The sequence below is a fragment of the Nocardioides okcheonensis genome (assembly GCF_020991065.1).
Taxonomy (GTDB): Bacteria; Actinomycetota; Actinomycetes; order Propionibacteriales; family Nocardioidaceae; genus Nocardioides; species Nocardioides okcheonensis.
In genome coordinates this window covers 632,238-689,908 of the sequence record NZ_CP087710.1, presented here as the reverse complement: position 1 = coordinate 689,908, position 57,671 = coordinate 632,238, and the positions used below count along the sequence as shown (strand labels likewise).

General features: G+C 67.7%; 45 protein-coding genes and 1 pseudogene (2 of these 46 cut by a window edge). 34 read left to right on the top strand and 12 right to left on the bottom strand.

The features are described from left to right. The 3 genes in view from LN652_RS03035 to LN652_RS03025 are tightly spaced (at most 26 nt apart) and all read left to right on the top strand, a layout consistent with a single transcriptional unit that may run on beyond the window. Positions 1–3,176, top strand: partial view of a LysM peptidoglycan-binding domain-containing protein gene (locus tag LN652_RS03035; protein ID WP_230443229.1) — the 3' portion only. 343 nt of this gene lie to the left of the window's left edge; only the last 3,176 of its 3,519 coding nucleotides appear in the window; the start codon falls outside the window, past its left edge; its stop codon occupies positions 3,174–3,176. 26 nt (positions 3,177–3,202) lie between these two features. Continuing rightward, a complete protein-coding gene (locus LN652_RS03030; protein WP_230443228.1) occupies positions 3,203–3,841 on the top strand; it encodes a hypothetical protein in 639 nt (212 codons plus the stop codon). Further along, on the top strand, positions 3,835–4,752 hold the full coding sequence (locus LN652_RS03025) for a hypothetical protein (protein WP_230443227.1): 918 nt from the start codon (positions 3,835–3,837) through the stop codon (positions 4,750–4,752). The genes LN652_RS03030 and LN652_RS03025 overlap by 7 nt, the downstream gene beginning before the upstream one ends. An 85-nt stretch (positions 4,753–4,837) precedes the next feature. Here the strand turns inward: LN652_RS03025 and LN652_RS03020 are convergent, their stop codons facing one another. Beyond that, on the bottom strand, positions 4,838–5,548 hold the full coding sequence (locus LN652_RS03020) for an excalibur calcium-binding domain-containing protein (RefSeq protein WP_230443226.1): 711 nt from the start codon (positions 5,546–5,548) through the stop codon (positions 4,838–4,840). Between the two features lie 237 nt (positions 5,549–5,785). On the opposite strand from LN652_RS03020, the gene LN652_RS03015 reads away from it, so the two are divergent. From LN652_RS03015 to LN652_RS02965, 11 genes are all read left to right on the top strand, one after another. Then, positions 5,786–6,694: a helix-turn-helix domain-containing protein gene (locus LN652_RS03015; protein ID WP_230443225.1), complete on the top strand. Its 909-nt coding sequence runs from the start codon at positions 5,786–5,788 to the stop codon at positions 6,692–6,694. Positions 6,695–7,601: 907 nt separating this feature from the next. Beyond that, on the top strand, positions 7,602–8,498 hold the full coding sequence (locus LN652_RS03010; RefSeq protein ID WP_230443224.1) for a hypothetical protein: 897 nt from the start codon (positions 7,602–7,604) through the stop codon (positions 8,496–8,498). A gap of 474 nt (positions 8,499–8,972) precedes the next feature. Continuing rightward, the gene (locus tag LN652_RS03005; RefSeq protein WP_230443223.1) at positions 8,973–10,079 is read left to right on the top strand and encodes a hypothetical protein; all 1,107 of its coding nucleotides are present in this window, start codon (positions 8,973–8,975) and stop codon (positions 10,077–10,079) included. A gap of 91 nt (positions 10,080–10,170) precedes the next feature. Next, positions 10,171–10,557 (top strand): hypothetical protein, encoded by a 387-nt coding sequence (locus LN652_RS03000; protein ID WP_230443222.1) that lies wholly within the window; start codon positions 10,171–10,173, stop codon positions 10,555–10,557. After that, a complete protein-coding gene (locus tag LN652_RS02995) occupies positions 10,557–13,259 on the top strand; it encodes a type IV secretion system protein (protein WP_230443221.1) in 2,703 nt (900 codons plus the stop codon). The genes LN652_RS03000 and LN652_RS02995 overlap by 1 nt, the downstream gene beginning before the upstream one ends. A gap of 14 nt (positions 13,260–13,273) precedes the next feature. Then, positions 13,274–14,782: an SCO6880 family protein gene (locus tag LN652_RS02990; RefSeq protein WP_230443220.1), complete on the top strand. Its 1,509-nt coding sequence runs from the start codon at positions 13,274–13,276 to the stop codon at positions 14,780–14,782. A 296-nt stretch (positions 14,783–15,078) separates the two neighbouring features. Further along, complete coding sequence (locus tag LN652_RS02985) at positions 15,079–16,410, top strand: ATP-binding protein (protein WP_230443219.1); 1,332 nt, start codon at positions 15,079–15,081, stop codon at positions 16,408–16,410. A 207-nt stretch (positions 16,411–16,617) separates the two neighbouring features. Continuing rightward, entirely contained in the window at positions 16,618–18,447 is a 1,830-nt protein-coding gene (locus LN652_RS02980; RefSeq protein ID WP_230443218.1) for a peptidoglycan DD-metalloendopeptidase family protein, read from the top strand. 642 nt (positions 18,448–19,089) lie between these two features. Next, positions 19,090–20,625 carry a type IV secretory system conjugative DNA transfer family protein gene (locus tag LN652_RS02975; RefSeq protein WP_230443217.1) on the top strand — a complete coding sequence of 512 codons (1,536 nt, stop codon included), beginning with the start codon at positions 19,090–19,092 and terminating at the stop codon, positions 20,623–20,625. Beyond that, positions 20,622–21,308 (top strand): hypothetical protein, encoded by a 687-nt coding sequence (locus LN652_RS02970; protein WP_230443216.1) that lies wholly within the window; start codon positions 20,622–20,624, stop codon positions 21,306–21,308. The genes LN652_RS02975 and LN652_RS02970 overlap by 4 nt, the downstream gene beginning before the upstream one ends. Positions 21,309–21,824: 516 nt before the next feature. Beyond that, complete coding sequence (locus tag LN652_RS02965; RefSeq protein WP_230443215.1) at positions 21,825–22,805, top strand: DUF4192 domain-containing protein; 981 nt, start codon at positions 21,825–21,827, stop codon at positions 22,803–22,805. Between the two features lie 154 nt (positions 22,806–22,959). Here the strand turns inward: LN652_RS02965 and LN652_RS02960 are convergent, their stop codons facing one another. Together LN652_RS02960 and LN652_RS02955 are read right to left on the bottom strand one after the other, a co-directional pair. After that, positions 22,960–23,430 (bottom strand): hypothetical protein, encoded by a 471-nt coding sequence (locus tag LN652_RS02960; protein WP_230443214.1) that lies wholly within the window; start codon positions 23,428–23,430, stop codon positions 22,960–22,962. Between the two features lie 67 nt (positions 23,431–23,497). Next, positions 23,498–23,698 (bottom strand): hypothetical protein, encoded by a 201-nt coding sequence (locus LN652_RS02955; RefSeq protein ID WP_230443213.1) that lies wholly within the window; start codon positions 23,696–23,698, stop codon positions 23,498–23,500. Between the two features lie 305 nt (positions 23,699–24,003). On the opposite strand from LN652_RS02955, the gene LN652_RS02950 reads away from it, so the two are divergent. Further along, a complete protein-coding gene (locus tag LN652_RS02950; RefSeq protein ID WP_230443212.1) occupies positions 24,004–24,456 on the top strand; it encodes a hypothetical protein in 453 nt (150 codons plus the stop codon). A 10-nt stretch (positions 24,457–24,466) separates the two neighbouring features. On the opposite strand, the gene LN652_RS02945 is transcribed toward LN652_RS02950, so the two are convergent. From LN652_RS02945 to LN652_RS02935, 3 genes are all read right to left on the bottom strand, one after another. Continuing rightward, positions 24,467–25,420 carry a RelA/SpoT domain-containing protein gene (locus tag LN652_RS02945; RefSeq protein WP_230443211.1) on the bottom strand — a complete coding sequence of 318 codons (954 nt, stop codon included), beginning with the start codon at positions 25,418–25,420 and terminating at the stop codon, positions 24,467–24,469. Positions 25,421–25,495: 75 nt separating this feature from the next. Further along, positions 25,496–26,545 carry a nucleoid-associated protein gene (locus LN652_RS02940; RefSeq protein WP_230443210.1) on the bottom strand — a complete coding sequence of 350 codons (1,050 nt, stop codon included), beginning with the start codon at positions 26,543–26,545 and terminating at the stop codon, positions 25,496–25,498. A gap of 99 nt (positions 26,546–26,644) precedes the next feature. Continuing rightward, positions 26,645–27,187 carry a hypothetical protein gene (locus tag LN652_RS02935; protein WP_230443209.1) on the bottom strand — a complete coding sequence of 181 codons (543 nt, stop codon included), beginning with the start codon at positions 27,185–27,187 and terminating at the stop codon, positions 26,645–26,647. Positions 27,188–27,239: 52 nt separating this feature from the next. Here LN652_RS02935 and LN652_RS02930 point away from each other — a divergent pair, with 52 nt between their 5' ends. From LN652_RS02930 to LN652_RS02915, 4 genes are all read left to right on the top strand, one after another. Continuing rightward, on the top strand, positions 27,240–27,521 hold the full coding sequence (locus LN652_RS02930) for a hypothetical protein (protein WP_230443208.1): 282 nt from the start codon (positions 27,240–27,242) through the stop codon (positions 27,519–27,521). Between the two features lie 220 nt (positions 27,522–27,741). Further along, the gene (locus LN652_RS02925) at positions 27,742–28,560 is read left to right on the top strand and encodes a hypothetical protein (RefSeq protein WP_230443207.1); all 819 of its coding nucleotides are present in this window, start codon (positions 27,742–27,744) and stop codon (positions 28,558–28,560) included. A gap of 106 nt (positions 28,561–28,666) precedes the next feature. Next, positions 28,667–29,446, top strand: a complete 780-nt coding sequence (locus tag LN652_RS02920; protein WP_230443206.1) for a PDDEXK family nuclease — start codon at positions 28,667–28,669, stop codon at positions 29,444–29,446. 311 nt (positions 29,447–29,757) lie between these two features. Next, positions 29,758–31,230: a toll/interleukin-1 receptor domain-containing protein gene (locus LN652_RS02915; RefSeq protein ID WP_230443205.1), complete on the top strand. Its 1,473-nt coding sequence runs from the start codon at positions 29,758–29,760 to the stop codon at positions 31,228–31,230. A gap of 592 nt (positions 31,231–31,822) precedes the next feature. Here LN652_RS02915 and mobF read toward each other — a convergent pair. After that, positions 31,823–38,116: a MobF family relaxase gene (gene mobF / locus LN652_RS02910; protein WP_230443204.1), complete on the bottom strand. Its 6,294-nt coding sequence runs from the start codon at positions 38,114–38,116 to the stop codon at positions 31,823–31,825. A gap of 747 nt (positions 38,117–38,863) precedes the next feature. Between mobF and LN652_RS02905 the strand changes: the two genes are divergently transcribed. Further along, on the top strand, positions 38,864–39,391 hold the full coding sequence (locus LN652_RS02905; RefSeq protein ID WP_230443203.1) for an AAA family ATPase: 528 nt from the start codon (positions 38,864–38,866) through the stop codon (positions 39,389–39,391). 468 nt (positions 39,392–39,859) lie between these two features. Next, complete coding sequence (locus LN652_RS02900; RefSeq protein ID WP_230443202.1) at positions 39,860–40,162, top strand: hypothetical protein; 303 nt, start codon at positions 39,860–39,862, stop codon at positions 40,160–40,162. 147 nt (positions 40,163–40,309) lie between these two features. Here LN652_RS02900 and LN652_RS02895 read toward each other — a convergent pair whose 3' ends face one another. After that, positions 40,310–40,948 carry a TetR/AcrR family transcriptional regulator gene (locus tag LN652_RS02895; RefSeq protein ID WP_230443201.1) on the bottom strand — a complete coding sequence of 213 codons (639 nt, stop codon included), beginning with the start codon at positions 40,946–40,948 and terminating at the stop codon, positions 40,310–40,312. Between the two features lie 118 nt (positions 40,949–41,066). Here LN652_RS02895 and LN652_RS02890 point away from each other — a divergent pair, with 118 nt between their 5' ends. The 9 genes from LN652_RS02890 (at position 41,067) to LN652_RS02855 (ending at position 51,056) form a co-directional block, all read left to right on the top strand. Continuing rightward, positions 41,067–43,298, top strand: a complete 2,232-nt coding sequence (locus LN652_RS02890; RefSeq protein WP_230443200.1) for an MMPL family transporter — start codon at positions 41,067–41,069, stop codon at positions 43,296–43,298. Continuing rightward, positions 43,295–44,875, top strand: a complete 1,581-nt coding sequence (locus LN652_RS02885; protein ID WP_230443199.1) for an MFS transporter — start codon at positions 43,295–43,297, stop codon at positions 44,873–44,875. The genes LN652_RS02890 and LN652_RS02885 overlap by 4 nt, the downstream gene beginning before the upstream one ends. 46 nt (positions 44,876–44,921) lie before the next feature. Next, on the top strand, positions 44,922–46,301 hold the full coding sequence (locus tag LN652_RS02880; protein ID WP_230443198.1) for a cytochrome P450: 1,380 nt from the start codon (positions 44,922–44,924) through the stop codon (positions 46,299–46,301). Between the two features lie 73 nt (positions 46,302–46,374). After that, entirely contained in the window at positions 46,375–46,566 is a 192-nt protein-coding gene (locus tag LN652_RS02875; RefSeq protein ID WP_230443197.1) for a ferredoxin, read from the top strand. Positions 46,567–46,570: 4 nt separating this feature from the next. Then, on the top strand, positions 46,571–47,866 hold the full coding sequence (locus tag LN652_RS02870; RefSeq protein WP_230443196.1) for an NAD(P)/FAD-dependent oxidoreductase: 1,296 nt from the start codon (positions 46,571–46,573) through the stop codon (positions 47,864–47,866). A 10-nt stretch (positions 47,867–47,876) separates the two neighbouring features. Continuing rightward, entirely contained in the window at positions 47,877–48,728 is an 852-nt protein-coding gene (locus tag LN652_RS02865) for an SDR family NAD(P)-dependent oxidoreductase (RefSeq protein WP_230443195.1), read from the top strand. Positions 48,729–48,791: 63 nt separating this feature from the next. Next, a complete protein-coding gene (locus LN652_RS02860) occupies positions 48,792–49,685 on the top strand; it encodes a dimethylarginine dimethylaminohydrolase family protein (protein ID WP_230443194.1) in 894 nt (297 codons plus the stop codon). Then, complete coding sequence (locus LN652_RS21840; RefSeq protein ID WP_268932222.1) at positions 49,678–49,884, top strand: FAD-dependent oxidoreductase; 207 nt, start codon at positions 49,678–49,680, stop codon at positions 49,882–49,884. The genes LN652_RS02860 and LN652_RS21840 overlap by 8 nt, the downstream gene beginning before the upstream one ends. A gap of 5 nt (positions 49,885–49,889) precedes the next feature. Next, entirely contained in the window at positions 49,890–51,056 is a 1,167-nt protein-coding gene (locus LN652_RS02855) for an FAD-dependent oxidoreductase (protein ID WP_407941518.1), read from the top strand. Positions 51,057–51,582: 526 nt separating this feature from the next. Here the strand turns inward: LN652_RS02855 and LN652_RS02850 are convergent. Together LN652_RS02850 and LN652_RS02845 are read right to left on the bottom strand one after the other, a co-directional pair. Next, positions 51,583–51,957: a hypothetical protein gene (locus LN652_RS02850; protein ID WP_230443193.1), complete on the bottom strand. Its 375-nt coding sequence runs from the start codon at positions 51,955–51,957 to the stop codon at positions 51,583–51,585. A gap of 20 nt (positions 51,958–51,977) precedes the next feature. Beyond that, positions 51,978–52,637 (bottom strand): hypothetical protein, encoded by a 660-nt coding sequence (locus tag LN652_RS02845; protein ID WP_230443192.1) that lies wholly within the window; start codon positions 52,635–52,637, stop codon positions 51,978–51,980. Positions 52,638–52,799: 162 nt separating this feature from the next. Between LN652_RS02845 and LN652_RS02840 the strand changes: the two genes are divergently transcribed. From LN652_RS02840 to LN652_RS02825, 4 genes are all read left to right on the top strand, one after another. Continuing rightward, on the top strand, positions 52,800–54,305 hold the full coding sequence (locus LN652_RS02840; RefSeq protein ID WP_230443191.1) for a helix-turn-helix transcriptional regulator: 1,506 nt from the start codon (positions 52,800–52,802) through the stop codon (positions 54,303–54,305). Positions 54,306–54,559: 254 nt separating this feature from the next. Next, positions 54,560–54,937, top strand: a complete 378-nt coding sequence (locus LN652_RS02835) for an ArsR/SmtB family transcription factor (protein ID WP_230443190.1) — start codon at positions 54,560–54,562, stop codon at positions 54,935–54,937. Then, a complete protein-coding gene (locus LN652_RS02830; protein ID WP_230443189.1) occupies positions 54,934–55,416 on the top strand; it encodes an SRPBCC family protein in 483 nt (160 codons plus the stop codon). Before LN652_RS02835 ends, LN652_RS02830 begins: the two co-directional genes overlap by 4 nt. After that, the gene (locus LN652_RS02825; protein WP_230443188.1) at positions 55,413–55,832 is read left to right on the top strand and encodes a DUF6069 family protein; all 420 of its coding nucleotides are present in this window, start codon (positions 55,413–55,415) and stop codon (positions 55,830–55,832) included. The genes LN652_RS02830 and LN652_RS02825 overlap by 4 nt, the downstream gene beginning before the upstream one ends. 35 nt (positions 55,833–55,867) lie before the next feature. Here the strand turns inward: LN652_RS02825 and LN652_RS02820 are convergent. Both LN652_RS02820 and LN652_RS02815 read right to left on the bottom strand, forming a co-directional pair. Further along, positions 55,868–56,747, bottom strand: a pseudogene (locus LN652_RS02820) (ISL3 family transposase); the annotation flags it as partial. A 288-nt stretch (positions 56,748–57,035) separates the two neighbouring features. Further along, on the bottom strand, positions 57,036–57,671 hold the 3' portion of the coding sequence (locus tag LN652_RS02815; RefSeq protein ID WP_230443187.1) for a VC0807 family protein. 48 nt of this gene lie beyond the right edge of the window; the window shows 636 of its 684 coding nt (coding positions 49–684); its start codon lies off the right edge, out of view — the gene reads right to left on this strand; its stop codon occupies positions 57,036–57,038.

Genomic DNA, 57,671 nt, shown 5'->3' with positions numbered 1-57,671 from the left:
TGCTCTTCGTTGCCGCCCCGAACGTGACCGGAACAGCACCTGCGGCCGCATCACAGACCGTTTTCGCACCCTCCGACGCCACGAAGATCGTCTCGCTCGACGTCAGTCCGGCGTCAGCAGGAAGCGTCGTGGCACTTTCAGACCCCACGACCGGCACAGAGCGGCCGTCTCACCTCACCCGGGCCGCTCACACGGATCGCACGACTTCGTCACCACGGGCACAAGCGTTCGACCACACCGTCAAGCCCGGCGAAAGCCTCTGGTCGATCGCGGCCCAGCACCTCGGGGAAGGGTCCCGGTTCACCGAGGTCGTCGAGCTCAACCGCGACATCATCGGCGACAAGCCCGGCTTCCTCCGCCCCGGCTGGGTGCTCAGCATCCCAATCACCAGCCCCACCGACGCCGCCGCTGTCTCCGGGGTGCGACACCACGTCGTGAGGCCCGGCGACACGCTCACCGCCATCGCCGCCGACCTCCTCGGCGATCCCAGCCGCTACCTCGAGATATTCAACGCCTCGACCGGCACCATCCAGCACGACGGCACCAGGCTCACGGACCCCGACCTCATTCGGCCCGGGTGGAGGCTCACGATCCCGCAGTCGACATCCAGCGGAGCTCGTGCAGCGGCTCAGGATGCGCAACACCACAATGGCGAGCACTCAGACGCCGACGCGGGAGGCGATCTCGCGTCCGAGAGCCCAGCCGACCAAGACGACCCGCGAAACGAATCGACGTCCTCGTCCGGTCCGATCGAATCGCCACGACCTCAAGACGAGTCGACGACGGACCTCGACGACAGCCAGACGCGTACCGGACGCAGCGACGACTCCGGCAGCGACCGCAGTGGAATCGACCGCGACGAGCTGGTGGGGGAGGAGGACGACTCGGTGTTGTCGTCGACCTGGTTCGTAACGGGTCTCGCCGGAGGAGGCATGCTGCTCGCGGGCGCTCTCCTGTTGGCCCTCCGAACGCGCCGGCGCTCGCAGTTCCGCACCCGCCGCCCCGGCCGGACGATCGCATCCCCGGACCCTGCGCTGGCACCCATTGAGAAGTCCGCCGCCGCAGCCACCAGTGCGGCAGTCTCGGTGGAGTTCGTCGATCAGGCCCTACGGCGCCTCGCCGCACACGTCGCCGCAACGCGGTCGAGCATGCCGCCGCTGGCTGCTGTCGAGCTCGGCCACAGCACCTTGACTCTCCACCTCAGCGCACCCGCCGACCTCCCGGCACCGTGGCAAGGCACCGTCGACCGGACGCACTGGCACATAGACGGTGTCAGCCTTGACACCGCTGCAGCCGACGAGACCAGCGAGACCGTCGACGGACTGTCCTCCGACGGCCCGGAACCCGAGGCTCGAGACCTGGATGCTCGAGACGCGAATGCCCGAGACCTGGAGGCGCCGTACCCGCTCCTCGTCACCATCGGCACCAGCGACACCGGCGAGACATGGATGCTGAACTGCGAGGAACTCGGCGCCCTCGCCATCTCAGGCGACCACGACAACGCCCGGAATCTGATGAGGCATCTCGCAGCACAGATCGCCGTCAACCCGTGGTCGTCTCGCGTCACTGCGACCTGCATCGGGATCGCCGGTGAAGTGGCGTCCATGGACGATCGGCTGACATGCCTGGCTGGAACAGAGGACCTCGAAGCGCTCATCCACGACGCCCTCAGAACAGCTGAGATCAACGTTGCCCGCGCCAGCGCCCACGGCACCGACGTATCCACCGCTCGCACCGGCTACCTCGACGACGACACTTGGCCAGCACGACTGCTGCTCGTGGACGCAGCCCCCAGCGACCAGCCAACTCGGGAACTGCTCGATCAGTTGGTCGGCCTTGTCGCCGAGCACCCCGGCCAAGCCGCCACCGCAGTGGTCACCAGCGATGCGAGCACCGATGGTGGCGCGCCGGACAGCGCGATCACCCTGAACGTCACCCGCGCTGGCCGCGTCACCCTCGACGAAGCTGGCCTCGATCTGGTCACGGTCGGGCTGACATCTGAGGAGGCTGACGGATGCGCCCGCCTCTATGCGCAGCGGGCAGAACTCGACGATGTCTCGGTGCCCCCAGAGGACCCGGCAACAGACACCGACGTTGACGTCGAAACCCGCATCGCAGCTGGCGTCGACGCGGACGTCGACCACTGGACGACCTACGCGGACAAGGCGGGTGCGCTGCGCAAGGAGTACACGCGCCCACGCGATGCAGACCAGGACAACGACGGACCAGCCGACGTCAGCATCCTCGACGGGGATGACGAGCACTACCTGCGCGCTGGCGCCTTGACCGAAGACGACCTCCAAGCCGTGGCGCCCAAGGTCCCATCGGGTCTGCGAACCAAGGTCGAGACGGCCGACCCGCATCTCGACCGCGACCTGGCCGACTGGTTCGACGAAGACTGCATCCGTCCCCGGCTCAGCCTGCTCGGACCCGTCACCGCACGCACCCACGGCAGAGCACTGGCCAAGCGGAAGCCGTACTTCACCGAACTGCTCGCCTTCCTCGCCCTGCGACGCCACCACGGCGCCACCCGCGACGAGGTCTGCGACGCATTCAGCATCTCGCCCGGTAAGTGCCGCGACTACATCAACATCGTCCGCGACTGGCTCGGGACCAACCCGCACACCGGCGAGCCCCACCTGCCCCACGCCGACAAGTCACCGGCCGCCCAGGCGCGGGGCCTCAACCTGTATCAGGTCGACCACGGCCTGCTGGTCGATGCCGACCTGTTCAAGCGACTCAGCCTCCGCGCGAGGGCCCGAGGCGGAACCGACGGGCAACGCGACCTCGCCACCGCACTCCGACTCGTGACCGGTCGTCCCTTCGACCAGCTGCGGCCCGGCGGGTGGACGTGGCTCTTCGAGGGGGAACGCCATGACGAGTACGCCTTGGTGGCAGTCGCCGACGTGGCCTTCACCCTCACCACCGCTTATCTCGCTGCTGGGGACCTGATCCGAGCTCGGGCAGCAACGGAGATCGCGATGCTGGCCGCCCCCGACGAGGAAGTCACCCGGCTCTGCCTCGTGCGCATCACCGAGGCCGAGGGCGACGCCGCGGGTGCCCAGCAGATCTTGCGCGAGCAGGTCTGCAACCGGACCGATGGCGACGACGCACCCGCCGAGCTTCCCGAACGTACCGAGACCATCATCCGTAACCACCAGTGGCTCGCAAGCTAGCGGCGACGCGCAAAGGAAGTGCCGTGATGACCCATCGATCCCTCAGCAGTCGGGCGCTGCGCCGTCCTCCGGGACGAGCCGTCGCCGCCGTCTGCGCGTCGACGATGCTGCTGTGCGCTGCGTCGTGCGGCGGCAACGACCCCGACGGCGGCAACGGGCCTACCGATCCGAGCCCAACTAGCTCCACCAGCTCAGGCACGACCGAGCCCACGCCGACCGAACCAACCATTACCGAACCTGCCTCCGACGAAGACAAGGCCGCCGCAGCGCTACTCGGCTACCTCAACGTTCGCGACGAGGCGTACGCAACTGGTCGCATCAGCAAGAGGCTCAACAGGTACGCGACCGGCCAGGAGCACTTTGCGTTGCAGCAGTTTGTGCAGCAGTTGACCGCTCCTCCGGAAACGCGCTTTCAGGGAGCTTGGGAACACGAAGTCGTCGGCACCGAGATGCAACAAGATGGAAGCGCGTTGGTTACTGACTGCGAAGACGGCAGCAACGTAGATGTGATTCGAGTCGCCGACGCCTCAGTCTTGCCATGGATCAAGTTTGAGGGTCAGGAACTTCCGCGCCGACTAGAGCAGGTCTACCGCGTTGAAAAGGCTGGCGCTCGATGGAAGGTCACGTCCGCAGAGTCTCTCCCCGACGAGGTGACAGAGTGCTGAGGCGCCTCGCGTTGATCGGCGCAGCAGCCCTCGCCTTGACGAGCGTTGCGTCCGCGGGCGACGCCTACGCTGCTCAGAACAGTGACGATGACTGTTACAAGGTCACGTACAAAGACCCGAAGACTGGCGAGATCAAGATCAAGATCGTTTGTCCTGGGACGCCCGGAGGTGGCGGCGAGAACGAGGGTGGCGGGATCGTGAAGTGCTTCTACTTGGGCAACGAAGTTCCTTGTGAGAACCAGGGTGCGCCGTGGAGCGCTGCCCACAATTGCTGGGTGACGCTCGCGGATCCGCAGGACCCGCCCCCGGAGGGGAAGGCCGATGAAAACGGTGACTGGTACTTCTGTTCACCGCCGCCGCCCTATATCGCGCCCACTGGTGGGCCTCCGAAGGTCTGGATTGAGGGTCCGGCAACCGAGTGGGTGAACCCCGGAGAGCTAGCTGCGCGCGCGGTGGCGGCGATGGACCTTGAGCCGATCGGAATCGGCATTGTCCCAGAGGCCGGCGAGGATCGGATGGGCCTGATCGGGCTCCCGGTCTGGATGTGGGTGGGGAACCCGGCGCCCAACACCTTCGGCCCGATTACGAGGTCGGCGTCCGCGGCGGGCGTGACGGTCACGGCTACCGCGTCGGTCGCCAAGGTGGTGTGGGACATGGGAGATGGCTCGGATCCGATTACGTGCGGCGCGGGTACGCCCTACGCCGATCGTTATGGGAAGTCGGACTCTCCGACGTGTGGGTATCGCTATCAGCGGACTAGCGCTGACGAGCCCGGCGGTGCGTTTGAGGTCGCGGCCACGTCGTTCTGGAGGGTGGAGTGGGCCGGGGGAGGGATGACTGGGGTGATCGAGTTCGATCTGTCCGCCACCGCGGATGTTCGGGTCGGCGAGGCCCAGGTGCTCACTCAGTAGTCGCGCGCGAATGGCACAGGGCGCCGGACGAGTTGCTCGTCCGGCGCCCTGCATATGTCTCGGCGCTGCTGACGCCGGGTGGTGGTCACCAGCAGGTGCCCCAGAGGCCTGCGTCGACTCGGCGGGCTCGGTTCACGCCGCGGACGTACTCGCGGTCCCGCGCGACGGGCTTGCCGCCGAACACGTAGCGCTTGGTGTAGCCGTCCCAGGCCTGGCGGAACGAGAGATCGTTGTATCCGCCCTGTCGCTTGACGTAGCGCAGGAGGCGCCCGTAACGGTCGTTGGCTGCCTGGGACGGGTCGGAGACCAGATGCACGGTCGACCGGACGGGTGCCATCCGGCGGAGGTTGTCAGTAGCGTCCCGTGCGCCGCAGCGGCCGCGCTCGGGGGTGTTGATGCCGAGCATCCGCACGGAGACGACGCTGCCGGCGCGGAGTCGTACCTTAAGGGTGTCGCCGTCGATCACGCGGACGACGTTGCCGGTCTCGCGGTAGATGCGTGGTCCCTGGTTCTGCTGGTTGTTCGTGCCCGGGTTCTGGCCGCCGGGGTTGCCGCGGCCGATGCACGGGCACGGGTTCGACTCGCAGGCGATGCCGTTGTTGTCCGCGTCGAGGCCGTGCGGGTCGCCCGCGCCGGCGTTGTTGAAGAAGTTCTGTGCCGCAGCCTGGGTCGGGAAGTCGCCGCAGTCGCGATCGACGATCGCGCTGGCGGGCAGCTGGACCCAGGTCGAGAGGCCGAGGCCGACGAGCAGCAGGGCTAGCGCCCTGACGGTGTGCTTGAGCGTGTGCTTGAACATGGTGTTTCCCCCACGGTGGTGCTGATGTTGACCGGGGCACGTTGTCAGGAACGGGCTGACAGGCGCAGGTGAATTGGGCGCATTGCAACTTTGGGATGCCTCGTGAGATGACTTGTCGGTCGGCTGCATGAGACCTACGCGCGGCGAGCGGGGTCGAGCACTCACACCGAGCATCGGCATGCCCGGCCTGGGGACGATGTAGTCGCACAGCTCGTCACTTCGAGGCAGGATGACGGCGTGCCGATCTCGGAGAAGTGGGTCTCGTGGGAGGAGGCCGCGCGGATCACCGGGATCCGTGTACCGACCATTGAGCATGCCGTCCGGGTGAATCGCATCGTCCGTCGGTCGGCGCGGGGCCACCATCCGACCTTGGATCTTGCATCGGTGCTCGAGTGGGCGGCCTGGCACCGAGAGGTCCAGATCGAACGCGCTCAGCGGAGGGCCGCTCGTGAGCAACGCCAGCAGGCACGCCCAGAACGGGCGGCGCCGAGAGGCCTCGGCCTGCGCGAGATCCTCAGCGCGCGAAGGCCGACCTCCGACCCGGACCCGATCACTCGTTGGCTGACAGTGGAGGACGCCGCTCTGGCGTTGACGTGCTCGGAGAGCTCAGTGCTGCGGTGGGTCCGGGCTGGCGGTCTCGAGGCCAAGCTCGAGGGGCGTGTGTGGGTGTCGGGCGAGTCAGTCGACCGGCTCATCGTTGCGCGTGCGGCCGACGAGCAGGAGTGGGTGAGCCAAGCCGATGCCGCCCAGGTCGTTGGCTGCTCTCGCGGCCGGATTCCTGAACTCATCAAGGAGGGGTTGCTGGTGCAGCGGCCCGGGCCGCGGTGGAGGGCATCCATCAGCCGTGAGTCCGCGGTGAGCGCCTCCGAGGTCTGGTCGCAGCGCGTGCGAGGAACCGAACTCAAGCGAGACGAGCGTCGCCGGACCCGACCGACCAACGAGCCACCCGACGATGGACACGTCTGGGTGACCACGACGACCGCGGCGCTGACGCTCGGACTGACCCGCAACGGAGTGGGACAGCGCATCCGTGCAGGCACCCTGCCAGGCACCAGGCGCGGCAACCGGTACTGGCTGCGCCGACAAGACGTCGAGGTGGCCGCGGCCGCCAGGGCGTTCACGTGGCGGCGCAACAACAACCGCTGACACTCGCCCGTACGAGAGCGGAGACTCGCCCATCGGGCGGTCGCCGTTGATATCTCTTTGTAACTCTTTGTAACGGCGGCGTCGAGCTCAACGTCCGCCAGAAGATCCCGGTCGGCCTGCCCAGCGACTCCTTCTTCCAACTCGGATCGAACTCGTCGCTCAGCCCTCATGCCGGGGACAGCAACGACGCCTGCACCCACATCTCGGCCAGCATCCATCCCTCCTGGTCGTCGAGCACAACGGTGCATATGAACCCGTCGAACCGTCCTTCGCCTAGGGGTCGCCACTTGAGAAGCAGTGCGGGCAGGCGTCCGTGCTCGCTCGAGAGGTACCAGCAGTGCCGGATCGGCAAGGGCGAGGAGACGGGCTCCGTCTCCGCGCGGGGTGACGCCGCCCAAGCTGCTGGCGACGAGGTGGGACGTTGGCGATGGAACCCAGCAGTGCTGTGGCTCGCCGCGCGTGTCCCAGATGATGCCGTGAAATCTCTCTCGGCCTCACGTTCGGCCTGACGCGCTCGCGTGTTGGCGATCCTTTCGGCAAGGGTCTCGCGCGGGAAGCCGTCGTCACTTCGTCGGTCCATCCCGCCAGCCATCACCCGACTGTATCGAACATGGGTTCGATGAGTTGTTCGGCAGCATCTCCGGTCTCCGCCATGCGACGCAGGCGACGCGGCATGGGCGCGGCTCCTTTCATGGGTGGGCCGGGCGGGGCACGACCCGACATTCGGGGGACGGCTCCTGACCTGCGCAAACAGGGATCACCTTGGGCGTCCCCCGCCCTCTCCCGGCGTCCCCTGTCGCCCGGATGAGCCGGTCATGAGCGCTCGGGGGACGGGTGCGGGGATCCCGGCCGAGCAGTTTCGACGCCTGGATCCGCGAGCTGGAGGGATGTCGTAGCGATGAGTGCTGTGGAAGAACTGCTGGGGTTGGAGGACGGTGGCGAACTGCTGGAGGTCGCTCGAACGCGCTGGGACGACTGGTGCGTGGGCGATGAACGGCTGCTGGTGGTCGGCGGCTTCGACCAGCTGCGGGCATGGCTTCGTCACGCCGACTACGACGCGATCGACGACGTCCTGCTCGCGCTGGCCGAGCTGGCAGCCCTCGACGGCGGCAACGACAACGTGGCCGCCGGAGTGCTGGCCAAGTGTCTACTTCCGGGGGCTTGCCAGCTGGCCGCCCGGCTGCAACGCCGGCAGCGCTGCCAGCCATTCCACGATCACCAGCCCGTCGGCGGACTGCGTTCGGCAGGTGCGGTCGACGAGCTGGTCGCCTCCCAGCTGTGGATCGAGGTGCGCACCGTGAGGTGGCGTCGCATCCGGCGGGTGGCGGCCAACGTTCTGCTCGACACCCGCGCCGCTGTTCTGCTCGAGCTCGGCGACCACTTCCAGGTCGAGCGCCGCGACCGGTCCTGGGCGCGCACGATGGTGATCGGCGAGCAGGACGCGTTCGAGGCAGCCGCCGAGACCTCGAGCAGGATCGCCGGCACGACTGCTCCGGATGCTTCCGAAGCAGACACCACGGCGAGGTCCGAGGTCACCGAGCTGCTGGCCTGGGCGGGCACCTCGGAGGTCATCACCCCCTCCGAGGAGACGCTCTTGGCGGCCGTGCTCCAAGCGGCAGCAGAGGTCGAGACACGCAACGTGCGCCGCGGATGCGGTGGCCTGCTGAGCAACGAGGTCTCCCGTCGGGTCGCGGCACAGATGGGTGTGTCGGAGAGCACCGTGCGCCGTCGAACGTCACGCACTGTGCAGGCCTTGGCGGCGGCCGCACCGAAGTTCACCGAGGTGCTGAGCGATGCCTGCTGAACGCCAGCACGGCGGCCGTCGACGTAGGGGAGCGGAGGCGATCCCCATGCCCGACAGGCACCGCTGGCCGCGCTCGGTCGCGGCCGCGCAATCGAGCCAGCTGATGCTGCCCACCCTCGAGGAGCTCGACAGTCGGTCCAGCAGCTCCCGCACGTCCGGCGGCTCCGGCAGGTCGTGTGGGCCCGGACGGGCTGCGGAGCTGCTCGCGATCGTCTCCCGTGAGGCGCACGTCCTCCGAGCGATCACGGCCTGTCTGGAGGAGCTGACCGAGACCCAGGCCGCCAAGCGTGAGCTGTGTGCGATGTCGGCGGCCGAGATCCGCGAGGCCGTCGAGAGCCGCCACACACTCGGGCTAGGGCGAGGGCTAGGAGTCGGGCTCGCGGATGGACTTCCGGACGTGCTGGCCTCTGACGGTCCCGGTGACCTCCCCGTCCGTCTGCCGGTCGCTCTCGCAGCAGTACAAGGAGCCAGCGCGTGATCCGCGGCACTCGCCCCGACCATGACCCCTCACTGGCCCTCGACGCGCCGGGCGAGGCTGCGTCACGCCACGGCATGTCCCTCCCGGAGCGGGACGCGTCGTCGTCGTCCCCGGTCCAGGTCGATGAGCTGAAGCGGGCATGGCGCGCCGTCTCGGCGGGGGAGTACCGCTTCGTGTCCCAGCGCCCGGGGCACCTCGCCCAGAGCACTGGCAGTAGCTACGACGGGTCCGACTGGGAGCGTGCCAAGGGGGAACGGGTCGTCGCCGTCGTGGGTTGCGTCGGATCGGCCGGTGCCACCACCTTCGCGCTGGCCACCGCGCTCAACAGTTCGGGGCCGACGCGCATCGTTGAGTGTTCTTCGTCCACCACCTCGGGCTTGACCGCAGCCGCGACGGCAGAACTCGGCGTCAACCCTCACGGCTGGCGCCAAGGACGCCGCGATCACGTCCTCATACAGCGCTCGAACACCCCGATCCTCGCTGTCGATCACGTCCTGCCCCCGACGCCAGCAGACCCCGGCACCCTCACGATCCTCGACGTCGCCTGGGAGGCCACCCAACTCGCCGGCAGCCGAGGCTGGCTGTACGACGCCGTCACGACCGCCGACGTGCTCGTGTTCGTTACGCCCGCCACGACCGCCGGGATGCGACGCCTGGCCAGCGCCGTCCACCAGTTGACCGATCCGGGCCACATCGCCGGCAGTCTCGGCGAACGACTCGAGGCACGCCTGGGTGGTGGGCACGGGCAGCCCACGCCGCGAGTGGTGATCGGCGTGCGCGGACCATCGCAGCGCCGATGGGATCGGAGCCTCGAACACGAGGCTGGCGCCGACGTCGCAACCTTGCTCGCCCACGGAGCGCTGGTCACGATTCCCCACTGCCGCGAGATCGCCGTGCGGGGCCTGGAGGCACGTTCCGTTCCAGCGATGCTGACGTCCGTCGCGCGCGACGTCCTCACCCGCGTCGAACCGACCGAGCAGCGCACAGAACAGGTGCTCGAGCAGGTGCCCGAGCGAGGGCTCGTGGAGCGGCGCCTGCAGCGACCCGAGCTGCTGTCGCATCGACCGTCGCCTTCCGCACCACCGCACCCGCGGGGCCGGTGAAGCTCACGACATCGCCCGCCTCGTCCGGCTTCCACCGCAGCCCCAACCCGCGTGATTCTGCGACCAGACCATCGAGAAAGGAGGTCCAGCCATGGACCTCGCCACCCTCACCAACGCCACTTACCTCGCCGTCACAGACCCGAACCTCGGCGCCCTGGCAGGGTCCGCCTCAACATCCACGGCCGACCTCACCCCAAGGCAGCTCTCGGTCACCGTGCTGGCGGTCTGCCCCAAGGCACCCCCGGGCGCGCAGGTCCCCACCGACACCATCACCGGCTACGTGCTGTGGGGAGTCGGCATCCTCTTCGTGGTCGGGATCATCATCGCGATCGGCGCCATCATCGCGGGCCGCGTCTTCGCAATGCCCCACGCCTCGAAGGTCGGCGTCATCTCCGTGGTCGTCGTCTTCCTGGCCGCGATCGGCTACCTCGTGCTCCCGAGCATGCTCAGCGGTCTCCTCGGCAACGGATGCATCTGATGCCCCACACCGACCGAGCCCAGCCACCTGCCGGCGACAGCTTGCACGGGGGGTGGAGCCGACGACGCCTCGTCGCGATCCTCGCCGGCGCAGGGCTCGCCGCAAACGTGCTGGCGGCGGCGTTCGGCTACGGCGTCTATCGCGCCGTCACGCAAGCAACCGACCCCCAAGCAGTCGACCCCGCCCACAGCGAGACGATGGCCGCCGACGACGCGCACCCCGCACCCGAGTCATATGGCGCACCCGGCCGCCAGCGACGCGATGCCATCGCCGCCGCCCCGATGCTCGTCGTTCCGCCGTCGGCCGCACACCCTCCCGCCGACACCGACGGGTTCAGCGAGCCCGGTCCCACCACCACAGGTGCACCCTCGATCGAGATCCCGGCCGGCGACGCCGTACCGGGTCCGGCACTGGTGATGAGCGGCTTCCCGCACACGTCACAGGGCGCGGTCGCCCAGCTGGCCCAGATCGACGTCGCGGTCCTGCAGTCCATGAACCTGACCACCGCACGCGAGGTCCACGACGCGTGGGCACTCCCGGGTGGCGCTTCGCCAGAGCAGTGGTGGATCACCGCGAGCGTGCGCGCATTCCTGGACGCCGCGTCCATGCCGGGCGCAAAGGATCCCGCCGTATGGGTGCAGGTAGAGCCGGCTGCCGCGATGGTGAAGGGAACCGACGGACCGGACTGGTCGACGGTGTGCGTCCTGCTCCGCGTCAGCGCCAGCTACCGCAGCCAGGGCGAAGTCGCCTTCGGCCACTGCGAGCGCATGCAGTGGATGGGCGAACGATGGATGATCGCCCCCGGCACCCCTCCAGCAAGTGCGCCGTCGACCTGGCCGGACACGGATCTCGCGTTGCAGGCAGGGTGGGCAAGATGGCAGACGGTAGCCACACCGTCCGTCAAGCCCGAGCCGGAGTCCGCCCTCGGGGTCCGGCCGACGGAGGCCGAGTCGCGAGACGGCAGCTCTCCTCGGCGCGCAGGAGAGCAGTCAGACTGCCTCACAACGGCGCTGTCCTGCTCCCACGGCCCGACCAATCTCGACGGACCGGGCGGACGGGGCGCCCGTGGCACCGCCAAGGTGGACCTCCCGGACATCGACCTGCCCGGCATCGACCTGCCTGACCTGAACCCGTTGGACGACCTGGGCTCTGTCATCGCCAAAGCCGCCGCCGATGCGTGGACGTCAGCCATGATGGCGGTGTGGGCCTCAGGGCTCTTCGTCCTCCGTGTGGTGCTCACGTTCGCCGAGGCGTTCCTCACACCCGACCTGAGCGCCGATGGCCCGGGTCGTGACGTCTACGCGTTCACCCTGTGGCTAGCGGGTGGTCTCGCCACGATCCTGGTGCTGGTCCAGCTGGGACGGGCCGCGTTCACCCGCGAAGGCAAGCAGCTCGCACGCGCCGCGATCGGCGCGGGCCAGTTCGTGCTCGCTTACGCCTGCTGGCTCGGCTACTGCTCGATCCTCGTCGCGGCGTGCGGAACGCTGTCCAGGGCGTTGATGGGCAGCCTGCTCGGCGTCCAGACCTGGCCCGAGTTCGACCCGTTGGACGGGTTCAGTGCCGAGGACATCGCCGACGCCGGCACGGCCACCGTGCTGGCGTTCCTCGGGGTGTTCTTGTGGCTCGCGGCGATCGGCCACATCCTCGTCTACCTCGCCAGGGCCGCATCGCTGCTGGTCCTTGCCGCGACCGGCCCGGTTGCGGCGGCCGGACTCGTCGCCGATAGCACTCGGTCGTGGTTCTGGAAGAGCCTGCGCTGGTTCCACGCTGCTGCTCTGACGCCGGTGCTGATGGTGCTGGTCCTCGGCATCGGCGTGCAGTTCGCCAGTGGTGTCGCCGCGTCGATGGCCGGAGGCGCCCAGCAGGCCGTCGCGACAGCACTCCCGGCGGTGATGCTGATCCTGGTCAGCACCATCGCCCCGATGGCGTTGTTCAAGCTGCTGGCGTTCGTCGACCCCGGGACCCCGTCGGGGGCGTCGTTTCGCCAAGGCATGGCGGCCGCCGGCGGGGTCCAGGGCTTGCTCACCGGGAAGGCGTCAGCGGGTCCCGGCGGGTCGACAGCCGCCTCCGCTGACGGCACCGGAAGGTCCTCGGGCGAACAGGGCGCCGAGGAGGCCACCGGAGCCCGGTTCTCGAAAGCCACGCAGGGCGCCGCCGGGCTTCTCGGGCCCGTGGGACAGGCGGCCGCTGCTGGTATCGGCGTCGTCACCAAGGCTGGGGCGCTCGCTGCTTCCCTCATCTCGGACCAGACCAATCAAGCCGGAGCCGGTCAGGGCACCTACGGACCGGACTTCAGCTCCCTTGGCACCCGAGCCGGTCGGAGCGGTCTCCCGTCGGCACCTGGTCCCGCCGCGCACATGTCCCACCGCGACGGGGACGAAGACGGCGACGGGTCCGGGCCAGCCGGCCGCGATGGCGGGTCTGGTCCCGCCGGGAAGGGTGGTGGGTCCTCGTCAGCCCCGGCCCCGTACCTGCCACGAGACCCAGCCTTTCCTCAAGGCTCACCGTTGCCGGGGGTGGCGCCGACCTCGCCGTTGCCACCTGCCGGAACCGGCACTGCCAGCGGATCTAGCGGGTCCTCCGGAGCAGAGGCGGGAGGCGCCGCCAGAAGTGCCACCGGGGGAGCTGCCGGGGCCGGGGGACCTGCCGGGGGAGCCGCTGCCGGCACTGGAGCCGCCGTCCCGATCCCGCCGATCGCGTAGCAAGGAGACAGCTCGTGAGTACGTCGTACAGCTCGTACACCCGCGACCGGATCGGCTGGTTCTTCGGTCTCTCCGGACTCCAGTTGGGGTTCTTGGCCCTCTCGGTCCTGCCGGTGTTCTGGTCGATCAGCCGCGGCGCCTGGGCGTCAGCGATGCTGTTGGCGCTCGTGTGGGTGGGCGCAGCGGTGGTGACCGCGGTGCCGGTCCGGGGGAGGTCCGCGATCGGGTGGATCATCGCGTCGATCCGCTACGCCGCCGGTGGCCTGTCGTGCTGGACGAGCTTCCGTTCCGCGGCGGCACGCGGACGCGTGAAGGACCTGAACAGTCCGGACCTGCCGGGTGTGCTGCAGGCCATCGACGTCCACGAGGGTCCACCGCACGGGGCGGACATGACGCGTGTTGCGATCGTCCAGAACCATGCGACGCGCACGTGGGCGGTGACCGCAGCGGTGGTCCATCCGGGCGTGGGAATGATGGACGCGCAGACGCGCCATGTGCAGGGGCAGGCGCTGTCGTCGCTGCTGGACGTGGCGGCTCGAACCGAGAAGATCGACGAGCTCCTGATCGTGGTGCGCACGGTTCCCGAGGATGGCGCCGAGCGGGATCTGTGGGTCGCGGGGCACCGACGGCCCGACGCGCCGGTGTTGGCCGAGCAGATCAACGCAGATCTGGCCCGCGGCCTGTCTCGTGCTTCGGTGCGGACCGAGATGTTCGTGACCCTTGTGGTGCCCGAGTCCCGGATCGCCCGCTCGGCTCGTGAGTCGGGCGGTGGCCTGGAGGGCCGGTGCCGCGAGCTGCACCTGCTGATGGGCGAGGTGGGAGCTCATCTGATGGGACCGCTGGGCATGACATCGGTGCGGTGGCTGACGAGCCCCGAGCTGGCGGTGACGTGTCGCACCGGGTTTGCGCCCGGCGACCGGGCCGGGATCATCGACGCGTTGGCCGCGCGTGCCGTCCACACGGAGGTGAATGCTGACGTGCCGTGGGCGATGGCCGGCCCATCCGGTGCCGACACGACGGTGCGGCATTACAGCCACGACGCGTGGAACTCCATCAGCTCAACCATCAAGCTGCCCACTCGCGGCGCGGTGATGGGAGCGCTCGCGCCCGTGCTGACGCCGAGCGAGGCCGGCGAGCGCCGGTCGTTCCTGGTCGCCTATCCGCTTGTGTCACCGACGAAGGCGGACCGGCAGTCCGGCAATGCCGAGTGGGCAGCCGACTTGGCCGAAGGCATGAACGAGAAGATCGGACGCAAGACACGTGCCGCGCAGCGCGACGCCCAGACCGCCACGCGCGGGTTCGACGCGAAGCTGGCGCGAGGCAGCGCCATGACCCGCCCGTACGCGGTCGTCACAGTCACCGTCGCGAAGACCGCCCGTATCGCCGAGTACGGTCGCCGACTCGACTCGGACGTGCGACGCGCCGGGTTCGCGCCCCTGCGACTCGATCTCGCCCAGGACGTCGGGTTCGCCGCCTCCACCGTCCCGATGGGGATCAGCCTCACCCGCAGGGGAGGCGTGTGATGACGGGCCTCCGTCTGCGCCGACCTCTCGCGCCCGCCGACGCACTCCGAGACGCACACGGAAACACGCTCGGAAGTACACAGACGACCGGTTCGGGTGGGCGTTCAGGCGGGCAACGGTCTGGGGGCAGGAGCGTGCCGGCGCTGATGGCCGACTTCGGCCACGACCTACCCACCACTCCGGCATCCCCGCCGCCCGTGAGGGAGCCCTCCCTGTGGCGCCACGCGCCGCGGCGCGGAGCAGGTCATCGCGACCGAGGGTGGGCCGCTGCCGACGCGCCGGCCTCGACGTGGCGGATGACCTCCGACCAGGCACCGGTGCTGTGGCCGTTTATCTCCGCGCCGTCGCTGCCACCCACGGGTGCGTTGATGGGGATCGACCAGCTTTCCGGCGGTTCGTTCTACTGCGACCCGTTCGGGTGGGTCCTGCGCGACGACGTCCCCGTCACGAACCCCAACATCTTCCAGTTCGCCAAACCCGGCACCGGGAAGTCCGGGACGACCAAGAGCTTCTGCAACCGGATGATGCCCTTCGGGTACCGGACCCTGATCCTGGGCGACCCGAAGGACGAGTACGAGGCCCTGTGCCGCGCCCACGGCGTGGAGCCGTTCGTCGTCGGCCCCGGCATGACCACACGGATCAACCCCCTCGCAATGGGTCCCCTCGCGCAGGGGTGGGAGTCGCTGTCGGGGGAGGAGGCACAACGACGCGCGACCATCATGTTCGGCCGCTGGCTCACCCTCGTCCGCGGCCTGGTCGGGAGCATGCGGATCGGGCAGGACCACGTGCCGTTCGGGCCCGACGAGAGCGACGTCGTCCGGATCGGGCTTCAGATCCTCACCGGCTACGCGGCCGGCGACACCCACGTCCGCGAGACCACCATCCCCGAGCTGTGGCAGCTGCTGCACCATCCCACCGCCGACCTGCTGAGGCGTTCGCGCTACGACACCGAGCGGCAGTTCCTCGACGAGACCCGGCTACTCCGCAACGCCCTCGGCCAGCTCGTCACCGGCACCCTCGCCGGCCTGTTCGACGCCCACACCAACATCGAGATCGACTGGCGCGCCCCCATCCAGTCCCTGAGCCTGTCCCGCCTCGACCCTCTCGGTGACGAGGCGATGGGCATCGCCTTGTTGTGCCTCAACTCCTGGGGACGCGGACTGCGCGAGATCGCCGAACCCGGCGACCTGCGGATCGTGGTCCGAGACGAGGTGTGGAAGCAGATGCGGCTCGGCGTGGCCGCCGTGATGAGTTTCGACGCCGACCTCCGCCTCTCCCGCGGCATGGCCGGCAAGGGCGGCGACATCCAGTTCGCCAACCTCCACAAGCCCTCCGATCTGCTCTCGGTGGGCGACGCCGGTTCGCAGGCCACCGCGATCGCCAAGGACCTTCTCGAGCTCGCCGACATCAAGATCCTCGGCGGCCAGAAGCCCCGGGTCGCCGACGAGCTCGAGTCCATGATCGGCCTCGGACCCATCGCCCACTCCTTGATCAGCGGGTGGGCGATGCAAGGCAAGGGTCGAGCCCTGTGGAGCGTCGGGGACTCCGCGTACAAGGTCCAGACCGTGCTGCACCCCATCGAGCGCGACCTCTTCTACACCAACGACGCCCTCGCGGCCGCGTCCTGAACTGATGAGGGACGAGCCGTGACGAAGGTCCTGGCCGCCGCGCTCGCGGTCCTCGTCCTGCTCCTTGGGCTACCGCTGGGAGCGGCGGTCATCATCTCGATGGGCGTGGGCGCGGCAGCCAAGTGCACTGGCCAGGCTCTGACTCCCGTGGCACCCGTCGCCCCCGTCGCGCCAGGCCTCCCGATCCCAGGACCCGTCGGAGGCCCCGTGAGGGGCGACGTCGTGGTCGCCCAGGCCAACATCCCCGACCGCGTGGGCGACGCCGGCTTCACTGCCTCGATGCCCCGGGTGCTGTCCACCCGTCCCGACTTCGTGTCCCTGAACGAGATGTCCGGGCGCAGCATCGCCCAGATCGAAGCCGCCGCGCCGGGATACGCCGCCTTCCGCGAACCCGACCCGGTGCCCGGAACCAGCGCCCGGGAATCGCTCAGCAACGTCGTCGCGTGGCGTGCCGACACCTGGACCCGTGTCGCCGGCAGGCGCGTCACGATCGTCGAGGGCGACCACGGCTTCTACGACGGCCGCCCGATCCTGTGGGACCGCTTCGTCACCTGGACGATGCTCCAACGCGACGACGGCGCGGTCGTGTCCATGCTCTCGACCCACCACATGATCAACCCGCACAAGTACCCCCGCCAGTGGGGAAACCCGCCCCTGACCCGCGCCCAGCAGTACGGCCAGGGCATGGACGTGCTCACGTCGCTGGCGGCCTCGCTCGCCGCCCACGGCCCCGTCCTCATCGCCGGCGACATGAACACCCACGCCAGCTACATCGACCTGGCTTGGTCTGCTGTCGCGAAGATGCGTGAGGCCGGGTACGGCTGGCACGCGACCGCGATCGACTTCGTCTTCTACCCCCAGCACCTAGGCGTCACGCTCGCTCAAGGCTGGTCAGGGACCATGCAGTCCGACCACCCCTGGATCGCCGCCAGGCTCGCGATGAACGGCGCCGGCCCCACCGGGGCGCCCACAGCAACCCCGCCCACGGCGCTACCGACCACGACGGGCGGAGCCGACGGCTGCGCGCTCGGCACAACCGTCACGGTCGGCACCTGCACGGACCCGAGCGCCAATCCGAGCTCTGACCCGTACGGTCTGGGTCCCGTGCAACCGCACCTCGCCCGGCTCGTGGCGATCCTCGCACCGCTCTTCGCCATCGAGACGGTCGGCGGCTACCGCGACAGTGCCCGCGATCCGGGCGGTCATCCCGCCGGCCTCGCCGCCGACTTCATGGTGCCGCTCACCACGGCAGGCGAACGACAAGGGACCGCGCTCGCCGACTACGCCCGCGCCCACGCCACCGAGCTGGGCGTCGACTACGTCATCTGGAACCAGCGCATCTGGTCATCCGCCCGAGCCGACGAGGGGTGGCGGCCTATGAGGAACCGCGGCAACCCCACCGAGAACCACCGCGACCACGTCCACATCAACGCACTGCCGACCACCAACCCCACCTACCCGAGCAACCCGACCCACGCCGCTCCGACGAGCCCACCAAGTGTCTGCCCCGAGGTCGTCTACCCGGTCCCGCAGCAGTACATCGACGCAGACCAGCACAACTGGCACGACGCCGGCCCGTCCTGGTCCTCCTGGCACACCGGCACCGACTTCTCCATGCCCTGCGGCACCCCCGTCTACGCCGCCCACGCCGGCACCATCGAGATCGACACCACCCAGCCATGGGCCGGGCCCCATCTGGTCAAGGTCACAACCGGCCCCTCGGCACTCGCCACGTGGTACGCCCACCTTGAGTCCGTGACCGTCAGCCGCGGCCAGACGGTCAGCGCCGGGGACCAGATCGGCACCACCGGCGACCTCGGCAACGCACGCGGCTGCCATCTCCACTTCGAGGTCCACACCCAGAACGGACCCATCTACGGACCCGACAACGTCGACCCCAGCCCGTGGCTCGCCACACACGTGCGCACCGGTTCTACCGACCGGGCAAGCCGCGAAGACACCGAGGTGTACACGGGTCTGCACGCCGGCGCGGGCGCTCGCGCCGTAGGGGCACAGGAGGCACACCATGCAGCGTGAACGAATCAGGACCCCATACCCCTGGACGTGGGAGATCCCTGCCGCGGCAACGTGCCTGGTCCTCACGGGCCTGACCTTCGGGATCCAGATCGGTCGGACACTCGCCAACGTCGCGGCCGGTGCTGGACTCACCTGGCCGACCAACGACCCGGCCACCGGCGGGGCGCCGGTCCCGACACCGTCGCCGATCGGCGTCACGTTCTGGACCAGCCTGCCCGGGATCCTCACCGGGGACGCCTCAGCCGGTCTGGCAGCACCCCTGCCCTCGGACCCTCCGCCGGAACTCGCGGAGCCCTGGCTGGTGTGGGTCGGCGTCGCAGCCACCGAGCTGCTGATCCTCGCCGCCACGGCGTGGGCGTGCCTTCTGTACTACCTACGACGGGGGCCAGGACACATGCACGGCATGGCCTCCCGCGCACAGGCCGAGCAGCTCCTTGGCCTGCGCAGGATCAGACGCGTGGCATCACTCGTACGACCCGACCTCTACGGACCGTCCACCCGCCGAACCGAGGCGCTGGCCCTTGGAGTGGCCGCGACCGCTACCTCAACATCTGGGCCACCAGCTTCCGCGCCACTTGCCGCAGATCCGACCGCCGGGCCCAGCAACCCGTGGCTACGACGACGCGAGCACAGGGGACAGCCATGACGATCCGGGTGGACCCCCACCAGGTCGGCTGGCGGATCGGCCGCGCACACCAGCCACGAGGCGGCGAGCTGTGGGTGCCGTGGGACCGCACCACCGGAGTGATCGGACCGCAGGGCTCCGGCAAGACACTCGACCTCCTGACGCCGGCCCTGCTCGGCGCTCCGGGCGCTGCGTTGGTGACCCTCACGAAGGTCGAGGACCTCCTCCTCAGCCTGACCGGCCGCACAGCCGACGGACGGCCATGCGTGGTCATGGATCCCTTCGGACTCGCCGACGGGCTCTGGAACGACGCAGTCCGCGAACTGGTGTGGGACCCGGTCGCCGGATGTGTCGATCCGAAGGTCGCAGAACGTCGGGCGAAGGCGTTCACCGCTGGCACGGTGACCGGAGCCATCAGCGGTGGCGCGGGCGATGACGCCGCGAGGTTCTACGCAGCCGAGTCCGCCAAGGTCCTCCAGGGCTACCTCCACGCGGCCGCGCTCGCCGGCAGAACCCTCGACGACGTGCTCCGCTGGGTCGCCCACCCAGCCGTGGCCACCGAGCCCACCGAGATCCTGCGCCGCCACCCGTATGCCGAACCGTTCTGGCACGGGCTGCTCCACGGAGCGCTGCGTGGCGACGACCGTACAGCCGGCAACACCACGACGACCGTGCAACAAGCGATGTCGCTGTTCTTCCAGGCCTCGATCCGCCGACGGTGCGTGCCCGGCCCGTCACGCCCGGCCACCGACATCTCCGACGTCATCAGGCGGCACGGCACGATCTACCTGCTCGGCCGCGAAGACCCCTACGCCTCCGCGAGCCCACTGATGACGGCCGTGGCCGAACACGTCCTGGACACCGCGCTCGCGCTCGCCCACGAGTCACCGTGGGGCGGACGGCTGTGTCCGCCGATGCTGGCGTGCCTCGACGAGCTCCCCTCCACCGCGCCACTGCCCACCCTGCGCACCCGCATGGCCAACGAACGCGCACTCGGGCTCTCGTTCATCTACGCCGCCCAGACCCGGGCACAGCTGACCTCGCTGTTCGGTGAGCACGAGTCCCGCGCACTCGTGGGCCTCACCAACGTCCTGGTGGTCTTCGGGGGATCGAAGGACGTGGCCTTCAACCAGGAAGTGTCCGACCTGCTCGGCACGGTCCGGGTCGGACGCGTCACCCACAACTCAGGTGGCCACGGCGCAGCCCGGAGCTACTCCGGCGACGACATCGCAATCATGCGACCCGAAGAGGTCCGCCGTCTGCCAGAGCGCAAGGCTCTGGTCATCGCCGAGAACGGCAAGCCCATCGTCGCCAAGCTCGACCGATGCGTCGACGGCAAGAACGGAGCGGCCCTGCTCGCCCAGCAACGTGAGCTGAGACGACGCGTCACCCAAGGCCGACCCGCCCTCCAGACAGCCGAAGCCCGCACCACAACTGCCGTCACCCAAGCACGCCGCCTCGGACTCATCGACGACACCAGTCGCCCGAGCGATGTCACGTCCAGTGGCGGCAGCGATGCCATCCGCCGCCGCGAACCGGGCGACTACTCGTGAGCGTCCATCCCGAGCCTGGCCGTGCGGCCCCCATCGTGCTGCCCTTCCCGCAGCCAGGCGTGCTGGTACGTCTCGCCTACCGGGAGATCAACGTCGCCGCCAACGGAACCCCTGAGGAGCAGCAGGCACTCGGACCGCACACGCTGCTGCCGCGGCCCTGGGACCCCGACAGCTGCTCCGAACCCGCCCTGCGCCGCGAGCTGTGGCACTGGCTCGACCGGGTCGTGATCTGGCTCAACCACGAGTACACCTGGGACACCGGCACCCTCGTGCCACCGTGCTGGCCCGAACACCCCCATCTGGTGCACGAGATCGCCGTCGTCGCCGACCAACGTCGACGCTCCGGCCTGGCGAAGACCAGCGATGCCCTCGAGGAGTGGCACCGGTACTGCCTCCCCGCCTTCGTCGACCGGATGAGAAGTCGCCTGAACGGTCAGTGCGACGACGGACACTCACCATGGCCAGGACGCCCAAGCCACAGCGACCACACGGACGCAGCCTGGACGCAGCGTCGCCAGCTCCTCTTCGCCGGTGATGTCGACGACCTGCAACGCCGCCACCGCGGCGGACACCCCCTTGCGCCACCGCACCTCGGACTGGTCGACCTCGAGACCGGTGAGGTGCTCAGCGAACCACCGCGCGGCACCCCTCGGACCCGAACACGCAAGGGGCCACACCAATGAGCCAGACCGGCGCCATTCACCACGCCGGGTCGGATCAGCACCACCATGTGAGCACTCGCTGCGCGTGCCACGTCGCGCGAGTGCACCTGTCTCGCGCTCACCAAAGGGCAACGCAGCTCGTCGCAGCGTGTCCGGATTGATCGCTGCAGCGCCGTCGGGCGACCTAGGGGAGTGCACACACCTCGACCGCCAGACAGCACCCGTCGAAGGAACCGTCATGCACCACTCTGCAGCAAGACAAGCCAGTAGCCACGCCTCCAAGCGACACCCATCGGCATTCGCTCCGCCGGCGCTGCGCAGCTCCGGAACGCCCGCAGGAGTTACGCGGGCGCACACACGGCAGCCCGGGCGACACGTCGCCCAGGACGATCCCGTTCGACGTCCGCTCGATAGTCTCGGATCCGTCCCGAACCAGCCGAAAGGCGGGCTCGCGGCGTCGGGTCCGACGTTGGCGCGCTGGGTGCGATGAGACTCGTCGTGCGGTCTCCAGAAGACCTCCTTGCAGCTGTGCCGCACATGCTCGGCTTCCAGCCCGCCGAGTCTCTAGTCGTGGTCCCTTTCGGACCGGATCTTCCGGCCCTCCGAGTCGACCTCCCTACCAACCCCGGCCAGCGGGAGGACGTGTGGGAAGCAGTCCACGAAGGCCTGAATCGACACGTGCGAGGAACCGCCCGCGCGGGCATCATCTGCTTCACCGCGGACAACGAAGCGGCCGAACGCGCCAGCCACCACTTGGCCAACCGCCTTGACACCATCGGCGTGACCACATACCCGAGGCTCCAGACCCACGACGACCGCTGGCGTGACCTCGACACCGTCAAGGCGGGCGTCATCGACACCCGGACGGTAACGCGAGTCGCTGCCGAGATGGTCCTCGCAGGTGCGGCGGAGCCGGCGGTCAGCAGAGCGGCACTGGCCGCGTCCCTAGTCGGAGACCGAACAGGTGTCGCGCGAGCTCTCGATGTCGTCCGCGCCAGAGTGACCTCGAGCCCACCCCGAGTCGAGCGCGCCTGGGCCCAAGCGCGGCTCCAGCAGTTCCACGCAGACGGCAACCGGCTCACAGACCGCGACGCCGCCCGGACGCTGGTGTCGCTCGAGACGATCGACACTCGCGACGCGCTCTGGGCCGACATGACCCGCGAGAACGCCGCCTCGCACGTCGCCTTATGGACCGACCTCACCCGCCGCGCCCCGGACGAAGCCCGCACTGCACCGGCCACGATGCTTGCCTTCAGCAGCTGGCTCCGCGGAGACGGCGCCCGCGCCTGGTGCGCCCTCGACCAGATACCACCGGGGCCGCCCTACTCCATGGCTGCCATCGTCGCATCGATGCTCGAGCACGGGCTCCATCCTCGCGAGTGGGAGCGCCTTGACGAGCAGATGCGACAAGCGAGCAACGAAGTCGACGAATCGCTCAACGCGAGGTCGGCGCATGATCCGCGTCGCGACCCTCCCCGCGCGACCGACACCACCCAGCGTTCAAACCCAAGACGCTAGCGCGAAGGGTCCGCTGACCACGGGGAGTGGGACCCGATCGCGGGGGAGTTCGTTGTCGCCCTCACCTCTGGCGACCACGCGCAGGAGTTCAACCTCGATCGCGACGGAAGGACCCGCCTTTGGTTGACGCCACGCGCGGCTCCAAAGGCAATCACTAGTCGTCCACAACATCGGCTCTGAACTCGTCTCGAGCAACTGCCACGAGTTGGCTGAGTCCGTCACGCCGTCCAGACGGCCCGCTCACGCCGTGCAGGAGGCCGATGACCTCGCCCATCGCCTGATTCGACGCACGTACGGCAGGCCCGCTGGCGAACATCACCATGAAGCTCTGGGCGTCCACAACTCTTGACTGGGCGTTCTGGACCTCAGCGGCGGTCATGGGAACAGGTTCGCCATCTTCGTCCTTCAACCCCGCTCTCTTCTCAGCATCTAGCACGGCGGCAATGAAGTTGCCATACGCCTCACGACGTTGCTCCCGCACATACAAGCGATGGCCTTCCCTGCGGATGCGCTCAGCTGATTGGTCCGAGTGGCGGATGGTGAGGCTCACGCCCAGGAGCGACATAGCTCCAGCCAGAAGAGTGCCTGCGAGCACGCCGATAAGTGCCCAGAGAGCGTCGTTCATGGTGGCATTCCTCTGCTATGCGGTCTGGAATTGGCTTCGGGGACTGGCCACTAGCGAGTTCCAGACGTCATTCAGCGCTCGCGCCGTTGGAACCTAGTCCCTCGACGAACTCGCAAGTCACGTGCTCGGCGTGAGAGTCGATCTGCTCGAGCCACCACCGCTGCGCCGGCGGCACGAATGCGATACCAACCATGAGACCGACTGCGAGAAGTTTCGTTACTCGCCGAGGCAAGAGAAGGCCGTAGTCAACGGCGTCGAGGAAGTCCACGATCGGATCGTTGCAGGCGCCACCGACATCAGCCTTCGGCGGCGGAAATGAACCTAGGGTCGTGGGAATCCTCGCCTGGTGTCCCATTGCAGGACAGCTGGCTGATTCTCACCACCACGTCTAACGCCCCCACGTGGCGGCTCGCAGCGTGCAGAGTCGAATTGTTTGCAGAAGGTGTGTCGAAAAGGTCGGCGCCCGCACGTCGTCCGACACGTCTCTTCGTGACTACGTGAAGAGCGGACGGAAGCAGACGAGACTGCAAGGGTGAGAGCTAGTCGTGATGAGCCCTGGATGAAGGACAGATGATGAGTGATGACGACATGCCGATTGAGGATCAGTGGTACCGCCGCGACCTGCCCGTGCTGAGGGAAGTCGCGCGCCAAGCCGCCGCCAGCGGTGAGGTCATCAACGCGGCCACCTTCCGCATGGCGCAGGTGGCCGATACGGACGCCGCCGGAGTCGACGCTGCCTTGCGCTGGCTCGAAGAGTCCCGCTACATCGGGGTGCGTCGAGGACCAACACGCGCAAACGGCCAGGCAACCGTGTGGGGGGTGGACCTCTTGGAGCGCGGCCGGCGCACCGTCGGGATCTGGCCCAGCCAGCAAGAGCCGGTGGATAGGTTGATCGAAGCGTTCCGGCAAGCTGAGGCCAATACCTCGGATGACGACGACCGGTCGACCCTTCGACGAGTTGCCGGATATCTCGCCGCCTTGCCTCGCGACATTGTTGCCGAGGTACTCGCTTCGGCAGTGACTTAATCAGCTTGTTTCAGTCGCTGGGCAGTGGTTGCCCGGCCGCGATCGCTGTCGATCGAACAATGTCTTCGAGATCGGTATTCTGCACGGCGTTTAGAAGCATGTAACGCTTGTTCGCCAAGCGCTCCAGCACTACGAGCACCTCGGGCTGGGTGAACAGCCAGTGGCTCGGATCGTGGTAGCTGTCGGACCTGATCCCATGATCGCGGACGAGTTCTGCGAGTTCCGGGTGGGACTCCCAATGCGCGCGAACGAGGGCGGCGGCGTTCGGCTTGTCGATGTCGTCGTAGGAGTTCATCAGGATGGCGATGAGCGACAGGTCCTTTACGCCTTCGGCCGGCTCGCCCGAGACCTCTTCGTATACGTCCTCAACGTGGTCGAGGAAAACCGCCTCCGCATACAGAGGAAGCTTTGCGCGCTTCTTGAATAGTCGGTGAATCTCGTCATCGAAGACCTCGACGAAGATCGTGAGGCGGTCAACCAGTCGCCGCATCTTCTTGGGCGGAGTGATAGCGCCCTTGTAGGTGAGTTTGTGAGATGCAACCGCCCACGCATCTTGCGCACGCGTTCGGATCTGAACCTCGCATCCGATGGGCAGGCCAGCGTGGTCCACCATCGTCGAGTCCTCGATGTCGAGGTGGATGCCGGGGTAGAACAGCCGGTCGTGGCCCTTGCCCTTCATTCGTTCGAACTTTTGGACGACCCATGGCCCCTCCCGGATGAGGCTCGTAGCAGTCGCGCAGTCGACCTTGGTCGTACAGATGACCCGGATGCCGACCTTGTCGGTGATTGACTCCCACGAGCGTGGGTCATTCGGGATCGACCGAAGCTTCCGAATGAGGCTTCGAGCTGTCTTCACCCGACCAATCACGTAGTGCTCGGGTACTCGCCCGCGCAACAGATTCTCGACAGCGTCTCGATAGTGCTCAAGAGCGGCGTGAAGGTGGGGCTCGGCGGCCCGGTACATGGCCGCAGGATCTGCTTGCTCCGGACGAGACTCACCCATGCCGTACCCGATTGGTTCCGTCGAACGCACGCACGACTACCTCTTCGGCGGGCCGGAGGGGGCAATGTTCTCTGGGACGCCCTTGATGACCACCTGTTCCTCGACTTCGTCGACCTCCACCAACCCATTGGCGACTGCCTCACTCGTCGCCTTCACCTGCACGGCCCCGCCTTGGAGATCGAAGACCAGGCCGCCTATGCGGCTCTTGACGAGCGTGACGTCCTTGCGGAAGGTCGCGAGGACTTGGGGTGGAAGAGCCTCAGCAAAGTCGTCCCGGTCCTCCGGGTCGATCGAGCGGATCAGGAACTGGCTGCCGCTGATCTCCTTCTCGGGCCCTTCTAGCAGCGCGACCAACGCCCGGGTGTACCTCGTCCGCTTCTCTGGGGTGAAGCTCGAGTTGATGTGCTTAGTGGCGTTCTCCAGCAGGTCGCGTGTCAGGATCTCGGACTGGAACGTTAGCTGCATGCCGAGGAACTTGTGTAGGAAGTAGTCCGCCCACCCTGCGCCGTTCTGCTTGTCGACCATCTTGCCGACCACGGTGTCGTCTCGTCGCAACCACAGCATTGCGATCTTGTAGACCTTCGAGTTCTTGCCAACGATGAGTTCTGAGATGTGCTCGACATCGAACGACACGTGGCCAGGCGTGCCGTGATGGCGCATGCGAACGCCCTCCTGATGTTCAGCCTTCATGACGATCACGCAGTCGCCGGCGTCGCAAGTGCCCACTGAAGCGAGGAAGATGCCGGCAGGAGCGGCGCCAACCTGGCTGTCGAACAGGTGCTGGGCAATCTGGCGGCTGTGGTCGGGGAGCTTGGTGGGGTCCGCGATGAGTTCCTTGACCAGGCGCGGAACCAGCTCTAGGTCGCTCGTTCCGTCGGGACCCACTTCCTCGACCGCAACAATGTCGCGTCCGTCGGGAAGAAATGGCGCGAGCATCTGGTCGCGAATGAAGCGATCCGTGTCTGCGTCTAGTGGCGTCAAACCCGCAGAGAGAATGACACTCAGGTCCGGACTTGCCGTACTGCTCCCCCTAGGCACCTCGTGCACCATTGTGTCGCCCAGCTTGATGTTGCCGACCCCCGACATTGCTTCCCCCAACTTCTCAGTCTTGGGGCATTCAAGCGAGTAACGGGCATTCCTGCTAGCAGAACGCGGAGAAACGCGCCATCAGGGTGAAGAGCACGGTCAGATTGGCCGCCACCAGACCGGGCCGTCGCGCCAGGGCGTCAGGCCGCTTGCGCGGTACGCAGCGTGGAGTCGTGACATAGCGTCGTCGCGTTCCGGACCGTCAACGTACGGTCCGCCGGTGGGCTGCTGCGGCTCGGGGTGAAGGACAACCGCGGTCTCTCCCGGAGTGAGCCTGAGAAGGTCCAGTACGCGGCTGATGATGAGACCGCTCATCCGCCTGCCGCGCCATTCGGGATGCAGGTGCATGCGGTCGATGAGCAGGGCCGAGTCGATGTAGGTATCGAGGTGACCGTCGATGATCTCTTGTGCAGCTGTGCCGAGCTGCATCGCGTCGTAACAGATCGCATCACCTGCATCAGCGACGTTCTCGTCCGCGATCGACCACCCGATCCAGCCGTGCACTTGACCGATGTCCACGCCTTGGCTGGTGCCTTCGTATTGCACGTCAGCGGAGAACTGTCGAAGGACGTCCACGCCGCCGTCGATCGGGCGGCAGATCCAGAGGGTGACGTCGATGAGGTCCATTTCCAGTTCATCCATGCCGTGCAGTGTGGCGCCATCGGCCGACATCAGGCGGTGGGACGCTGACTCTATGACGAATCAGGACCCCTGGGAGTCCGCGCAGACTCACACCTGGGGACAGGACATGAAGCGCGGAGAGTGGCCGACCCCGCGAACCGCCGAAATGCCAAATCCGCCATGGCCGAGCCCGAACAACCTGATGCTCGCAGCGCTACTTCACGACGCGCGCTCAAGTCTGGCGTCCGGCATGAGCGTCGAAGCTGTGCTGCTCCAGCTCGCGACTCACAGTTGGTTCGAGGGCGGACTCGACGGCTACGACACCGGTCAGCACGACGCCCGTCGAACTATGTGAGCCCAAATACCGGCGGAGAGTTCAGTCGTCGTCGGACGAATCGTCTGCCCACCACTCGCGGTCTCGCTCTTCGAGGACCTCCTAGAGCGCACGCCAGGCTTCGTAGTCCTCGGGCTCGGGGCGCGCTTGGCTCACGTCCTCATGTTCGACCGAGGAGAGCGATACGACAACCCGCCGGGGCGTAGGCGGTATCCGGGATGGCGAGAGGCATCCTTCTGTGGTGACCGAGAACCTTGCTGCGTTCCCACCTGGACTGGATCGCGTGGTGCGGCACGCGTCCGGACAGGCACTCTTCGGCAGGGATGTGTTGAGCACCCTCGTGGATGAGCTGCAACGAGCCGCCGATACGCGTCGCACGGATCGGAACTGGGGACCTGGTGTTCTGGGTTGTGCGATGTGGATGGACGACCCCGAGCTGCTGCAGGTCCTTGGCCGCATGGCAAACGCCTGCATCGTAGTGACGAAGCAAGGCAAGAGGGCCCACGGGAAACCGACGTGGCCTGCGCTCACGGAACTTGCGGAGAAGGTGGGGTTGTTGCAATCGGCCTACCCGGAACTGTCGGAGCTCGCCGTCCGCGAAGCTGACGGCAACCCGATCGTTATTGGGCCGTACGCCGGGGACTGGACGACGCACACGATCTCGGGCGTACGCGAGCTCGGATTCCGGAGGGCGGGAGACCAGCTGGTGCCGATCGTTCACGCCAAGATCTTGCTGCTCGGTGACATGTGGTGGACTGATGAGCACCCGTCTGGCTTCGTCCAGGACATCTACGGATTCAGGCCACGACGGTTGTGGATCGGATCTGCGAACTTCACGCAGAGTTCTCGGTCGAGCCTTGAGATGGGCCTATGGACTGAGGATCCGGCGATGCTGGACGCTGCACGGAAGTGGCTCTTGGCGCTGGTGGAGCTTTCCGAACCTCTGGGCGAGGGGCCCGACATCATGGATCCGGAACTGCTGCCGGTTGAGTACGACGACGCGGCAATCGCGGAGTACATGCGTGAAGTTGGCTGGCACAACGACGCGGAAGACGAGTAGTCGTATGCCCTCCACACGCTGAGGCGGTCGGCGCGCATCGTCAGCGAGCGGGCGGGTACCACGCGATCCGCGCCCTCGGCCCGGCAGCGGCGTAGGGTGCGTGCCCGTGACGGACGAGCCAACGGAGCCGGAAACCTCCTATGACCAAGAACTGGGCCAGACCGTCCAGCTACTGATGGACCGGGGTCACACCGAAGCGGCGGCGCTCCTACTGGACTGCCGCATCGTCCGCATCGACCACGTCGACCTGCTCTTCGCTCTGCCGTTCGACGATTCCGCACCGGTCAACCTCTGCGACGTCTGGGTCGAAGGGCCGACGCATGTCACTGACAGCATCCACGATCGGATGGCTGGTGAGATCGTGGCGCACTTGAATGAGGCTCTCGAACCTCAACACGTCCACGTCCGCGAGATGAACTTCACCGCACCGCCCGTGCCTGCGAACTGGCGAGAACAGGCCAGCCGGCGCCTGGGGGAGGGACCTCGCAACCAGGCAACACTGGCTCCGAAACCCCCCGACTTCCGCGCCGACCGGATGTCGTTCCGAAGCGCCGAGGAGGTCAAGGTCTATGAAGCCCTACGCCGCGCACAGGGTCGGCGACCCGAAGCCGAGAACCTGACAATTTTGGCGCTCCCGTCCGCACGCATCACCGGAAACACGCTGGAACCCGACTTCGTAGTCTGCTTCAAGAACCGCGTCGGGATCATCGAGGTCGACGGTCCGCACCACGTCGGCAAGCGCGCCAGCGATACGTCGCGAGATCGCTTGTTCCGGTATTGCGGTGTAGCCGAGGTCGATCATTTCGACGTCGCCGACGTGCGCGATGCCGAAGCGCTCGACAGACTTGTCGAAGGCTTCCTGTGGCGACTCGGTAAGCAGCCGTGACCGCGTCAGTGTGGCACTTCAGTTGAGTGGTCGATCCACGTCACCACTTCGCGCATGGATCGGTCGTCACCGTTGCCTACTGGGTCGCTGCGTCGGATCATTCTCGATACAGCGCTCTTGTGGACGCCGAGCAGATCTGCGGCCTCCCGTCACGTCACCACCGAACAGGTGTCGTCATGGTTGCAACGTGAAGGGCTCTCTCTGTCACAGTCTGCTCTCGCAACCCGTCGCGTCGCGTCGGCGGTGTCGGCCTGTGGACTTAGGCTCCGATTGTGGCCCCAGGAATTGATAAGCACGTCTTCATCTCCTACGTGCACGAGAACGACTCGCAGGTAGACCGGCTGTGCCAAATCTTGGACGCTGCCCAGATTCCATACTGGCGTGACCGGGTGAACCTGGCACCAGGAGACAACTGGCGCGCAGAGATCAAGAGGGCAATCCGCGAAGGATCGCTCGTGTTTCTTGCGTGCTTCTCGGACGAGTCGCGAGGACGTGCGAAAACACACATGAACGAGGAGCTCACTCTCGCCGTTGATGAGTTCCGTCAGATGGCTCCGGGGCACAAGTGGCTGATTCCGGTGCGCTTCGACAACGGGCCGCTACCGGAATGGGATCTCGGGGGTGGCCGCGGATTGGCTGATCTGAACTACGTCGATCTCTATGGACCGACTGAGCCTGCGGCTGCCGCGTCACTGGTCACGACGATCAACAGAATCATGGGAGCTCGTCCTCTGAGTCCGGCGGCAACCATGGCGGCAGTAGCAGAAGCAACAGACGCGACCCGACCAGACATGATGCGCGCCCTCACGAAGGACCTGCTCCTCGACGGAAGTCGCCGCATCGAGCTTGATGAGCTTGTCACGCAGGAGGCGAACCGCGTCGTAGGCGTACTCAAGAGCGACGCGTTTGGCGCCGGACCCATAGCGGGGACAAGCAACCAGCAGGCGGGCACCGTCGCCAAGCACGCGCACGAAACCTGGTTACTTGCAGCGCCGTTCTGCGCGTCCCTCCGTATCGCGGCACGCTGGGGGGAACCGGCTCTGCTAACCCCATGGATCACTGGGCTGCGCCGCATGACAGAAGCCTCGACCACAGTGATGGGTGGCTATCAGGCCCTCACTGACCTTCGCCGGCTACCTGCGACCTTCTCAGTCATGACCGCGGCAGTCGCTGCGGTCTCGGACCGGCGCTGGGACAACCTAAAGGTGCTCGTTGTGGACTCATCGGTTGCACATTCACGGGCTGGCGGCGCGCCACTTGCCTTGCTCGAGCTGACTGATCCGTATCACGCGTTCGCTCAAGGCAACGGCGTCGCCGCGATGCTCTCCTACGCGGCCGCAAAGGACCTGACGATCGACGATGTGCTGGAGGAACTCGGCCAGAACGGCAAGATGCAGTCCGGTTCCACGCCGGAGTTCAACTGGCTCTACAAGGCACTGCAGCCACTCTTCGCCGACCAGATGCCCGACGATGCCACTTGGACGACCGAGTTCGAGCGAGCCGAGGTTTTCGTAGGAATCCTCGCGGAAGACACCTTCCTCACCCGCCCTCTACCTGAGTCCGGGCGTCGCTGGCGTATGGGCTACTGGTTCGGCCGCGCGGCTAACAACATGTACCGAATCGACTCGAGCCCCATCACAGCTTGGGCATACGAGCTGGAGCGAGACGGCGCCATGTGGGCACCAGTCCAAGCGGGCCTTTTTGGAGGTGACGTGGAACGAGCACGCGCTGCAGTTGAGTCGTACTCGGAGCAGTTCAACAAGCGGGCGTCAGAGCGCTGGTGATGAGTTGCGATGCGGAGGCTTTCTCCTTCACACGGTGTCGCCGATCTGCCGGGTGCCGATGTTGCTTGGGCATCTGTCGCTAGTGCACCTGCGGTTCAGTTGAACCCTCGGGCCGGCTTCCCCGTGCGATGCCTCGTTGACCAATCGGTCAATCTGCGCACGCGATCCGCAGATGTTGCAGGGTTCGATCTCACTCATGGTCCGAACCTACGATGAACAAGTGACGCGCGGCTCGTTCTCCACAGGCGCTTGCTCTACCAGTGGCCATGGAGCAGGGGTCGCCACGAGGAGGCCTGTCGTCTCGTCGCGAACGGGTGGTTGCGGGAGGTACCACTTCATCTCCTTGCACTCGTCTCGAGCGACGAGTTGCCGCCCGCCCTCGGCGAGAAGCACGGAGACTTCGATCCGCCTGACTGTGCCGTCGGGGTGCGGAAGGAAGACGGGGACGCTGGGGCTGAGGAACTGCGTATCAGTGAACATGGGGCGCAGACTGCGGACGTAGTCATCCTGTGCGCGATGTGCGCCTCGGAAGACGCCACTGTCGAGAGGGTTCGAGCGGTGGGAGGCGGCCGCGGAGCGTCGGGCTGGCCGTCTAGGGACTCGGACTCGGACTAGCGGCGGGCCGGTTCGGCTGCGCTAGGTTGCGTGCCTGCAGGGTGCCACTGGACGGGCTGGTGTCCTGGTCCTGAGCAGGCAGGTGGTCGTCTCCGGGCTGTCCGTCGATTGAGGCCAGGCGATAGCGGAGGTCGCGTGCTGGCATGGACCCGAGTGGGATCTGCCCGATCGCCGTTCGGATTGCGGTGTCGACGTCTCGGCCTTGGTCGTGGAGCAGTTGTAGTGCGTCGGCCGTGGCTGGCCAGTCGGGCTGCGAGACGAGCCGGGAATCGACGGTGAGTGCCACCGGGGCCCATCGTTCGGCCGGACTTGTGTGGGAGTCCGCACGAGCACTCGCGCCGCGGGCGAGTTCGGCGTGGGCGATCTTGTGTGGATCGAGGTCCCAGGCCTTGACGGCGTCGCGCAGTTCGCGACGAACGTGGCGGTGCTCGAGGCCGAGGTGGGTTGCGATGACCTCTGCTCCTGTTCTCCATGCGCGGTGATGCCGCGCCGCGAGCACGCGAAGTGCTGCCTCGTGTGCATGGTTGGGCGCGAGGTTGAGGAGGCGTTCGCAGAGTAGGTGCTCGCCGAGGGGTCGTGCGCTCAGCAGAACCGCAGTCAGTGCCGCGGGTCCTTCTTGGGTCATCAGGTCGGCGGGATCGAGACCACTCGGCAGCCTCGCGTAGGCAGGGTCGAGTCCGTGCGGGGCGAGCATCCAGAAGTCACGCTCAGCAGCAGCGCGGCCGGCGGGGTCGGCGTCGGTGGCGATGATCGGATCGTGGCCAGTCGCCTGCTTGATGGCGGCCAGCTGTCGTGTTTGCTCGTCGGTGAGCGCGGTGCCGAGTGGGGCGACGCCGAGGTAGCGGCCGGCGCTGGCAATGGTGACCTCCAAGGCGTCCAGTGGTCCTTCGACCAGGACTACCTGAGCGCCGGCAGTCACGAGTTCGTCGCTCGATCCGAAGAGCTGGGCGCCCTTGTGGAAGAGCGGCGTGTCGGCAGTGTTCAGGTACTTGGGGCCTGCGTTCTTGGTCTCGTCGGCGAGGTCGGGGTGGCGTCTGCCCACGAATCCCAGGACCTCGTCACGGTCCGCGATGGGAAAGATCAGACGGTCCCGGAACCGGTCGATCAGATCCCCGCGTGACGACGTCGTGGCGACGCCTACGCAGAGCATCTCGTCGTCGGTGACGCCGTGTCGGCGCAGGTGCTCGACCAGATGTCGCCATCCAGCAGGGGCATGACCGGGGTGGAACTGCTCGTGCCCAGCGAGGTCGATACCGAGTCGTTCGACGAGGTGCGCGCGGGCCCAGGATCCGATAAACGCGGTCTCGAAGAAGTCTCGGGCCATCGCGTTGATCTCTACCGCTCGCTCTCGCGAGACGGGGGAGTCGTCCCACTGTTGTGCGCGTCGGTTCATGTCTCGGATCTCGGCCTCGGTCAGTGGGAGTGGGGTGGCTCCGAGGTCGCGGATGAGGGCCGCGACGGTGAGGTCTGGCTCCACGAAGCATTGGTCATCGCTGTCGGGAGCCGCGTGAGTCGGGGGACTGCCAATGGTGGCGTCCTGGTGCTCGTTCGAGTCGAGCTGCGTGGTGTGGTGGTGTGGTTCGGCGAGATCCGGGTCGCGGATGAGCTCTGGCTCTGGGTTGACCTCGCAGGTGCTGCTGGGGTCGACCTCGACTCCCTCCCACAGGTCGGCGGGAGGCGCATCGGGTTGCTCGTCGCGAGCGGCCGGATCTGGGATGGGCTCGAGTGCGATCGAGGTGCGCCAGATCAGGGCCAGACATTCGTCGATGCCCTCCGACGTGTCGAGGCTGGAGCCGCCTTCGGGGCGAGTCGGTTGCGGCGTGCCGCCGAGCAGTGCTTCGATCTGCCAGCCCCGATGTACTCCGTGGTCGAGCGCGCTGACCAGCGCCGGCCACCAGATGCTGGCGTGTAGGCGTTCGACGAGGTCTGCGTCGAAGAGTTCCGTGAGTTGGGGCATCCATCCCGCGTTGATCGGGTCGCTGTTTCCGGGCTGGATGGCCTCGCAGATGCGGCTGGCGCCGGCGGGTGTGACGTGTCGCGACATGCGCCACCACAGCGCAGCGGCCGCATGGGCGTCGGGGAGTACGCCCGCAGTCGCCGCGGATCTCACGAGTCGATGGGCGGGTAGTCCGGCACGGGACATGGCAGCAAGACGTTCGGCGAGGATCGGCGTGAACTCATCCTCGCTGATCTGGGGTGCGAGCGATACGAGGAGACCTCGCCACTCCTGGAGTGCGGGAGCGGTTGCCCCGGTGACCGCTCGGGCGAGTCTTCGCTGGTAGTCGGCTGCCGACTTCTGTTGCTGCGGTGGTCCGACTGGTCGTCTGTCGTCGGGGGGAACCCGCATCGCCGCGCGCCAGACCTCGACGGCGGCGATGGCCTCGACGCTGGCCGCGAGTCCGTTCTGTGCCCAGTGCGGGCGCGCGTGGTTTTCGGCGTGGTTGGTGGCGCGGGTGCGGACCTGGTCTGCGAGGGATGCGACGAGCTCAGCACGCTGGGTGAGGTAGCCACCCCACTGTGGGTCCTTCGCGACGAGGGTCGGGATACCCGGCATCCACGGCAGGGGTCCCGGCGGGCCGGTGCCGGGGAGGGCGGTGTCGGGGAGGGTTGTGTCAGGGCGGGTGGCGTCGGGTGCGGGGCCGATGTCGTCCCGGCCAGTCAGGGCGGAGTCGAGGCGCCAGTCCAGCACGGCGGCACGGTCGGTGGCAGTGCGCAGATCGCCTGCGGCGACGGCTCGCGTCAGGAGGGCGGTGGGGTCGTGGCCGTCGGCTCCGAGAAGGAGGAGCCGGGCGCGCAGGGTCGCCCAGGCGGGCTCGTCGGACAGCCCGGGCGCGAGACGTTGGGCGGCGTGGTCGAGTGCGTGGACCACGTTTAGGACGGCATCTGTCGGTGGATCGACGGGCGCCTCGCGTGCCGGGTCGCTTGGCGGGAAGCCGGCTGGCTGCTGGCGTAGGACGGCTTCGGCTGCATAGTGCAGCGCGTCGAGGTAGCGCTGCGTGGCGAGGCCGAGCCGAAGGGTGGGGTCGGTCTGCTCGCGCAGGAGGCTGGTGGCGGAGTGCGGGGCCTCGTCGCGCGCGAGGATGGACTCGAGGATCTCGGTCGGGGTGCGGGGATGGGTGAGCGATGGGTGGATGATCGAGTGGGGATCGCCGTCGCCCACCACCTGGAGGTAGATGTGGTTGGCGGCGGACCCTCGCGTCAGCATCGTGTAGAGCTGCTGGCGTGATTCCTCGCCGGTGGCCAGGCCGTGCATGGTGTCGGCGGTGACGCCCTGCGCGGTGTGAATGGTGCACGCGTAGCCAAGCCCGGTGGCGTTCGCGACGTAGTCGTGGGGGAGTCGAACGGTGTGGTGGTGGCGCAGGTGCTGCGCGGAGAGGTCGCCGTTCTCGTGGACGTGGAGCACCGTCCAGCGGTCGCCGTTCTTGACCCAGTCCGTGGTCGACGTGCGCAGTCGACGGTCGTTCTGCCGGGTGATGATGAGGTCTCCGACGGAGGCCTCGTTGCCGTCGCCGAGCCGGATGCTCCGCGACCGTGTCCCTTCGCGAGCACCCGTGGCCTCCTCTGCGGAGTCCCGGTGGTCGGGCTCGTCGAGGCGAGCGGTGCGTGCGCGGTAGTTCAGCTCGCTGACGAGTTCTCGGGTAGGAGCCAGCATGATCGAGTCGAGACCCAGGGCGCGGTCGCTGTGCCAGGCGGTGAAGACGTCGTCGCTGACGGAGGCGAGGTCGCCGACGTGCACGCGGTGGTGGTCGAGGTAGAAGCCGAGTGCCTCGGTGCGGCCCTCGCGCAGCGCGAGCGATGCGGCGGCCTCGGCTGGGTTGGTGAATCGGAGGAGCTCGCTGAGGTGGAGTGCGCCGTGGTGGGTGCGGATGTCGCGGAGGACTCCGCCGGCGCCGATCGCGGCGAGCTGCTGGTCGTCACCGATCAGCCGGACGCTGCCGCCGCGCTCGAGGACGTGGGTGACGGCTGCGTCGAGGGAGAGGGTGTCGGCCATGCCGGCTTCGTCGATGACGACCAGCGTGTGCGGGCCGATGTTCGCGATCCAGGCCGGCACCTCCGCCATCGGGCTGTTGGGGCGATTCAAGGCTGGCGATTGGTCGATCGGAGCGACGGAGTGACCACCAGACGAACCAGTTGACTGGCCGAGGGAGTGGGTGAGCTTGGCCAGCGTGTCAGTGTGGACGGAGCCGTGCGTGTCGGTGTCGGCCGCGGTACTCGGCGAAGTTGGCGCGATCGAGGAGCGCAGTGCGTCGGCGGCTGCGGCAGAGGGTGCGAGGCCGAGGATGGTGCCGCCAGCGTCGGTCCAGGCGCTGGCGAGCGCGCGCATGGCGGTCGTCTTGCCAGAGCCGGCGGGCGCAATGGCGAGCTGCAGTCGAGCGCCCGAGGTCGCCATCTCTCGCACCATGGTGGACTGCCCGAGGTTCAGCGTGATGCCGTGGGCGGTCTGCTCGAGGACCGCGAGGTCGACGGCCGAGGAGTCCACGACGTGTCCGTCGTGTCTGCCCGCGGCTGCCACCAGTCGCTGTTCGGCGGCAAGGATCCGACGCGACGTGTGCAGGTCTGCTCGCGCTGAGCTGTAGACAGAGGACCCGTCTGCCCGTCGCAGCTGGCGCGGTTCGGAGATCCCGTCGGCATCGGTGAGGCTCGCGCCAGGAGTGCGCGCGAGGCTGATGGAATGGATGTCGAGGACTTCGCCGACGAGCAGGTCGACGACCCGCGCGACGTCCTTCGTGGCGAGCGCCGCTGAGCGGACCTGACGTTGTGCCTCGGCGTACACGTGCCAGTACTGCCACGTGCTGCGGTGGCTCTCCAACGTCGCGAGGATGCGTTCGACGCGCTCGGCGAACCACCCAGAGTCGACGGCAGCATCCGTCGTCGCGCCGGCTTTGGCGAGCGTCTCGCGGGTGGGGTTCAGCGCTGTGCGCACCATCGTCGCGATCCGATGTGGACTACCGAGTACCTCGACGGCTTCCCTGCGCCAGGCAGCACGTTGCTCGGCGAGAGAGCGGGGTTCGTGCTTGGCCTTCCGGGTCTCCAGGGTGGCCTGCTGGGCGAGGTGGATCGCCTCGACCGGTGTCGGAGGTCTGCCGTGCGTGGCTTGGAAGTCGGTGGCCAGGACGGCTCGACGCTCCTCCACGGAGAGGCGTCGCTTCGAGAAGCGGGTGTTCAGACGGGCATCCACGCCGACGATCTCTCGCACCGGTCGCCCGCGCGCCGCGCCCTGACCGGGGTCCTCATATCGCTCGGCAAAGCGGATTCCGAGCGCGTCGGCGAGATGCCGCTCCAGGGCCGTGTTGTAGGTCTCGGAGGCGGACACGACCACCTTGTGGAGAGGACGGCCGTCGATCGCCAACCACTTGCCACCAGCAGTGGCCGAGCCGTCTGCGGTGGTGGGGGACAGGGTCTCGACTTTGTTCACTACGGCGACGTGCGTGTGGAGATCGGGGTCGCCAGCGCGGGAGTCCCGGTGCGTGAAGGCGGTCGCGACGAGACCGCGGACGTCGACCTGCCGCACTCCGTTGGTTCCTTCGCGGGTGTAGAGCGCGGTGGTCTCAAGGAACGTGAGCGCGTCCTGGACGGCTGCTTGGTGGGCGCGTTCGATGGTCGCGGCGGTGTGCGGGTCGGCGATCGCCCACAGCGTCGAGACGCTCTTGACGGGGGAGAAGGTGAGGTCGTAGCCGGCGACCGCTGTGGTCTTAGGGCGCGAGTGCCGGGCGATGACGGCCGCGAGTTCGCGGGCGCCGTCGGCGCCGGGGGAGGGGTCGCGGCCGTGCTCGGCGCGGAAGAGTTCGCGGGCGACCTCGGTGCGGACCGCCGCGCGTACGGCGGCTGGAACGGGGTAGTCGCTTGGGTGCCCGGACGCGGAGCTGACGGCTGCGAGTCGCTTCGCGACCTCGATCCGGAACGCGCTGACGTCGTGGTCGTACACCTTGAACGGAGCCCCGAGCCGGGCCGCCGCCCGGTAGTCGACCTCGGTGGGTGAGGCGGTGTCGGGGCGACCGATCTGGTGGTCCAGAGCGCGGGTTCGCTCAGTCGCCAGAGGATGGTGTCCGGCGCCGAAGAGGTTCTGCATCTGCTCGGCAGTGACCAGGTCGCCGACGTCGAGGCCGTCGATGCCCGCCATCCCGGATCCGATCCAGACGCCGGGGGTCTCGCCCTTCTCGGCGTAGTACGAGGCGAGGCCGACGTGACCCTTGTCGGTGGCATCCAGCGCGGCGACCTGACGGGTCAGGTAGTCGTACCCCGATCCGGCGGTGAGCTTGTGCAGGCTCATGGTCACCCGCACCTATGTCCCACCGACCGGCCGCGAGAGTCATGCGAACCGCGCCGGCCAACCTGGATACATCAGGCCACCGGCGGCGTCGCCCCTCCGGCAATGCAAGAGGTGTGTGTGGCTTGGACTTGGCGCGCGACATGGGGGGACGCACTGAGGCTGCTGGCGGGTTGACCTTCGGGACGCGGACGAGGTGCGTCGCGACTGGCGGGGGTGTCGGTGAGCGCGGCGCGAGGAACGGCGGCATAGGTCGTTCGAGGGACAACCTTCAAACTAGGAGTTGATCAGATGGTCACGCAGAGTGTGCGGCAAGCTGCGCGTCGTGACGCCCGGACAGTCGCTTCGAAGAGACGCGCCGAGCTTCTTGACCGCAGTAGACGCCTCGAGGACCTCGCGGTGAACGTCATTACGTCGATCAAGGAGCGCGATCTATCGGTTGAGAAAGCCGAGCGCAGAGCTGGCGAGGCGTTGCAGCGCATGACCTCTGTGGAGGGGTTGTCTTTGCGAGAGGCTGTCGAGTGGTGCGGGGACAGCATCGACCTCCACGAGGCGGCCAGGTTGCGGAAGGTCGGTGATCGGCCTAGCCCGTTGCCGGTTGACGTTCCTTAGCCGGAAATCGATCCGGTCGGGGCTTGCGGGAATCCGCCTCTGTTTGCTGCGCCACCAAGCGTCAGTGTCCCGGTCGAGGTTCCGCTTGCAGAGCCTGGGCCACGGGCGTCGACTTCAAGCGTCAGGCATAGTCAAGCCATGCGAGAGCTGCCGGTATTCGTCATGGTCTCTGGACCGCCAGCAAGCGGGAAATCGACGCTCGCTCCCGAGCTTGCGGCAGCTCTACGGTTGCCCTTGGTTGCGAAGGACACCATCAAGGAAACGCTGATGGCCACCCTTCCGGTGCCAGACGTCGAGGCTTCGCGACAACTTGGCCGAGCAGCCGTCCAAGTAATGCTTGCGGTCTCTGCTGCGTCCCCGGTCGGGGCCGTGCTTGAAAGCAACTTCTACCGGTCGTTGGCGGTCGCGGAGATACAACAGCTGCCTGGAACCGTGGTCGAGGTCTTCTGCCGTTGCGACAGGCAAGTTGCTCAGGGTCGCTTCGCGACTCGAGTCGCTACTCGCCAAGCTGGGCACTTTGACGGCCTCCGCACCGCCGAGGAGTTGTGGAACGAACAGATCAGCGAGCCGGTAGCTGGCGGATGGCCGGTCTTGGAGGTTGACACGAATAGTGCCGTCGACGTGCCCTTCGTTACTCGCCGCCTTCGACAACTTCTGGACACTTGAGCCTCACGATTCTCTAGTCAGCTGTCAGTCAGCCGAGTCCCGGGCCTGCGGGGCTGCCGTCACCTGTCCATCGATCTTCGGTTGATCCACCCGTTAGGGTCGAATGCCTTAGCCTAGTTGCTTCTCTCCGCCGTACAGGGTTCGGCCTGTGGCGATGGGTGCGTGTTGCGTCGTGAGCACGGCTGTCACGGCACGTCGTTCGGGTCAGGCCGTAACCCGTGTCCTTCCCGCAACTGGACGATCGCAGGTGCCCACTTTGCCTGCGAGACAAGATGCCCCTGGGTGGAAATCCGGTCGTGTCGGTGCCGATCTCGGCGCGGGACTTGACCGGGTCGTCGCGGTCGCGCGACCAGCCCCGATCCCAAGGTCCTGATCGCGCCGAGCGTCCGCGGCAGCGAAGGGAAACCACCTAGGTCGCGTGACCCGTAACTCGGTCGTGCTGCATCGCCGTCAACGCCGCTGAGGGTCGTGCTCGGAGCGCTCAGCGGCATCTCGTTGTGCCGTCAGGAGTCGGGCGCGGGCTGCGGCACCTCCACGCGAGCCTTGGCGCAGGCGAGCGTGGGCCAGTTCCAGGCATGCCTCGAGGTATTGCCGCTCTTTCTCGCGCTCCTTGGCCGGCAGCGACGCCAGGTGTCGGCGACGCGCGCGCCGTCGACCGCTGACAGCGGCGCGCGCCGTGGCTTCCCGCACGAGGTGTGCGCCGATCTCAGGCGCGAGTGCTTTCATCAACGTCTGGACTTCGTCGTCGCGTGCGCGACGCCAGATGGGTAGCAAGGTTCCTGCCACAAGGACCATGGGACCGGCGACGACGACAACTATCATCGCTGCCGTCCTGAGAACGATGTCAAGGACTGTGTCGACGAGCACGGGCTCAACCGACTTCGCGCGGGGGGCGTCGGTGACGGCTCGTCGACCGGATCACGGTCGAGGGTCGATCGAGTTCGAGTGTTGCCCGGCTATGCCGCCGAGCCCTCCGCGGATGAAGTCGAGGGCTCGGTCGAATTGAGCCAGGGTGAACTCGTCGCTGCGGATCAGCGTGCCGTCGGCGTGTCGGGTGGCTCGGTAAAGAGCCGCGATGGCCGCGCTGGCCACGATCGCCGGCATGGCGTCGGTGTCGGCGCAGTCGAGGTCTTTGGCGATGGCTCGGGTCAACGTGTCCTGGATGCGTGCCATGAACTCAAGCCCTTTGGCTTCCACCGGCCGCGCGTCGGCGGCGAGGAGGTCGTCGATCAGCGCGTCCAGCTCCGGGGAGCTGTTCTCGGCCAGCAGGTCCCCGCCTAACCATGAGCGCATCGTCTCGAGCGCGCCTGCCGTCCGGGCTGGGGCTTCGAGCAACTCCTCGAGCCGGTTGAAGGCTGGCTCCAGGTCGGCGAAGAGCACCGACTCCTTGCTGGGGAAGTAGCTGAAGAAGGTGCGGTCGGAGATCTCGGCGCGCTCAGCGATGTCGCTGATAGTCGTCACATGGTAGCCGCGCGTCAGGAACAGCTCGACGGCTGCATCGCGGATCGCCTGGCGCGTGCGGGCCTTCTTCCGTTCGCGTAGTCCCGACTCAGTCATGGACCTACCCTACTCGATTCTGCCCCGCTGCAACATTGCGACCAAGCAGATCTGCGCAGTTGCAAAATTGCATCTGTGCATGAATGATGGTGGTGTCCGCAATTGGAAGGGATTCCTGATGGCTCGCCTGCTCTACCGACTCGGCCGATGGTCAGCCACACACGCCCTACGAGTGGTGGCTGCGTGGCTGGCGCTGCTTGTGGCGATGATCATGTTGGCGGTGACCGCCGCCGGTGAGACCACCGACGACTTCAGCATCCCGAGCACGGAGTCCTTCGCCGCGCTCGACCGGCTGGGCGAACGCTTCCCGGGCGCCGAGGGCGCGAGCGCGCAGGTGGTCTTCGTCGCACCCGAACAGCAGCGGCTGGACCAGCCCCGCGTGGCCGCAGTGGTGACCAAGACTCTCGACGAGCTCGCGAACGGATCGCAGGTCGTCAGCGTGATCTCGCCCGCCGAGCAGGGCACCGTGTCACGTGATGGTCGCACCGGCTACGCCACCGTGCAGTACGCCATCGCGGCCGACCAGATCTCCGACGCCTCCCGGACCGAGGCACGTCGCGCGATCGACGCGGCTCGCGATGCCGGTCTGACCGTCGAGGTCGGCGGTGATGCTTTGGTCCCGATCGATGAGCTCGGCTACGTCACCGAGCTGATCGGTCTCGCGATCGCGGCACTCGTGCTTGTCCTGACCCTTGGCTCGCTGGTGGCCGCCGGGCTGCCAATGCTGACCGCCCTGGTCGGCGTCGGCATCGGCCTGGCGGGCGTGCTCGGACTGTCCGCGATGGTGAGCATGTCCTCCACTGCCCCGGTGCTGGCGCTGATGCTAGGTCTTGCAGTGGGACTGGACTACGCGCTGTTCATCCTGAGCCGGCACCGCACCCAGCTCGCGGCGGGTATGCCGATGATCGAGTCGGTTGCCCGGGCGACCGCGACAGCCGGCAGCGCCGTTATCTTCGCCGGAGCGACTGTCGTGGTCGCGCTCGCCGGTCTGACGCTCGTCAACATCCCGTTCCTGACCGTGATGGGGCTGGCAGCCGCAGCCACGGTCGCGATCGCCGTCCTCGTCGCCATCACCCTCGTTCCGGCCACGCTCGGCATGCTCGGCGGACGTATCGACCGCGGCAAGGTCCGCCGCCGGATGCCGGCTGCCGGGTCCGGCCTCACGTGGGGCGGCATGTGGGTCCGCGCCGTCGTACGACGCCCCCTCATGGTTGCCGCGACCTGCATGCTCGGGCTGGGGGTCCTCACGGTCCCGCTTGCGTCGCTCCAGCTCGGTCTGCCCGGCAACGACTCCGCGCCGACCGACACCACGCAGCGGCAGGCCTACGACCTGGTCGCCGACAGCTTCGGCGAAGGTGTCAACGGCCCGCTGGTGGTCCTCGTCGAGGCTCCTTCGGCGATCGGGCGCACAGCGAAGGATCTCGCCGCGGCGATCAGCGAGTTCGACGGAGTTGCCGCTGTCTCCCCACCCCTGCTCGATGAGAGCCGTGAGGCAGCGCTCGTGCAGGTCGTGCCAGCCACCGGCCCCTCTGACGAGGCAACGGCCACTTTGGTCGATGACATCCGCACCCTCGCCCGGACGGCCCACTCGGCGGACCCTGGGGTGGACGTCGCGGTGACCGGCACGACCGCGGTCAACATCGACATCACCGAGAAGCTCGCCGGATCCCTGCCCCTGTTCCTCAGCGTGGTGGTCGGCCTGGCCCTGATCCTGTTGCTGGTCGTCTTCCGATCCGCAGTCGTCCCTGTGCAGGCCGCACTGGGCTTCCTTCTGAGCCTTGCGGCCACCGCTGGCGTCGTGGTCGCCATCTTCCAATGGGGCTGGGGCGCGAATCTCCTCGGCGTGGACCAGGTGGGACCGATCATCCACTTCCTGCCCGTACTGCTGATCGGGATCCTGTTCGGACTCGCCATGGACTACCAGGTGTTCCTGGTCAGCCGGATGCGCGAGGAGCACGTGCACGGCGCCGGCACGCACACCGCCATCGTCAACGGCTTCGTCCACAGCGCCCGCGTGGTCACGGCGGCCGCGCTCATCATGATCGCGGTGTTCCTTGGCTTCTTCTTCGCCCACGACCCGGTGGTGAAGTGCATGGGGTTCGCCCTCGCGCTCGGGGTCGCCATCGACGCCTTCGTCGTCCGGATGACCCTGCTCCCGGCGGTGATGACACTCATGGGCCACCGAACCTGGTGGCTGCCCACGTGGCTGGAGCGGATCGTTCCCGACGTCGACGTCGAAGGCGCGCGGCTCGACCAGCTGGCGCTCGACGACCCCGTGCCAGCAGAACTGCCGGCAACCGACGCAGGCGACGTCGTTGGAACCGGGCTGCTGAACGGCGTGGGTCGATGAGCGCCGAGAGCGGCCACCCCTCCGACGCACCGATCGCGGCTGGGTGTTCCGTTGCTGCGACACCGGTCCGGAATCGGTGGCTGGTGCTTGCGGTGCTGTGCGGAAGCCTGTTGCTGGTCGCGCTGGACGCCACCATCCTCAACGTTGCACTGCCGTCGCTGGCAGCCGATCTGGCGCCGTCTGCCGCCGGGCTGTTGTGGATCGTCGACGTGTATTCACTGGTGTTGGCGGGCCTGCTGGTCACCACCGGGACGTTGGGTGACCGGTTCGGCCGCAAGCGGCTGCTCGTGGCCGGGTTTGTGGTGTTCGGTGCCGCGTCGGTGGCCGCCGCCTTTGCCCCAAGTGCCGCGGCGCTGATCGGTGCCAGAGCCGCGCTCGGTGTCGGGGGCGCACTCATCATGCCGGCCACCCTGTCCATCATCCGGGTCGTCTTCACGGACCGTCGTGAGCTGGCGCTGGCGATCGGGATCTGGGGTGCTGTCGGTGCGGGTGGGGCGGCCGTCGGCCCGGTGATCGGGGGCGTGCTCTTGCAGCACTTCTGGTGGGGATCGGCCTTCCTGATCAATTTTCCGGTGATGGTGGTGGCGATCGTGCTGGGTGTCTGGCTGCTGCCGGAGTCGCGGGCCTCCAAGGCCCGACGCTGGGATCTGTCCAGCGCTGTGCTGTCGATGGCGGGGATGGTCGCACTGTTCTATGCGATCAAGACCGTCGGCAGCGACGGAATCACGACCAAGGCCGTCGTCGTCGGTGGTCTGGCGGTGGTGCTGCTCACCACCTTCGTCCGGCGTCAGTTCCGCCTGACCGAGCCGCTGCTCGATCTCTCACTGTTCCGCGATCGCGCCTTCGCGGCGGCGGTCGGCTGCGTCGTACTCGCTCTCTTCGGACTGTTCGCCATGATGTTCTTCCTGACCCAGCACTTCCAGCTGGTGCTGGGATACTCGCCGATGAAGGCCGGGCTTCTCATGTCTCCGGCGACCGTTGCCAGCCTGCTGGCTGCTCCGGCGGCCGGGATGCTCGTCACCCGATACGGCTCGAGGCCGGTGGTCGGCCTCGGATTCGCGGCGGTCGCGGTGGGCTTCGGACTGCTCGCAGGTGTGCGCGTCGACAGCCCGTACGCGCGGATCGCTGCCGCGCTGGTCCTTCTGGGGCTGGGCGCGACGCTCGCCATGACGGCCGCCTCACAGACCATCATGTCTGCCGCGCCGGCCGAACGCGCTGGTGGCGCAGCCGCGATCCAGGAGACCGGATACGAGCTGGGTGGCGCCCTCGGCATCGCCGTGCTGGGGAGCGTGATGACCGCCACATACACCGCCGAGCTCGGGAATGTTGCCGGAGTACCACCCGACGCCATGGCCGCCGCCCGGGAGTCGTTGGCCGGCGCCGCGACGGTCGCCGAGGGTCTCGGCGGGGCGCGTGGTGCGCGACTGTTCGACGCCGCGACCAGCGCGTTCGTTGCCGGCTTCGATCTGACCGTCGGGATCGCCGGCGCTGTGATGGCCGCCGCAGCGATCGCTGCCTTCCTCCTATTGCCAGCCAGAGAACGAGCGCAGGGCACGACGCCCGCGTCTCACGAATGAAAGGGAGAAATCGATGAGCTCAGCACAACCGTCCCGACGTCCCCCGATGATGCCCGGCGCCTATCCCGGACTGGGTCATCTCGCCCAATTCGCCCGCGACCCGCTCGCCTTCTTCACCCGGCTGCGCGACCACGGCGACATCACGGCATGGCGACTCGGGCCGAAGAAGAGCGTCTTCGTACACCGGCCCGAGAACGTCAAGCAAGTCCTGCTGAGCGTCGAGAAGGAATTCTCGACGGGCGACGACGCCGGCTACGCCTTCGGACTCTTCGCGGGCAACGGGATCATCAACACCTCAGGACCCTTCTGGCGTCGGCAACGCAAGATGATGCAGCCCGGCATGCGCCCGGGCAGGATCGCCGGCTACGCCGCGACCATGGTCGAGCTGACCGACGAGCTGACCGAAGACCTGGCCCGATCCTGCTCGTCCGGCCAGACGCGCGACGTGAGAGTCGACATGCTGGCCCTGACCCAGAAGATCGCGGCCAAGACCCTCTTCGGCGCTGACGTCACGGGCGACGCCGCCGCCGTCGGCCGAGCCCTGGACGTGGCCGCCCGCGAGATCGGCGCCGAGTTCCGGGGCGTCACGATGTTCCTGCCCAACTGGCTGCCCACGCCGGGCCGAGCTCGGCTCAAGAAGGCGATCACGGCGGTCGAACAGGTCCTCTACCGGATCATCGACGAGCGCACGGCTGCCCACGCTGCCGGTCCGGCACACCGCACGAACGATCGCCCAGACGACATGTTGCAACTGTTGATGGACGCTCGTGACGAGGCCGGTGAGCCGATGAGCGCACGGCAATTGCGCGATGAAACGATGACGCTGTACATCGCCGGGCACGAGACCACCGGCAACACTCTGGTCTGGGCCTACCACCTGCTGTCCCAGCACCCGGAGGTCTTCGACCGGATGGCTGCCGAGATCGACGAGGTGGTCGGTGACCGGCTGCCGATCATGGACGACTACTCGCAGCTGAAGTACACCGAAGGGGTCGTCAAGGAGACCCTCCGGTTGTATCCGGCGGCATGGCTGCTGATGTTCACCGCAAAGGCCGACGTCGAAATTGACGGCTACCACGTCGAGGCGGGTACGGACGTGTGGATGAGTCAATGGGCCACCCACCGTGACCCACGATGGTTCCCCGAAGCCGATCGGTTCCGACCCGAGCGCTGGGTCGGCGACGCTGCCTCCGACATCCCAAGCCACGCCTGGTTTCCGTTCGGCGGCGGGCAACACGTGTGCCTGGGCAACAGGTTCGCCCTGGTCGAAGCGGTCCTCGTGCTTGCGACGATCGCACGGCGGTTCCGAATCGACATCGATCCGAGTCTGGATCTGCCCCCGCAGCCCCTGCTCACCCTCCAACCCGGACGCAACGTACCCGCCCGCGTCGTCCTCCGTTCGCAGGCCGACCACCTGCCAGCGTGAACTCCGTTTCGCCGGCGGCGCCAGCCGCTGGGCGCCCGACCGCAACCCACTCCTCTCCTGAAAGGACCGACCCATGAAGATCACCGTCGACATGTCCGTCTGCGAGCGATACGGACACTGCTGTTTCGAGGCGCCCGAGGTGTTCCAGCTCGACGACGACGGCGAACTGCTCCACCTCACCGAAGCCGACGACGCACTCGGCCCACAGGTCGAGGCCGCAGCGCGGAACTGCCCGGTCCTGGCCATCACCACGGCGGCGGAGTAGCCCAGTGACCACGCCGGCACCCGTGATCGGCCGAGCCGTGATCGTCGGCGCCTCGCTGGCCGGGCTACGCGCAGCGGCGGCGCTACGGGCCAACGGCTTCGAGGGCGACCTCACCGTGATCGGGGCCGAGCCCCATCCGCCGTACGACCGACCGCCGCTGTCGAAGCGGCTCCTTCGCCATCAAGTGGCGACACCGTTCGGCCATTCAACTGGCCCCGCCGCGGCCGACGGTGATCCAGCTGTCGATCCGGCGGCGTGGGGAGTTGCTCTGCCCGTCGACCCGAGCCTGGACATCCGATGGCAACTCGGCAGCGCCGCGGTCGGACTGGATCCCCGGGAGCGGATGGTGCACACCGTCGACGGCCGCCAGACGCCGTACGACGCGCTGATCATCGCTACCGGCGCCCGGGCAAGACGCTGGGGAGGGCCGGGGGCGTCCTTGGCGGGTCTCGTGAGGCTGCGCAGCCTGGAGGACGCCGTCACGCTGCGGCACCGACTGTTCGACGCGGCTGCCACCGGCGGGCAGGTCCTCGTCGTGGGCGGCGGATTCATCGGGGTCGAGGTCTCAGTCGCCGCGCGCGCCCTCGGTTGCGCGGTGACCGTGATCGAGCAACAGTCCCACCTGCTGTCCGGGCAGATCGGTGAGCTGGCCGGCCAGGTCATCGCGACGAAGCTGCACGATCTCGGAATCGGGGTGCGTCTCGGACGCCGGCTCCTCGGGTTCGGCGGCGACGCCGATGACCGGCTCCGGGTCGCGCATCTCGACGACGGCTCCACCCTCGACGCCCATACCGCCGTCATCGGCCTGGGTGTCGTACCCGCGACCGAGTGGCTTCGCGGCACGGACGCGGTGCTGCGCCCAGCCCTGTCGTGCGACCAGCACTGCATGGTTCATGGCCTGCCGACCGAGACGCCCATCGCGGCAGCAGGAGACGTCGCCCGCTGGCCCTCGCCGGTGTTCGACCAGCAGCAGATCGAGGTCGGGCACTGGAGCAACGCGCGCGAGCAGGGGGAGGTCGCCGCCCACAACCTGCTGGTCGCGCCGGAACAACGACGCCCCTACGTGCAGGTCCCGACCTTTTGGTCCGACATCGCCGATCTCAGGCTGCGCTCGGTCGGCCTGCCCGCGCTGGGCGACGACGTGACCGTTGTCAGCGGCTCCATCGCCTCTGGCCGGGTCCTGCTCAGCTACACCCGCCGCGGCCGACAGGTCGGAGCCATCTCGATCAACCAACCGGCCCAGTTGCCCGCCTACCACCGCATGATCGCCGAACACGCCCAACTCGACCTCCTCGCCTGAAAGGAACCCCATGACATCACCCGCCCCCCTGTCCGGCCGGATCGCTCTGGTCACCGGAGCCGCCCGTGGACTTGGACGTGCCATCGCGGTCGCCACCGCTCGTGCCGGTGCCGATGTCGTGGTCCTCGACCTCGGTGACCAAACCGCCCCCACTGGCGCCGGAGCTCTACTGATCCCACCCAGCACCTCGGCCGATCTGGCTCACACCGTCGACCTCGTCGCCGCCACCGGCCGCCGCGCACTCCCCGTCGTCGCCGACGTACGTGATCACCAGGCGCTGACTCAAGCGATCCACCAAGCAGCGGCCAACCTCGGCGGCCTCGACCTGGTCGCCGTCAACGCCGGCGTCGCGGGGTACGGACCACTGCTCAGCATGACCCCCGAGCAATGGTCGAACGTCATCGACGTCAACCTCACCGGCGCGTTCAACACCATCTCGGCGTGCGGACCCCTGCTCGTCGAAGCCGGCGGTGGACGAATCGTCGCCACCGCCTCCGTGGCCGGCCGCCAAGGAATGCCCGGCCTCGCGCACTACGCGGCCAGCAAGTGGGGACTGATCGGGCTGGTCAAGACAAGTGCCCTCGAGCTCGGCCCCCATCGCATCACCGTCAACGCCGTCGCACCGACGCTGGTCCTCGACCCGGACCAACCAACGCCCGACCTCGACCTCGAGGCGAGTGCTGATGAGAAGAACGCGAACGAACAGACCCCCCAACCTCCGCCGCACGCCCTGCCCGTGGACGCGATCCACCCCGGCGACGTCGCCGACGCGGTCACGTTCCTGTTCTCCGATCAGGCGCGCTACATCTCCGGCACCTGCCTCGACATCGCCGCCGGCGCCAACGCCCGCTACACCGCCTAGACCATGTCGCCGGATTTCGAGCACCAGCCCAGAAGTGCCCATTCACGACCGAAGGAGATCACCATGAATAACGAGCCCCGGCCCGGCGTCAACATCTCTGTCAGCTCCGAGACCGACGTGCTGAAGACCGTCATGATGCGTCTGGTCGCCTCACCGGAGGTGCTGGCCTCCCTCAAGGCGTTCCTCGAGCCGAGCATCGTGCGGCAGTTCCTGCACAACCGCTTCGTCCCGTACAACACCGCACGAGCACAGACCCAACAGCTCGAGCTCAAAAACCTGCTCGAGGCGCACGGCGTGCGGGTGATCCTCGAAGCACCCATCGGCGGCTCGGGCGCTCACTACACCCGCGACATCGGATTCGCGATCGACGACACCTTCTTCGTCGCGCGGATGGGCACACGCATCCGCCACCAGGAGACCGTCGCTCTCGAACCCTGGCTGGCTCGATTCTCCAAGGTCGAGAGGCTCGACGCGGGGACGATCGAGGGCGGCGACGTGATGCTGGCCCCGGGCCGAGTCCTCGTGGGTTTGGGCGAAGCCACCAACAAGGCCGGGATCGCGGCGTTCAGGTCCGCGCTGGCCCGTGTCGGCAACACCCGCGAGGTCGTCCCGCTGGAGTTCACCTCGCCCGGTGTGATCCATCTCGACACCAAGTTCAACCTGGTCACACCCGAGATGGCGATCATCTCGCGAGACAGCTTCAAGGCCGCCAGTCTGAAGTGGTTGGAGGATCACTTCGAGCTCGTCGACGCCACTGCCGAGGAGACCCGGGCGATCCAGATCAACACCCTCGCCATAGGCAACGGCAAGGTGATCATGGACCGGAGAGCCGAGCGCCTCGCGAACCTGATTCGAGCACGCGGCGTCGACCCGACCCTGCTCGACTACTCCGAGATCACCGCGCTGCCCGGGTCGTTCCGTTGCACCACCCTGCCGTTGGAGCGCTCGAGTGAGTGAGCGACCGCCGAGGCGAGTCGTCGTCATCGGGGGTGGCATCGCCGGACTCGGTGCCGCATGGGACCTGCAACGCGCGGGTGTCGAGGTCACTGTCGTCGAGAAGGGAGACGAGATCGGCGGGCGCTGCCGAAGCACGCGCTTCGCCGGTCAGGACGTCGCGCTCGGGCCTTCGCCTTCCCCGAACGAGACACCGCGCTGACCCGATTGGCCGAGGAGCTCGGCCTACGTGGCAACGACATCGTGCAAGACCTCACCCAGGGTCACATGTTGCGCCTGCTCTGGCGGGACGGCACCACCGACGAGGTAGCTTCCGTCACGCCCGCGCATCTGATGACGGTCCCGTTCGTGCCGCTACGCGAACGAGCCGCCCTGACCCGGCTCGGTCTGATCGCGGCTCGAATGGCGCTTACCGGAACCTACCGGGCACCCGAGTACGCCGCCGAACTGGACGACATCAGCGCGACCGACTGGTTCCGCCTCCACGCCCCGGTGATGTACGAGAAGTTCTTTGAGCCGACCTCGGCCATGTTCTGCGGCTACGGCGACCACGAAGTGTCGCTCGCCTGGATGATGTGGGCGAACGGAATCCCGTCTCTCAGCACCCAACCGATCAAGTTCTGGACCGTCGCCGGTGGCGTCGGGCACTTAGCCACGACACGAGCCGACGAGCTACGGGCCTCGGGCGCAACAATCAAGCTCGGCACCGAAGTGCGCTCACTCACCTGCGAGCCGAATGGCGTACGCGTCATGACGGGCGAAGACGAACTCACGAGCGACGCCGCCGTCGTAGCTACCACCCCCCGGGTGTTGTCCTCGATCGTGCCTGAGCTGTCACAGCACCGGCGCGATTGCTTCGAATCGATCACCTATAGCGCCCACGATCTGGCCTACTACCTGACCGACGACCTCGGCGATCCGCCAGGAGGCTCGCTCGGTCAAGCCGGCATCGGGTTGCTGCTGCCGACCGCCGAAGGTTTCGACCTCGCGTCGAACACGCACTGGGCACCGACTCGACAGGGACGATCGCTCGTACTGATCCAAAGCAAACGCCGACACCTCGGGCCGCTCGCTCACGCGACCGATGACGCCGTGCTAGACGCGCTATGGGCCGAACTAGCCACAGTGACACCGGCCGCTCGCCACGTGACCGTGCACGAACGGCTACTCGCACGCTGGGACGACGCCATCCCGACCCGCCCCGTCGGATCGCTGCGTGCCCTGCGCCAGTTCCGCGCGCTGGGTCCGCTGCCACGCGTTGCGTTCGCCGGCGACTACCTCCGCAACTCCAGCGTCGGAGCCGCCCTCATCACCGGACAGCAGGCGGCCACCGAACTGCTGTCCACCGTCCTCACCCACGATCTAGGAGCCTAAACATGTCCGAGAAGGCACCCACGCCGGGTATCACCCAAGACGGAATCGACTAGCCACCCCCGCCCTGGCGGCTCAGCGCCACAACACTGATCGCCGCATCCCTCATCGACATCGCGGAGGCGCGACAACACGTACCCGCCGACCTCGACATCGTCGAAGTCCGACCGGGCCGGACTCTAGGCGCGATCTCCATTGTCGAGTACGGCCCCGGGTCGATCTTTCCCTCGGATCCAAGTACTCAACACAGGCCCACTACCGATCGCCTGACACCGAAGGGACGCACGAAGAACGTCAGCCCGAAAGTCGCCGAACTTGCGCCAGGATCACCTTCGGAGCATCCCGCACCGGGTCGCTCCGCGAGCCCATCCTGCACTGGCTCGCTCCGCGAGCCGATCGTCACGCGGAGCGTGACCACAGCCGGATCCTGCACTGGCGCGCTCCGCGAGCCGATCCGGCGCCGGGTCGCTCCGCGTAGTCAATGCGCGGCCTATGCTTGGGTCGAAGGCGTTCGGTGACGGTTGGGTGTTCAAGCTGCCGAAGAAGGGTTGGGTCGGGCCAGCAACAGCGCTGTGCGGCCGATGCCGAACAGGAAACCGAAGGGCAGGGCGAAGCCCGACCAGTACGCCAGCTCTACCGGGAGCAGTGAATGGCTCCAGGTTGTCGACTTTGGCCCGCCTCGCCATAGGGCCGCTGCGAGCCCGACCTCGGCTACGCAGACCACTACGAACCCGGCCAGCAGTGGCGTGTTGGTCTCGAGGCCGATGTTCTCGAACGGTCCACTGCCGTAGGTGGGGAAGCCGGCGAGTGTCCAGACGTCTCCGGTCTGAGCGAAGTGACGCAATCCGAAGATGCCGGGGATGCCGAAGCCGAGCCCTGCGGCCGCAGCGAGCGCTGCTGCCAAGCGTTGTCGCGGTGTACTCGTCATGAACGTGGCTCCCACCCCAGGCCCTCCACGATCAACGCCAGGCCGAGGCCCATGACGGCGAGCGCGTAGATGCCGACGGCGAGCGGGAGCGCCGGGGTGAACTGCAGCGGCATCATCGCGACCATCCAGGCTCCGAGGATGAGCGGTGTGTACCGGCGCCAGCCCGACCAGGCGCCCGACCGTAGTGTCGCCGTGCCGGCGATGACCAGGCCGACCGCGGTGAGCAGCGTGCCGATGCCGAAGCACGACAGCACGGCGACGGAGATCGGGTCGTCGAGAGCCGCGTCGTAGGCGACCAGCGACAGCGCGTGGGCAATGACGTACAGCACGGCGCCCGCCACGGCGAGCCGTCCTCCGACTCGACCGGCTGTGGTGGGCGCCGCGCCGCTGCGAGCGAAAGCCGTGAGGCCGATCACGATCAGAACCTGGGTGATGCCCCAGATCAGTGACGTGGTGATCGCGGTGGCGCCGTCCCACGGGAAGGACAGCTGCTCGTCGGAGATCGGTGAAACATTGCGGTAGATCGCCGTGATGATGGCGCCATCGCCCTGCACAGCACCGGCGAAGATCATGAGCAAGCCCGGTGCCAGGGCGACGCGCAGATCGGGTCGCAGCGGCTGGGTTGCGGGAGTCGGTTGCACGGAGTGGGTCGTCATGGTGGTCCTCCTGGGATCGGCTGGGATCGGCTGGGATCGGCACGGCCGAGTGCTGTCGACGCTAGGAGGACCGGTGCCGGGAGCACATGAGGGGAACCACTCAAACGGGCCCCTCAACAATGGCGGCGACAGCTCGGCGTCGCGAGCCCTACCGTGGTGCATATGGAGGACGATCTCCAGGAGCAGCTCGACCGGGCTCGCGAGCAGTACGCCGCGGGTGCCGTGGCGGAGGCCGTGCGCAGCTGCGTCGCGGTGGTCGAGAGTTGCACCAAGAGCACCGACCCGTCGCTGGTGGCGGCTGCGGCCACGTTGGTCCGCCGGCCAGTCGATCCGCTGCTTCGCGCGCGTGTGCATGCGCTGGCCAGCGAGGCGCTCGCGCTGTTGACGAGCGTCGGACCAGCAGGGCAGGGGGAAGCGGCGCGGGTGGTGGCCCAGGTCGAGGCGACCCGCGACGTGTTCCGCGCAAAAGATCTAGTCGAGGTCGAAGCGGGGTTCGATGCGGAGCTCGAGTTCATCGAGATCCAGGCGCGCGTCGCAGCTCTACAGGACCCGCTGCGGGCGGCCGACCGCTTGGCGCTCGCACGCCGCGCGGTCACGCTGGGACTGACCGCGAGCGACCGGGAGATGCAGGCCTGGGGCCGGCTGTGGTCAATGGACGTTCACGCCGCCAACGGCCAACGGGTCGAGCTGTTGGGCGAGCTAGCGGCACTGACTGTGCTTGCCGAGCGCTTGGGTCCGGCCTGGCAGTCGAGGGTGCTCCTGGTGCGGGCCTCACAGGCACTCCTGGATGGCCGATTCAACGATGTCGTACGCCTTGCCGAGGACGCTGCCCGGGTCGGCGGAGAGCACAGCGACGCGGCGTTCCTGCGGCTGCCGTTCACGTTCGAGGCCGCACGCCATCAGGGCGCGGTGAAGGAAGTACTCGAAGGGGTGCAGGAGCAGGTCGAGCACCTCCCGTACGTCGCACGCACCTGGCTGTGCGTGGCGCTCAAGAGTGCCGGCCTCCGCGCGGAGGCCGCCGACGAGTGGCATGGGCTCGCAGCCCACGTCGCGGCAGTGCCGGTCGAGGCGCCGGAGTTCTTAATGGCGATCACAGACGCCGCGGACGTCTGCGCTTGGCTCGGTGATGAGGCCAACGCGGCGAAACTCTACGCCGCACTCCTGCCCTACGAGCACCAGCACGTTGTCCCTCACGCCCACGCGCCCTACCAGGGCCCCGTAGCCCTAGTTCTCGGCCGCCTAGCCAGAGTGCTCGGCGACCTGACGGCGGCAGAACAGCACCTGCGGGCGGCACTCGCCATGGCCGAGGAGATCCACGCACTCCCGTCAAAGGCGTACGTGCTCGCCGAGCTCGCCGCCGTCGAGCCGACCCGCTCGCGCGCCCGCCGCGAGCACGCCCATGGCGCCCTTGAGCTCGCCCGGCGACTCGGAATGGCGCCGCTGCTCGACCAACTCGACGCATTGCTCGGGGCGAGCGAGCAAGACCCGGTACTCACTCCTCGCGAGGCCGAGGTGACGGCGCTGGTCGCCCAAGGGATGAGCAATGCCGCGATCGCGCGGCGCCTCACCTTGTCGGAGCGCACCGTCGAGAACCACATCAGCCGAATTCTGTCGAAGCTCAACCTGACCTCGCGCACCGACCTGGCCCTATGGCACGAACGTCGCTGACGATGCCCCACCTCCGTGAACCAGGCACGTGTCACCGCCGTCCAACACTGGGAGCAGCGGAGCGTGTCTGCGCATCCTGCCCTGGGCTGAAGCACGGAACACCGCATTGAGAGCAACTGCGGAAAGCACGTCAGCCATCCCCTGCCAGTCCCGCGATCACCGCACCGGGTCGCTCCGCGAGCCCATCCCGCATCGGGTCACTTCGGGACCTGTCGTCCTGCGACCACGGTCGGCGCCACCGTGGATGTGCGCCTGTGACGTTGACCCATATGGTTCAACGTGCGATGCTGCACCATATGGTTCAACAAGCGGACCTCGACCGAGTGTTTAAAGCGCTTTCGGACCCCACCCGCCGGGCGGTGTTGGAGTCGCTGGGCCGTGGCCCCGCGACGGTGACGGAGCTGGCCGAGCCCTTCGGGGTCTCGATCACGGCCATCAAGAAGCACCTCCACGTGCTCGAGGAAGCCGGGCTCGTGAGCACAGAGAAGATCGGGCGCTCGCGCCATTGTCGGCTCGGCGCGGAGCGATTGGACGACGCGATGTCGTGGATCTCCTCCTACCAGCGTCTGTGGGAGCGCCGACTTGACGGTCTGGACACCTACTTCACCCTGCTGAAAGGAACCGAACGATGACCGACCCACACACTGCCAACGATGTCGAGCTGCGCACCTCGCGACGCCTGCCGGCCTCCCCGGAAGAGGTGTTCGACGCCTACACCGACGCGGAGAAGCAGAAGATTTGGTTCTCGATCCTTGACGAAGAACCGGGCATCGTCGAGATCAAGGTCGACCTTCGTGTGGGCGGCCAACAGACCGCCGTGTGGGGTCCCAGCGTGGACATGCTCTTCCGCGAGACCCAGACGTTCCTGGAGATCGACCGACCGCACCGCCTGGTCACCGAATCCGTCGGGACCTCCCCGGACGGACAGACGATGACGACCCGCATCACCGTCACCTTCGAGGCCGACGGCGACGCGACGCTGATGTCGGTCCACCAGACTGGCTTCCCTGCCCCAGAGGTCCGCGACTTCTTCGCCAGTGAGGTGTGGATCGGCGCCCTGGACCGGCTCGCTGCCTACCTCGGGGGCAACAAGCCGAGGAGCATCCGATGACCGCCCTCGAATCGCCTAGCACGCGGGCCGGGATCCGATCGCGTGGCGTCGTGGTCCTCGCCGCGGTAGCTGCTGCTGTCGCCCTCAACCTCCTTGTCTACACCCTCGGCCGGATCGCGGGCGGTGAATTCGCCTTCACCCAGGGCAACAGCAGCGCCCAGGTCGACGCAATCACGGTAGCCGGCTTCTCCGCGGTCCCCCTAGGGCTCGGACTGAGCATCGTTGCGCTTCTTGTCCCGCGCCTGCCATGGATCGCGCGAGCCGCGATCGTGGTCGCACCGGTGCTGGCCATCGCCACTATCGGGATTATGACGATCCCGGTAGACCTTGACGTCATCAGCACCATCGCCCTCGCGATCTGCCACCTCACGCTGGCGCCGATCAGCATTGCAGCGATCCGGCGGTTACGCCTCTGACACGGTCAGCAATGCACCAGCGGCCAGCTCAAGTCCGTGCGCCGCGCGGCGAAGAGCGGGTCGCCGCGGCGGGCCGCGGTGCCCGAACGCGGCTTGCTGGACTCGACGCCGAAACACATCCAGCGCCTCGCGGCCAGCGGGACGACGTGGAAGGGGTCCATCGCAGCGACCGCGTCGGGCAGTTCCTCGGTGGTGGCGGTCTTAGACCCGGTGAAGCCGTCCATCGCGACGACCTCCACGGCGTCGCGCCAGGTCTGCGGGCGCTGGGTTAGCCAGGTCTTGAACGCTGACTTCGAGCGTCCGTGGACCATGTCGAGCAGCCGAGCGGTGCCGGTGCCGTCGCGGATGCCGGTCAGGTCGATGATCACGGTGACGTAGCGGTCGCCTCGCCGGGTGTGGCGCCACACGTGTTCATCGACCCCGATCGCGGTGACCCCGTTGAACCGGGCAGGGTCACCGATCAGCCTCCGGCGGCCCTCGGCCAGGACGTCGTCGTTGACGGTGTCCTATGCGACCGCGAGCCCCTCAGTGACCCGGGCGACAGACAGGGGTTGCACCACCAGACCCTCCAGCGCCCACCGCAGGCCACGCCGGGAGAGCTTGGCCCCCGGCTCAGCGGCAGCGGTGGTGTCTTGGCGCCATACCCGCCTGCAGCCGGCGCACCGGTAGCGACGCACCACGACCTCCAGCACGGTCAGTCGCCAGCCCAGCCGCTCGCGCGCGAGCCGGCAGCCATCGCCCCCCCGGGGGCGCGGCCCTGGCAGCCACACTCGTGACACCACTGGTCGGGCTCAACGACCCGGCATGCCAGCACCGCCCGCCCGGCTCGAGCCGCTGGCCGGTCGCGACCAAGCCAAGCTCGTCAAGACGGCAGAACGTCGTGAGATCACGGATCGCGAAGGTAGCGTCAGGCATATCGAAGCCTCGACCCCAAACTCCGTAGCGACGCGCTACGCCGACCTAGACCCTCGAGTGAGAAGAGAAGATTCACCACGGTGTGCCGGCAAGCGAGCGCGATCGGTGGAACCTGCAATGACGTGACGAGTTCAAGTGTTCCGGGTCACCGCGGTGGATCGAGCCGCTTGGCCGGAGGGGCTGGAGGACCTGTTTCGGGGGCGCGAGGTGACGGTTGGCCATCTCGAGATCTGGCACAACCGCCCGTGGCGAGCCGGTTCACAACCGAACGGGCCTGCCAGCGCGCCATCACAGACTCCCACGCGGCGGGGCAGCGGCTTCAGGCGTCCGCGTCGGGCGGGCGATCCGTCGCCCGGTAAGCACCACTCCCGCCAGCATCGCGACGAGCATGAGGCTGCTCAGTAGCGGAACCACGTCTAGTGGCAACGTGAAGGCGAAGATGACTCGCGCCACTGCGTCGAGGAGAAAAGCTGCGCCGAACGCGACGGTCATTCGCTTGATGAGCTCTCGGAACGGGGGGTCTTCCTCCCACAGTCTTTCCCACTCCTCGACCTGGGCAGGTGCCATGAACGGGAGCGTGGCCGTGAGCACCGCGGGCCGCGAAGCGAGCAAGGAGCCCAGCAGCCAGAGTCCTCCGAAGGCAGTCACCCAGCTTCCACGTGCCATCACGAGGCGGGGGTCGGCATCGACCAGCCCGACCGCAGTTCCGACCACGATCAGAAGCACTGCGACTGCGGACAGCTTCTCGACCCTCCGCTGAAGCAACGCCGTGAAGATGAGCCTGCATGTCGCGAGTCCCGCTCCGAGGATCAATGCAGTCGTAGGCCCGTAGCCGAGCACGCGGGGGCCGTAATAGATGACCAGGGGCGCGGCGATGCTGATCAGCAGGGACCACGGGGAGTGCGTGCTGTTGGGCGCACGCCC

Coding starts and splice junctions, on each gene's coding strand:
- LN652_RS02995 (WP_230443221.1), top strand. CDS start 10,557: ATGCCCCACACCGACCGAGCCCAGCCACCTGCCGGCGACAGCTTGCAC.
- LN652_RS03030 (WP_230443228.1), top strand. CDS start 3,203: ATGACCCATCGATCCCTCAGCAGTCGGGCGCTGCGCCGTCCTCCGGGA.
- LN652_RS02905 (WP_230443203.1), top strand. CDS start 38,864: ATGCGAGAGCTGCCGGTATTCGTCATGGTCTCTGGACCGCCAGCAAGC.
- LN652_RS02880 (WP_230443198.1), top strand. CDS start 44,922: ATGATGCCCGGCGCCTATCCCGGACTGGGTCATCTCGCCCAATTCGCC.
- LN652_RS02940 (WP_230443210.1), bottom strand. CDS start 26,545: ATGTCGGGGGTCGGCAACATCAAGCTGGGCGACACAATGGTGCACGAG.
- LN652_RS02865 (WP_230443195.1), top strand. CDS start 47,877: ATGACATCACCCGCCCCCCTGTCCGGCCGGATCGCTCTGGTCACCGGA.
- LN652_RS02875 (WP_230443197.1), top strand. CDS start 46,375: ATGAAGATCACCGTCGACATGTCCGTCTGCGAGCGATACGGACACTGC.
- LN652_RS02930 (WP_230443208.1), top strand. CDS start 27,240: ATGACGAATCAGGACCCCTGGGAGTCCGCGCAGACTCACACCTGGGGA.
- LN652_RS02830 (WP_230443189.1), top strand. CDS start 54,934: ATGACCGACCCACACACTGCCAACGATGTCGAGCTGCGCACCTCGCGA.
- LN652_RS02935 (WP_230443209.1), bottom strand. CDS start 27,187: ATGGATGAACTGGAAATGGACCTCATCGACGTCACCCTCTGGATCTGC.
- LN652_RS02975 (WP_230443217.1), top strand. CDS start 19,090: ATGACGATCCGGGTGGACCCCCACCAGGTCGGCTGGCGGATCGGCCGC.
- LN652_RS02825 (WP_230443188.1), top strand. CDS start 55,413: ATGACCGCCCTCGAATCGCCTAGCACGCGGGCCGGGATCCGATCGCGT.
- mobF (WP_230443204.1), bottom strand. CDS start 38,116: ATGAGCCTGCACAAGCTCACCGCCGGATCGGGGTACGACTACCTGACC.
- LN652_RS02960 (WP_230443214.1), bottom strand. CDS start 23,430: ATGAACGACGCTCTCTGGGCACTTATCGGCGTGCTCGCAGGCACTCTT.
- LN652_RS03020 (WP_230443226.1), bottom strand. CDS start 5,548: ATGTTCAAGCACACGCTCAAGCACACCGTCAGGGCGCTAGCCCTGCTG.
- LN652_RS02860 (WP_230443194.1), top strand. CDS start 48,792: ATGAATAACGAGCCCCGGCCCGGCGTCAACATCTCTGTCAGCTCCGAG.
- LN652_RS02950 (WP_230443212.1), top strand. CDS start 24,004: ATGAGTGATGACGACATGCCGATTGAGGATCAGTGGTACCGCCGCGAC.
- LN652_RS02885 (WP_230443199.1), top strand. CDS start 43,295: ATGAGCGCCGAGAGCGGCCACCCCTCCGACGCACCGATCGCGGCTGGG.
- LN652_RS02895 (WP_230443201.1), bottom strand. CDS start 40,948: ATGACTGAGTCGGGACTACGCGAACGGAAGAAGGCCCGCACGCGCCAG.
- LN652_RS02840 (WP_230443191.1), top strand. CDS start 52,800: ATGGAGGACGATCTCCAGGAGCAGCTCGACCGGGCTCGCGAGCAGTAC.
- LN652_RS02965 (WP_230443215.1), top strand. CDS start 21,825: ATGCTCGGCTTCCAGCCCGCCGAGTCTCTAGTCGTGGTCCCTTTCGGA.
- LN652_RS03000 (WP_230443222.1), top strand. CDS start 10,171: ATGGACCTCGCCACCCTCACCAACGCCACTTACCTCGCCGTCACAGAC.
- LN652_RS02890 (WP_230443200.1), top strand. CDS start 41,067: ATGGCTCGCCTGCTCTACCGACTCGGCCGATGGTCAGCCACACACGCC.
- LN652_RS02945 (WP_230443211.1), bottom strand. CDS start 25,420: ATGTACCGGGCCGCCGAGCCCCACCTTCACGCCGCTCTTGAGCACTAT.
- LN652_RS02845 (WP_230443192.1), bottom strand. CDS start 52,637: ATGACGACCCACTCCGTGCAACCGACTCCCGCAACCCAGCCGCTGCGA.
- LN652_RS02985 (WP_230443219.1), top strand. CDS start 15,079: ATGACCTCCGACCAGGCACCGGTGCTGTGGCCGTTTATCTCCGCGCCG.